The 56,456-nt window shown below is 68.8% G+C and carries 53 protein-coding genes (1 of these 53 running past the window's edge); 21 read left to right on the forward strand and 32 right to left on the reverse strand.

The annotated features are described in order from the left end of the window. Positions 1 to 188, forward strand: a 188-nt coding sequence (locus ACFSVL_RS22135; RefSeq protein ID WP_378307039.1) for a VOC family protein, incomplete at its 5' end; no start/stop codon positions are given. 166 nt (positions 189 to 354) lie between these two features. Beyond that, on the forward strand, positions 355 to 738 hold the full coding sequence (locus tag ACFSVL_RS22140) for a hypothetical protein (RefSeq protein ID WP_378307041.1): 384 nt from the start codon (positions 355 to 357) through the stop codon (positions 736 to 738). On the opposite strand, the gene ACFSVL_RS22145 is transcribed toward ACFSVL_RS22140, so the two are convergent. Genes ACFSVL_RS22145 through ACFSVL_RS22160 form a run of 4 tightly spaced genes read right to left on the reverse strand, consistent with a single transcriptional unit; the run spans position 704 to position 3,427 of the window. Next, entirely contained in the window at positions 704 to 1,159 is a 456-nt protein-coding gene (locus ACFSVL_RS22145; protein WP_378307043.1) for an NUDIX hydrolase, read from the reverse strand. The genes ACFSVL_RS22140 and ACFSVL_RS22145 overlap by 35 nt on opposite strands. Further along, positions 1,159 to 1,650 carry a nitroreductase family deazaflavin-dependent oxidoreductase gene (locus tag ACFSVL_RS22150; RefSeq protein ID WP_378307045.1) on the reverse strand — a complete coding sequence of 164 codons (492 nt, stop codon included), beginning with the start codon at positions 1,648 to 1,650 and terminating at the stop codon, positions 1,159 to 1,161. Before ACFSVL_RS22150 ends, ACFSVL_RS22145 begins: the two co-directional genes overlap by 1 nt. Further along, positions 1,647 to 2,846: an FAD-dependent monooxygenase gene (locus ACFSVL_RS22155; RefSeq protein WP_378307047.1), complete on the reverse strand. Its 1,200-nt coding sequence runs from the start codon at positions 2,844 to 2,846 to the stop codon at positions 1,647 to 1,649. The genes ACFSVL_RS22150 and ACFSVL_RS22155 overlap by 4 nt, the downstream gene beginning before the upstream one ends. After that, positions 2,843 to 3,427 carry a TetR/AcrR family transcriptional regulator gene (locus ACFSVL_RS22160; RefSeq protein WP_378307049.1) on the reverse strand — a complete coding sequence of 195 codons (585 nt, stop codon included), beginning with the start codon at positions 3,425 to 3,427 and terminating at the stop codon, positions 2,843 to 2,845. Before ACFSVL_RS22160 ends, ACFSVL_RS22155 begins: the two co-directional genes overlap by 4 nt. Before the next feature lie 218 nt (positions 3,428 to 3,645). Between ACFSVL_RS22160 and ACFSVL_RS22165 the strand changes: the two genes are divergently transcribed. Continuing rightward, complete coding sequence (locus ACFSVL_RS22165) at positions 3,646 to 5,106, forward strand: SulP family inorganic anion transporter (RefSeq protein WP_378307051.1); 1,461 nt, start codon at positions 3,646 to 3,648, stop codon at positions 5,104 to 5,106. On the opposite strand, the gene ACFSVL_RS22170 is transcribed toward ACFSVL_RS22165, so the two are convergent. Further along, a complete protein-coding gene (locus tag ACFSVL_RS22170; RefSeq protein ID WP_378307052.1) occupies positions 5,103 to 6,488 on the reverse strand; it encodes a cytochrome P450 in 1,386 nt (461 codons plus the stop codon). The two genes, ACFSVL_RS22165 and ACFSVL_RS22170, sit on opposite strands and share 4 nt — an antisense overlap. A gap of 78 nt (positions 6,489 to 6,566) precedes the next feature. On the opposite strand from ACFSVL_RS22170, the gene ACFSVL_RS22175 reads away from it, so the two are divergent. Further along, complete coding sequence (locus ACFSVL_RS22175; RefSeq protein ID WP_378307053.1) at positions 6,567 to 7,148, forward strand: TetR/AcrR family transcriptional regulator; 582 nt, start codon at positions 6,567 to 6,569, stop codon at positions 7,146 to 7,148. 412 nt (positions 7,149 to 7,560) lie between these two features. Here the strand turns inward: ACFSVL_RS22175 and ACFSVL_RS22180 are convergent, their stop codons facing one another. The 8 genes from ACFSVL_RS22180 to ACFSVL_RS22215 form a co-directional block, all read right to left on the reverse strand. Beyond that, positions 7,561 to 7,938 (reverse strand): Rieske (2Fe-2S) protein, encoded by a 378-nt coding sequence (locus ACFSVL_RS22180; RefSeq protein WP_378307054.1) that lies wholly within the window; start codon positions 7,936 to 7,938, stop codon positions 7,561 to 7,563. Next, a complete protein-coding gene (locus tag ACFSVL_RS22185; protein WP_378307056.1) occupies positions 7,935 to 8,219 on the reverse strand; it encodes a hypothetical protein in 285 nt (94 codons plus the stop codon). Before ACFSVL_RS22185 ends, ACFSVL_RS22180 begins: the two co-directional genes overlap by 4 nt. Next, complete coding sequence (locus tag ACFSVL_RS22190) at positions 8,219 to 9,484, reverse strand: amidohydrolase family protein (RefSeq protein ID WP_378307057.1); 1,266 nt, start codon at positions 9,482 to 9,484, stop codon at positions 8,219 to 8,221. The genes ACFSVL_RS22185 and ACFSVL_RS22190 overlap by 1 nt, the downstream gene beginning before the upstream one ends. Before the next feature lie 22 nt (positions 9,485 to 9,506). Beyond that, positions 9,507 to 10,667: an ABC transporter ATP-binding protein gene (locus tag ACFSVL_RS22195; RefSeq protein ID WP_378307059.1), complete on the reverse strand. Its 1,161-nt coding sequence runs from the start codon at positions 10,665 to 10,667 to the stop codon at positions 9,507 to 9,509. 39 nt (positions 10,668 to 10,706) lie between these two features. Continuing rightward, positions 10,707 to 11,822: an ABC transporter substrate-binding protein gene (locus tag ACFSVL_RS22200; RefSeq protein ID WP_378307061.1), complete on the reverse strand. Its 1,116-nt coding sequence runs from the start codon at positions 11,820 to 11,822 to the stop codon at positions 10,707 to 10,709. 16 nt (positions 11,823 to 11,838) lie between these two features. Continuing rightward, positions 11,839 to 13,599 (reverse strand): ABC transporter permease, encoded by a 1,761-nt coding sequence (locus ACFSVL_RS22205; RefSeq protein ID WP_378307063.1) that lies wholly within the window; start codon positions 13,597 to 13,599, stop codon positions 11,839 to 11,841. A gap of 160 nt (positions 13,600 to 13,759) precedes the next feature. Then, the gene (locus tag ACFSVL_RS22210) at positions 13,760 to 14,803 is read right to left on the reverse strand and encodes a pyridoxal phosphate-dependent aminotransferase (RefSeq protein WP_378307065.1); all 1,044 of its coding nucleotides are present in this window, start codon (positions 14,801 to 14,803) and stop codon (positions 13,760 to 13,762) included. A gap of 87 nt (positions 14,804 to 14,890) precedes the next feature. Then, positions 14,891 to 15,619 (reverse strand): FadR/GntR family transcriptional regulator, encoded by a 729-nt coding sequence (locus ACFSVL_RS22215; protein WP_378307067.1) that lies wholly within the window; start codon positions 15,617 to 15,619, stop codon positions 14,891 to 14,893. Positions 15,620 to 15,739: 120 nt separating this feature from the next. Here ACFSVL_RS22215 and ACFSVL_RS22220 point away from each other — a divergent pair, with 120 nt between their 5' ends. Beyond that, entirely contained in the window at positions 15,740 to 16,924 is a 1,185-nt protein-coding gene (locus ACFSVL_RS22220) for a M20 metallopeptidase family protein (protein WP_378307069.1), read from the forward strand. A 597-nt stretch (positions 16,925 to 17,521) separates the two neighbouring features. Here the strand turns inward: ACFSVL_RS22220 and ACFSVL_RS22225 are convergent. Further along, a complete protein-coding gene (locus ACFSVL_RS22225) occupies positions 17,522 to 19,132 on the reverse strand; it encodes a thiamine pyrophosphate-binding protein (RefSeq protein ID WP_378307071.1) in 1,611 nt (536 codons plus the stop codon). A 74-nt stretch (positions 19,133 to 19,206) separates the two neighbouring features. Between ACFSVL_RS22225 and ACFSVL_RS22230 the strand changes: the two genes are divergently transcribed. Both ACFSVL_RS22230 and ACFSVL_RS22235 read left to right on the forward strand, forming a co-directional pair. Continuing rightward, positions 19,207 to 20,358, forward strand: a complete 1,152-nt coding sequence (locus tag ACFSVL_RS22230) for a PucR family transcriptional regulator (RefSeq protein WP_378307073.1) — start codon at positions 19,207 to 19,209, stop codon at positions 20,356 to 20,358. Positions 20,359 to 20,413: 55 nt separating this feature from the next. Continuing rightward, positions 20,414 to 21,790, forward strand: coding sequence for an aldehyde dehydrogenase family protein (locus ACFSVL_RS22235; RefSeq protein ID WP_378307074.1), 1,377 nt, complete (start codon positions 20,414 to 20,416; stop codon positions 21,788 to 21,790). Between the two features lie 58 nt (positions 21,791 to 21,848). Here ACFSVL_RS22235 and ACFSVL_RS22240 read toward each other — a convergent pair whose 3' ends face one another. From ACFSVL_RS22240 to ACFSVL_RS22285, 10 genes are all read right to left on the reverse strand, one after another. Beyond that, the gene (locus ACFSVL_RS22240; RefSeq protein ID WP_378307076.1) at positions 21,849 to 23,471 is read right to left on the reverse strand and encodes an FAD-dependent oxidoreductase; all 1,623 of its coding nucleotides are present in this window, start codon (positions 23,469 to 23,471) and stop codon (positions 21,849 to 21,851) included. Then, positions 23,465 to 24,427: a flavin reductase gene (locus ACFSVL_RS22245; protein ID WP_378307078.1), complete on the reverse strand. Its 963-nt coding sequence runs from the start codon at positions 24,425 to 24,427 to the stop codon at positions 23,465 to 23,467. The genes ACFSVL_RS22240 and ACFSVL_RS22245 overlap by 7 nt, the downstream gene beginning before the upstream one ends. Before the next feature lie 5 nt (positions 24,428 to 24,432). Continuing rightward, on the reverse strand, positions 24,433 to 25,071 hold the full coding sequence (locus ACFSVL_RS22250; protein WP_378307080.1) for a 4-carboxy-4-hydroxy-2-oxoadipate aldolase/oxaloacetate decarboxylase: 639 nt from the start codon (positions 25,069 to 25,071) through the stop codon (positions 24,433 to 24,435). Further along, complete coding sequence (locus tag ACFSVL_RS22255) at positions 25,068 to 25,715, reverse strand: RraA family protein (RefSeq protein ID WP_378307082.1); 648 nt, start codon at positions 25,713 to 25,715, stop codon at positions 25,068 to 25,070. Before ACFSVL_RS22255 ends, ACFSVL_RS22250 begins: the two co-directional genes overlap by 4 nt. After that, entirely contained in the window at positions 25,715 to 26,383 is a 669-nt protein-coding gene (locus tag ACFSVL_RS22260; RefSeq protein ID WP_378307084.1) for an RraA family protein, read from the reverse strand. The genes ACFSVL_RS22255 and ACFSVL_RS22260 overlap by 1 nt, the downstream gene beginning before the upstream one ends. Before the next feature lie 2 nt (positions 26,384 to 26,385). Beyond that, positions 26,386 to 27,402, reverse strand: a complete 1,017-nt coding sequence (locus tag ACFSVL_RS22265) for a DODA-type extradiol aromatic ring-opening family dioxygenase (protein ID WP_378307085.1) — start codon at positions 27,400 to 27,402, stop codon at positions 26,386 to 26,388. 11 nt (positions 27,403 to 27,413) lie between these two features. Beyond that, a complete protein-coding gene (locus ACFSVL_RS22270) occupies positions 27,414 to 28,415 on the reverse strand; it encodes an amidohydrolase family protein (protein ID WP_378307087.1) in 1,002 nt (333 codons plus the stop codon). A gap of 26 nt (positions 28,416 to 28,441) precedes the next feature. Further along, positions 28,442 to 29,896 (reverse strand): 4-hydroxyphenylacetate 3-hydroxylase family protein, encoded by a 1,455-nt coding sequence (locus ACFSVL_RS22275; RefSeq protein ID WP_378307089.1) that lies wholly within the window; start codon positions 29,894 to 29,896, stop codon positions 28,442 to 28,444. 137 nt (positions 29,897 to 30,033) lie between these two features. After that, on the reverse strand, positions 30,034 to 31,482 hold the full coding sequence (locus ACFSVL_RS22280; RefSeq protein WP_378307091.1) for an aldehyde dehydrogenase family protein: 1,449 nt from the start codon (positions 31,480 to 31,482) through the stop codon (positions 30,034 to 30,036). A 124-nt stretch (positions 31,483 to 31,606) separates the two neighbouring features. Next, positions 31,607 to 33,220 carry a thiamine pyrophosphate-binding protein gene (locus ACFSVL_RS22285; protein WP_378307093.1) on the reverse strand — a complete coding sequence of 538 codons (1,614 nt, stop codon included), beginning with the start codon at positions 33,218 to 33,220 and terminating at the stop codon, positions 31,607 to 31,609. A 147-nt stretch (positions 33,221 to 33,367) separates the two neighbouring features. Here ACFSVL_RS22285 and ACFSVL_RS22290 point away from each other — a divergent pair, with 147 nt between their 5' ends. Both ACFSVL_RS22290 and ACFSVL_RS22295 read left to right on the forward strand, forming a co-directional pair. Next, complete coding sequence (locus tag ACFSVL_RS22290) at positions 33,368 to 34,267, forward strand: SAM-dependent methyltransferase (protein WP_378307095.1); 900 nt, start codon at positions 33,368 to 33,370, stop codon at positions 34,265 to 34,267. Between the two features lie 548 nt (positions 34,268 to 34,815). Further along, a complete protein-coding gene (locus tag ACFSVL_RS22295) occupies positions 34,816 to 36,507 on the forward strand; it encodes a bifunctional diguanylate cyclase/phosphodiesterase (protein WP_378307097.1) in 1,692 nt (563 codons plus the stop codon). Between the two features lie 166 nt (positions 36,508 to 36,673). On the opposite strand, the gene ACFSVL_RS22300 is transcribed toward ACFSVL_RS22295, so the two are convergent. Further along, complete coding sequence (locus tag ACFSVL_RS22300) at positions 36,674 to 37,075, reverse strand: VOC family protein (protein ID WP_378307099.1); 402 nt, start codon at positions 37,073 to 37,075, stop codon at positions 36,674 to 36,676. Between the two features lie 87 nt (positions 37,076 to 37,162). On the opposite strand from ACFSVL_RS22300, the gene ACFSVL_RS22305 reads away from it, so the two are divergent. After that, on the forward strand, positions 37,163 to 38,161 hold the full coding sequence (locus ACFSVL_RS22305) for a helix-turn-helix transcriptional regulator (protein ID WP_378307101.1): 999 nt from the start codon (positions 37,163 to 37,165) through the stop codon (positions 38,159 to 38,161). Here ACFSVL_RS22305 and ACFSVL_RS22310 read toward each other — a convergent pair. Further along, positions 38,104 to 38,523 (reverse strand): MarR family winged helix-turn-helix transcriptional regulator, encoded by a 420-nt coding sequence (locus ACFSVL_RS22310; protein WP_378307103.1) that lies wholly within the window; start codon positions 38,521 to 38,523, stop codon positions 38,104 to 38,106. The genes ACFSVL_RS22305 and ACFSVL_RS22310 overlap by 58 nt on opposite strands. Before the next feature lie 66 nt (positions 38,524 to 38,589). On the opposite strand from ACFSVL_RS22310, the gene ACFSVL_RS22315 reads away from it, so the two are divergent. From ACFSVL_RS22315 to ACFSVL_RS22325, 3 genes are all read left to right on the forward strand, one after another. Continuing rightward, on the forward strand, positions 38,590 to 39,351 hold the full coding sequence (locus tag ACFSVL_RS22315; protein ID WP_378307105.1) for an alpha/beta fold hydrolase: 762 nt from the start codon (positions 38,590 to 38,592) through the stop codon (positions 39,349 to 39,351). A gap of 39 nt (positions 39,352 to 39,390) precedes the next feature. Then, on the forward strand, positions 39,391 to 39,942 hold the full coding sequence (locus ACFSVL_RS22320) for a cysteine hydrolase family protein (RefSeq protein WP_378307107.1): 552 nt from the start codon (positions 39,391 to 39,393) through the stop codon (positions 39,940 to 39,942). A 124-nt stretch (positions 39,943 to 40,066) separates the two neighbouring features. Then, positions 40,067 to 40,912, forward strand: a complete 846-nt coding sequence (locus ACFSVL_RS22325) for an SAM-dependent methyltransferase (RefSeq protein WP_378307109.1) — start codon at positions 40,067 to 40,069, stop codon at positions 40,910 to 40,912. 55 nt (positions 40,913 to 40,967) lie between these two features. Here the strand turns inward: ACFSVL_RS22325 and ACFSVL_RS22330 are convergent, their stop codons facing one another. Next, positions 40,968 to 42,488 carry an MFS transporter gene (locus ACFSVL_RS22330; RefSeq protein WP_378307111.1) on the reverse strand — a complete coding sequence of 507 codons (1,521 nt, stop codon included), beginning with the start codon at positions 42,486 to 42,488 and terminating at the stop codon, positions 40,968 to 40,970. A 336-nt stretch (positions 42,489 to 42,824) separates the two neighbouring features. After that, positions 42,825 to 43,451 carry a TetR/AcrR family transcriptional regulator gene (locus ACFSVL_RS22335; RefSeq protein ID WP_378307113.1) on the reverse strand — a complete coding sequence of 209 codons (627 nt, stop codon included), beginning with the start codon at positions 43,449 to 43,451 and terminating at the stop codon, positions 42,825 to 42,827. 94 nt (positions 43,452 to 43,545) lie between these two features. Between ACFSVL_RS22335 and ACFSVL_RS22340 the strand changes: the two genes are divergently transcribed. The 7 genes from ACFSVL_RS22340 to ACFSVL_RS22370 all read left to right on the forward strand — a co-directional run bounded on the left by ACFSVL_RS22340 (position 43,546) and on the right by ACFSVL_RS22370 (position 50,150). Further along, positions 43,546 to 44,175 carry a DUF5701 family protein gene (locus ACFSVL_RS22340; RefSeq protein WP_378307115.1) on the forward strand — a complete coding sequence of 210 codons (630 nt, stop codon included), beginning with the start codon at positions 43,546 to 43,548 and terminating at the stop codon, positions 44,173 to 44,175. A 486-nt stretch (positions 44,176 to 44,661) separates the two neighbouring features. Further along, positions 44,662 to 45,270 carry a CatB-related O-acetyltransferase gene (locus tag ACFSVL_RS22345; protein ID WP_378307117.1) on the forward strand — a complete coding sequence of 203 codons (609 nt, stop codon included), beginning with the start codon at positions 44,662 to 44,664 and terminating at the stop codon, positions 45,268 to 45,270. 18 nt (positions 45,271 to 45,288) lie between these two features. Beyond that, positions 45,289 to 46,128, forward strand: coding sequence for a hypothetical protein (locus ACFSVL_RS22350; RefSeq protein ID WP_378307119.1), 840 nt, complete (start codon positions 45,289 to 45,291; stop codon positions 46,126 to 46,128). Positions 46,129 to 46,258: 130 nt separating this feature from the next. Then, the gene (locus tag ACFSVL_RS22355; protein WP_378307121.1) at positions 46,259 to 47,686 is read left to right on the forward strand and encodes a pyridoxal phosphate-dependent decarboxylase family protein; all 1,428 of its coding nucleotides are present in this window, start codon (positions 46,259 to 46,261) and stop codon (positions 47,684 to 47,686) included. A 44-nt stretch (positions 47,687 to 47,730) separates the two neighbouring features. Continuing rightward, a complete protein-coding gene (locus ACFSVL_RS22360) occupies positions 47,731 to 48,762 on the forward strand; it encodes a DNA polymerase III subunit beta family protein (RefSeq protein WP_378307123.1) in 1,032 nt (343 codons plus the stop codon). Then, positions 48,759 to 49,244: a hypothetical protein gene (locus ACFSVL_RS22365; protein WP_378307125.1), complete on the forward strand. Its 486-nt coding sequence runs from the start codon at positions 48,759 to 48,761 to the stop codon at positions 49,242 to 49,244. Before ACFSVL_RS22360 ends, ACFSVL_RS22365 begins: the two co-directional genes overlap by 4 nt. Next, a complete protein-coding gene (locus ACFSVL_RS22370; RefSeq protein ID WP_378307127.1) occupies positions 49,245 to 50,150 on the forward strand; it encodes a phosphotransferase in 906 nt (301 codons plus the stop codon). It begins immediately after the preceding gene. A gap of 53 nt (positions 50,151 to 50,203) precedes the next feature. Here the strand turns inward: ACFSVL_RS22370 and ACFSVL_RS22375 are convergent, their stop codons facing one another. The 3 genes from ACFSVL_RS22375 to ACFSVL_RS22385 are packed head-to-tail and all read right to left on the reverse strand — an operon-like array spanning position 50,204 to position 53,297. Then, the gene (locus tag ACFSVL_RS22375) at positions 50,204 to 51,313 is read right to left on the reverse strand and encodes a serine hydrolase domain-containing protein (RefSeq protein ID WP_378307129.1); all 1,110 of its coding nucleotides are present in this window, start codon (positions 51,311 to 51,313) and stop codon (positions 50,204 to 50,206) included. Positions 51,314 to 51,336: 23 nt separating this feature from the next. Beyond that, positions 51,337 to 52,446 (reverse strand): o-succinylbenzoate synthase, encoded by a 1,110-nt coding sequence (gene menC, locus ACFSVL_RS22380; protein WP_378307131.1) that lies wholly within the window; start codon positions 52,444 to 52,446, stop codon positions 51,337 to 51,339. Next, positions 52,443 to 53,297, reverse strand: a complete 855-nt coding sequence (locus ACFSVL_RS22385) for a hypothetical protein (RefSeq protein ID WP_378307133.1) — start codon at positions 53,295 to 53,297, stop codon at positions 52,443 to 52,445. Before ACFSVL_RS22385 ends, menC begins: the two co-directional genes overlap by 4 nt. A 92-nt stretch (positions 53,298 to 53,389) precedes the next feature. Between ACFSVL_RS22385 and ACFSVL_RS22390 the strand changes: the two genes are divergently transcribed. Then, positions 53,390 to 54,958 carry a PucR family transcriptional regulator gene (locus ACFSVL_RS22390; RefSeq protein WP_378307135.1) on the forward strand — a complete coding sequence of 523 codons (1,569 nt, stop codon included), beginning with the start codon at positions 53,390 to 53,392 and terminating at the stop codon, positions 54,956 to 54,958. A 48-nt stretch (positions 54,959 to 55,006) separates the two neighbouring features. Here the strand turns inward: ACFSVL_RS22390 and ACFSVL_RS22395 are convergent, their stop codons facing one another. Then, positions 55,007 to 56,456, reverse strand: partial view of an N-acyl-D-amino-acid deacylase family protein gene (locus ACFSVL_RS22395; protein ID WP_378307137.1) — the 3' portion only. The gene runs 119 nt beyond the window's last position; only the last 1,450 of its 1,569 coding nucleotides appear in the window; its start codon lies off the right edge, out of view — the gene reads right to left on this strand; it ends in the stop codon at positions 55,007 to 55,009.

Consider the following 56,456-nt stretch of genomic DNA (forward strand, 5'->3'; position numbering starts at 1 on the left):
TCCAGCACGCCGCCGGGCAGGTTCCGCCGGAGTGGCCGGACGGGGTGTCGCAGCAGCTGCACCTCGATCTGATCGCGGATGACCTCGCCGAAGCGGAGAAGCTGGCGGTGGAGGCGGGTGCGCGGCAGCTTTCCGGCCACGTTTACGCCAGCCCGGCCGGACACCCGTTCTGCCTCCGGCAGGCCTGAAACCTGTGTTTGATTCCGCCGACTTCGTCGTCGCGGCGGGATCGCCTTTGAGTCGGCGTGTGGAGGGGCGGTACGCCCGGCCCGGGGGCCGTTCGCACCGCCCCTCCACACGCCGACGCGATCCCGCGTTGTGGTCGCCGAAGAGGTGGCTGGGTTGAGGAACACCGTGGGCGATCGCGTGGGCTGGGTCGCCGAGCTGGCGCGAGTCAGCGGCAGCGCGGCGATCGGCCCGCGCGACACTCCGGCGGGCTGGCGCGAGGCGACCGCGCATCTGCCGGAGAACGGTTCGCCAGCCAGGTTCGAGCTGCCGGACCGGGCCGAGTTCCCGCACGGTCAGGTCCGCACCGCCGACTCCCTCGTCGCGACGCTCGGCACCAGGGCCGGGATGCTGGTGCTGCCAGAACTGGAGCGGGCGGCAGCGCTGGAGCGGATCCGGGCGTTCCTCGCGAGCCGGCCCGAAACGTCCGGCACGTTCACGTTGCCGATGGCGACCTGTGTGCTGCGCGCCAAGCGGGTCAGCGGCCGAACCGCTTCACATAGTCCTCGATGATCGGCCGCTCGGGGGCGATGATGTCGTCCGGGAGCTGGTCCAGTGCGAAGAACTCATAGCCGGAGATCTCCGTGCCGTCCATGGTGACGTCGGTGTTCTCCACGGTCGCGGTGAACGCGGCGGTGACGTTGTGGACCTCGTCGCCGTGCGGGTACCGGTAGAAGTACTCCGGTCCGGAGTAGACGCCGAGCAGTTCGAGATCGCGGACTGCCAGGCCGATTTCTTCCCGCACCTCGCGCCTGCCCGCGTCCTCGTAGGACTCGCCGGGGTCGAGGAAACCGCCGGGCAGGCCCCAGTCCTGGCTTTCGGTGCGGAAGATCAGCAGCAGCCTGCCGCGTTCGTCGGCGATCAGCACGGACGTGCCGGGCAGGATCAGCGGGCGGGTGCCGACGAGTTCGCGCAGTTCGGCGATGTAGTTCATCAGTCGCTTTCTTGGTCGGATTCGGTGGCGCCGCGAGGACGGAAGGCGACGATCGGCAGTTGCCGGACCATCCGGTGCCGGGCGGCGTCGGAGCCGTCGTAGCGCCAGCCCACCAGCTTGCTCAGCACGGGATGCAGGACGGGCCGCAGCAGCCGGTTTCGCCGTTCGTAGCCGGCGAGCGCGGCCGCGGCTTCGGATTCGCCGAGGATCCGGTGCGCGGGAACGAATTTCCGGCGGCCGATCGCGACCTCCGCCGCGGGGGCGGCCTGGATGTTGCGGTACCAGTCCGAGGACGGGCCCAGTCCGGCGATCGCCAGGACCTCGTCCGTTTCGGGGCGGAGGCCGATCACCTCCAGCACCGTCCGGTACCGCCGGCCGGACTTGCGGCCGAAGTGGGTCAGGCACAGGAAACGCTTGCCCAGCACCCAGCCGAGGTCGCGGTCGTACAGTTTCCCCGGTGCCTTGAAAAGCGTGCGCACGATCGGTTTCACGATCGGGCTCCTTCCCTTGCCGAATGGTGCAGGTTCGTGATGAGCGCGGTGGACTTCCCGGTCAAACTCCCAGCGACGAACCGGTCAATTCCCGGCAACCGGGCCAGTTTCAGCGCGAACCGGCGCAGGTGTCGCTGCGGCTTGCTGGCCGGGAGGAACCAGCGGGCGCCGTCGCGGGCCAACTGCTGTTTCTCGGCCGCGACCGGACGCCACAGCCGCTCGTAGGCCGCCAAGCCTTCGGGAATCGAGGCTGCCCGGCTGAGCTGATCGGCCAGCACGTATGCGCCCGCGATCCCGAGGGACGCACCCTGTCCGGCCAGCAGCGACACCGCATACGCCGCGTCTCCGACCAGCGTGACGCGCCCCTTGCTCCACCGGGGCAGTTCGATCTGGGCGACCTGGTCGTAGTAGATCTCCGCCGACGGCGGGCAGTGCTTGAGCGCTTCCGGGACCAGCCAGCCCAGCGAGCCGTAGGTGTCGAGCAGCGACGTCCGGAGGTCGTCGGGCAGCGTGGGATCGGGGGTGCGATGGACGGCGAAGGCGGCGACCGTTCCGGCGCGCAGACCGTAGAAACCCATCTGCCGCCCGACTGTGTCGGTGAGGCAGAACCGGCCATCAGCGACCGCATGGATCTCCGGTGCCTGGAACAGGAACGCGGCGGTGTGGAAGCCGAGGTAACGGAGGAACTGCGCCTCCTCGCCGAACACCAGCTGCCGCACTGTCGAATGGATTCCGTCAGCGCCCACGAGCAGGTCGGCTTCCACCGTTGAACCGTCGGAGAGCGTGACCGTGACCTGGTCGCCGTCCTCCTCGACTCCGGCCACCCCACTGCCGTACCGAAGCTCGACCGCCGCGGGCAGCGACTCGCGCAAAGCCCGTTCCAGGTCCGGCCGCAGGACGTTCAGCAACCGGCCGCCGACCGCGCGCGCGAACTGGGCGAACTGGATGTCGGCGCGGCGTTTCCCGTGCGGGTCGAGGAGGATCGCCTCGGAGATCGGGTAGGCCGCTTCCTCGATCGCGGGCAGCGCGCCCATCGCCTCGGCCGCGTCGTAGCCGGAACCGAAGAAGTCGATCATGTAGCCCTGCGGGCGCGGGCCGGGCGCGCGCTCCACGAGCGTCACCTCGTTGCCCAGCGCGGACAGCCGGTTCGCCGCGGCCAGCCCGGCGATCCCGGCGCCGCAGACCAGGATTCTCATCGCATTCCTCCTCCCTGAGGCCGGGTGACCAGCCCGCGCAGAACGGAGTTGACCGCCGCCGGGTCGCCGCCCGGAGCGAGGCCGCGGTGCAGCAGCAAGCCGTCGATGGTCGCGACCAGCACCTCCGTGGTCGCGTCCGGTTCGGGGACGCCGCGCTCGGCGAGCCAGCGGCTGACTTGGGCGCGAAATGCCAGAAGCAGTCCGCCGATCTGGTCCCGCAGCTCCTCGTCGCGCCGCGCGGCCAGATACGCCTCGACGAACAGCACGGACAACGGGTCCACCCCGGTGTACGGCTCGACCGAACCGAACAGCGCGGTCACCAGGTCAGCCGGGCTTTGCGTCTTGGCAAGCGCCGGTCCGACGCTTTCCAGCACCTCGCGCATCGCGTCCAGGACCGCCTCGCGCAGCAACGCCTGCAGGGACGGGAAGTGGTAGTGCACCACGCTCGGCGTCACGCCGGCCCGGTCCGCCAGCACCCGTGTGCTCACCGCCGCCCAGCCTCGTTCCGACACCAGCTCCGTCGCCGCTGTCAGCAACCGTTGCCGCACTTCACGGCCGCGTGCCGCCGCCGGAGAAGTCATCCCCGCTCCCTCCTGGTCAGTCGTACAGGGCGATCGCCCTGTACGACTGCCCTGATCGTAGCGCGGCCCCGGACACGGGGAAAGGCAGGTGATCCAAAACTCACCTGAAGGCGGGGAACGGCGGCGCGGCCCGATCCGTCCTCTACCGTCGGAATCGGCTCTTTCTGCCCGTCCCCGAAAACGACAGGTCATCCACTGTGCCCTCGCCACTGTCCACTGTGTCCATTCGACGGCCGGCGTGGCTGTCGCCCCGGGTCGCGCGCACCGAAATCCTCGGCGGGCTGGTGGTCGCGCTGGCGCTGATCCCGGAGGCGATCTCGTTCTCGGTGATCGCCGGCGTCGATCCGCGGGTGGGCCTGTGCGCGTCGTTCACCATGGCCGTGGTCATCGCGTTCGTCGGCGGCCGCCCGGCGATGATCTCCGCGGCGACCGGGGCGATCGCCCTGGTGGTCGCGCCGCTGGCGAGGGAGCACGGGTTCGGCTATCTCGTCGCGACGGTCGTGCTGGGCGGGCTGTTCCAGATCGTGCTGGGCTCGCTCGGGGTGGCGAGGCTGATGCGGTTCGTGCCGCGCAGCGTGATGGTCGGCTTCGTGAACGCGCTGGCGATCCTGATCTTCCTGGCGCAGGTGCCGGAGCTGATCGACGTGCCGTGGCCGGTGTACCCGCTGTTCGCCGGCGGCCTCGTGCTCATGGTGTTCTTCCCACGCCTCACCAAAGCCGTCCCCGCGCCGCTGGTGTCGATCGTGGTGCTCACCGCGTTGACGATCGCGGCCGGGATCGCCGTGCCGACCGTCGGCGACAAGGGTGCGCTGCCCTCAGCGCTGCCGGTGCCGGGGATCCCGGACGTGCCGTTCACCTTCGGCACGCTCGGCCTGATCGCGCCGTACGCGCTGGCGTTCGCCCTGGTCGGGCTGATGGAATCGCTGATGACCGCCAAACTGGTCGACGACATCACTGACACGCACTCGAACAAGACCCGGGAAGCGGTCGGGCAGGGCGTGGCCAACGTCGTGACCGGGGTTTTCGGCGGGATGGGCGGCTGCGCGATGATCGGCCAGACCATGATCAACGTGAAGGTCGCGGGCAGCCGGACCCGGCTGTCGACGTTCCTCGCCGGCGCGTTCCTGATGGTGCTGTGCCTGGTGTTCGGACCGGTCGTGTCGCGGATCCCGATGGCCGCACTGGTCGCGGTGATGGTGCTGGTCGCGTTCGGCACGTTCGACTGGCATTCGATCGCGCCCGCCACGCTGAAGCGGATGCCGGTCGGCGAGGTCGCCGTGATGGCGGTGACCGTCGGGATCGTGGTGGCGACCAGCAACCTCGCGATCGGCGTCGTGGTCGGCTCGATCACCGCGATGGTGATCTTCGCTCGCCGGGTCGCGCACCTGGTCGAGGTGACCGCGGTGCGCTCCCCGGCCAGTGTCCGGTACTCGGTGACGGGCGCGCTGTTCTTCGCGTCCAGCAACGATCTCGTCTATCAGTTCGACTACGCCGACGACCCGGACCGAGTGGTCATCGACCTTTCCGCCGCGCACATCTGGGACGTCTCGACGGTCGCCGCGCTTGACGCGATCACGACGAAGTACGAGGCACGCGGGAAGACCGTCGAGATCGTCGGACTGAACAAGCACAGCGCGACGATGCACGAACGGCTGTCCGGCGAACTGGCGGGCAGCTAGCTGGCCAGCACCGCCGCCCGCTCTCGGATCCGCGGCCGGACAGTGAACCCGCTCGGCTTCAGCGTCAACGACTCCACGATCTTCAACTCGTACGCCGGGTCCGCCTCGAAGTCGTAGCGCTGCAACATGATCCCCAACGCCAGCACCGCTTCGTGCAAGGCGAACTGCCGCCCGATGCACGCACGCTCCCCGGTACCGAACGGCTTGTACGCCTGTGCCGGCCGCTTCCGCACCGCCGCCGGCTCGAAACGGTCCGGGTCGAATTTCTCCGGATCCGGCCCCCACACCGTCGGGTCGCGGTGGAGCATCGGCAGCGGGACGATGATCGAATCGCCCTTGCGCATCGGGTATTTCCCGCCCAGCACCAGGTCTTCGCGCGCTTCCCGGGAGTAGCCGGGCGCAGTCGGCCACAACCGCATCGCCTCGTCGAGGACACGGCGGACGTACCGCAGCTTCGCCACGTCGCCGAAAGCCGGTTCGCGATCTCCCCAGACTGAGTCGACCTCGGCACGGGCCTTCGCCAGCAGCTCGGGATGACGCGTCAGGTAGTACAACGCGAACGACAGCGCACCGGACGTCGTCTCGTGCCCCGCGACAACGAACGTGATGGCCTGGTTGCGAATGTTCACCGGGTCAAGTCGCTCCCCCGTCGCCGGGTGCCCCTCGGTGAGCATCAGCCCCAGCAGATCCCGCGCTTCGCCGCCCTCCCGCCGACGGGTCTCGATGACCTCGTCGACCAGGTTCGTCATGGTCTCGATGTCAGCCTGGTTCTGCGCGCGCGACCCGGCCAGCGCGCGCCGCACGAACGGGAGCTTGACGTTGTCCAGCTGAGCGAACCGCAACGCCCGGATCATCGCCGTGACGAACGGATGCCGTTCAGCCCGCTCAAACGACCCGAACCGGTACCCGAACCCAGCGAGCCCGATCGTCTCCAGCGTCAACCGGGTCATGTCGGCGGCGACGTCGACCGGACCTTCCGCGCGGTCCCACGCCGCAGTCAGCTCGCCGGCAACCTCGAGCATCATCGAGTGGTAGCGGCGCATCGCCTCGGCGGAGAACGCGGGCTGCAGGATGTCGTGGGCCAGCCGCCAATTCGGCTCGCGCGTATGCGCGGTGAACAACCCGTCGCCGACGACCCCGCGCAACCGCTCGACGCCAAGTCCCACGTGCTTGCCGAACCTTGACTCGTCGTTCAGCTCGGTGACCAGGTCGATCCCGCTGGCGAACACGATCTCCAGACCGAAGAACTTGCGGGTGAAAATCGGCCCGAGCCCCGCCCCCGCGCGCATAGTGCTCTGCAGCGGCTCGCGCACGTTGGTCCCGAGCAGGTCCCCCAGCACCGGCAGCCGGCCAGGACGGTGCGGAATCGCAGTGGTGTCCACAGTTCGCTCCCTACTGAACCCACATCCAATAGGGTCACCATCCCCCGCTACTGAACCGGTGTCAAGTAAGCTGGGACGATGCGGACGCGCCTGAGCACCGAACAGCGGCGCGAACAGCTGCTGACCATCGGCGCCGGCCTGTTCGCGGGACGCCCCTACGACGAGGTGTGGATCGAGGAAGTCGCCGAGATCGCCGGCGTCTCGCGCGGCCTGCTGTACCACTACTTCCCCACGAAGAAGGACTTCTTCGCCGCGATCGTCCGCGTCCAGCGCGACCAGCTGCTGGCGATGAGCGAACCCGATCCCGCGCTGCCGGTGGCACAACAGCTGCGCGCCGGACTAGAGGTGTACCTGGAATTCGCCCGCACTCACCCCGACGGCTACCGCATCGTGCACCGGAGCGCAGGCGACGCGGACCGCGAAATCCGGGAAATCTGCGAGGCAGGCATGGCCGCGAACGCGGAGCGCATCCTGGCCGCCGTTAGCCTGCTGCGCCCGGTCACCGCCACCACCCGCCTGGCAGTGCGGGGATGGCTTTCGTTCGTGGCGACGCTGATCCTGGACTGGCTGGACGAGCCGAAGATCAGCACCGAGGAACTGCGGGACCTGTGCGCACGAACGCTTTTCGCCGCAGTCGAGGTCGACCCCACCGCTATCTGACCGCGCAGTGAGGGCCACCTTCACAGCCCCAGATTCCCTCAGGGTTCCCCTCACGACCCGCTGCCACCCCCCGACGGCTGCGAGGGGGCCCTTCACGGACCTGGATTCCCTCAAGGAGTCCTTCACGGACCTTGGCCCCCGCCGGATGCGCCCCAATGTGGCATTGGGTGCATCCCACGCAACCAACGCCACATTGGGTGCATCCGACGCACCCAATGCCACATTGGGGCGCTACTCCCCACTCCCAACCGCAGCCGATGCACCCAACCAGCGAGGCACCCAGCCCCACCCCCGCACCCCGATACGAAGCCTCCCTGCAGTTCGGGGGTGCTTGTCAAGGCATCTTTCCCGCCTTGACAAGCACCCCCGAACCGTCAGCACACTCAGGCTTCGGGGTGCCCCCACGCAACCCCTAAACCGACACAACCACAGACTCGCCATCAACCCGAACAGGAACAGCCCGCAACCCCACCCGCCCATCAGCCGGATGCCGCCCAGTCAATACATCGAACTCAAACCCATGCCAAGGACAAACAATATTCCGATCAGCCGGATGAAACGCGGGCCCCGCACTCTTCCGATCCTCCCGAACCGGCTGAACAGTCCGAGGCATCATCTTCCCCTGGCAAACCGGCCCCCCTTGATGCGGGCACACGTTATGCCAAGCCCGCACCTCCCCGGCATGAAAGTAAACCCCCACCTCCACCCCGTCCACCGAAACCACGACCCGCCCCCGAGCCTGGAGATCGGAAAGACGAGCCACCACAACATCCCGCAGCACGGCGCTCATTCCGCCCTCCGATACCAAATCGCCATATCAAAAAGATTCACATCCGCCGCATCCAGCAACGCCGTCACCAAGACCACCGTCTCAGTAGCGGTAAGCGCATCCTCCCGAACCGGCCAGGCAATCTTCCCCACCCGATCAGTCTTGGCCGAGAACAACCGGGCCGCCGCATACAACAACTCAGCGATCTCTTCATCGGCAACCGCAGCCGCCCCATCCTGAGCAGCGATCTCGGCAGTAACCTCACCCAACCGAGACACCAGCGAAGTCAATTCAGCAGTCATCACGACACCCCAGGCCGGTCACGAAGCACGCTCGACGCAGCAGGCTTCCGTCGATCAGTAGGCAGATTGAACACCCGAGCAGCATTAAGCCCCAGAATATTCCGCTTAGCCTGCTCAGAAAGAAACGGCAACCGGGTAATAGTGGACGGCGCGTCCCAATCCCAATGCGGCCAGTCCGACGAATACAGCAACTGCGTCTCCGCGTTGAACGACTTCATCCCGGCTTCCAGCAACTCCATGCTGGTCCGCTCCATCGGCTGACTGGTGTACCACATGTCCTTCATGTACTCACTGGGCAACCGAGTCAGCCCAGGAGCCTCACTGGGCCGCATCAACACCTCATGGTCAAGCCGCTGCATCAGGAACGGAATCCAAGCCAGCCCGCTCTCCACCCAGACCATCTTCAACCGGGGAAACCGCTCCGGCATCGCGTTGATGATCCAGTTAGTCACATGAATCTGGTTGTAATGCGTGAACGACAACGCATGCATCGAAAGAAACCGGTTCAACTGAGCGAACGACGGATCGCCCCAGTGATACCCGGAGTGGAAGGCCAACGGCTTCCCGCTGTCCTCGATCAGCTTGTACAGCCGGGTATAGACATCCGAGTGCACTGGATTGTTCCGGGTAGAACACACCGTGTACCCGATGATCCCGGCATTGTCGGCATACTTCTCGACCAGCTCCTCGCACACCTCCGGAGTGTTGTACGGCAGGTACAACATCCCCTTGAGCCGGTCGTCCTGCGGCAGCACCACCTCGGTCAGCCACCGGTTGAACGCCCGCCCGAGCACCACCTCGATCTCGTCCTGCGGATGCATGCCCAGCAGCAGCATCGCGCTCGGGAACACGACCTGGTAGTCCAGCCCCATCGCGTCCATCCCGCGCCGGGCGGCCGCGACGAACGGATGCCCGGACACCCCGTCCAGCGGTTCCTTCCGCCCCTGGTGCCCGATCCGCCCGCCGACGCTCTGATGCGACATCCCGGGCTGGATGTTCAGCAGCGCGTTGTTGCCGGCGAACTTCCCGAACTGGTCCATCCCGATCTGCCGCCACACATCGTTGTCGATGAGTTCCAGCACCTCGCCCCAGAAATGGTCCTCCGAGACGTGCGCGTCGATGTCGACGATGAAGTAGTCGTCGTACTCCCGCTCGGCCTGTTTGGTGGCGTGGGCGAGGACGTCGCGGGTGTCGGTGCGCCCGCCGATTTCGGCGAGTTCCCGGATCCGCGGCCCCTCGGACCGGGGGATGGCTGGGTCGGGCACGGATTCTTCCCTTCGTCCGGCGTCAGCGGGGCGCGACGGCGGCATCGGTCATCGTGGTCAGGTAGTCGTCGTCGGCCGGGGCCGCGTTCTCGTGCGGGATGACGACGGCGCGGTCCGGGCGCACCGCGAAGGTGTGTTCTTCGCCCGCGGTCGGGACGGCTTCGGCGGACAGTTCGGCCGTTTCGGTACGCACGCGCATCGGGAGGCCGTCCGCACGCACGAGGAGGTTGACCGCGCTGCCGAGATACGTGGTGCGCTCGACAGTGCCGCGGAACGTCCCGACGCCAGAGCCGTCCGGGCACAGCCGGGCATGCGCCGCACGGAACGCGATGTCGGCCCGATCCCCGACCGAAACGTCGCCGGTCGTGATTCCGGAGAACACCAGCGAAGTCTCATCGACCCGCACCTCGGCAGTTTTGCCGTGCACGCCGGTGACCGTGCCCGGCAGGATGTTCTGAAAGCCCATGAAGTCCGCGACATACGCCGAATTCGGGCGGTCGTACAGGTCGCTCGGCGTACCGGACTGGACGATGACGCCCTCGCTCATCACGATGATCCGGTCGGACAGCGTGATCGCTTCGTCCTGGTCGTGCGTCACGTAGACCGACGTCGTCTCGAACCGGTTGTGCAGCGACCGCACCTGCTGGCCCATCTGGTACCGCAGTTTGCTGTCCAAATTGGACAGCGGCTCGTCGTAGAAGATGATCCCCGGCCGGGCGGCCAGCGCGCGGGCCAAGGCCACGCGCTGCTGCTGGCCGCCCGACAGGGCGGTGACCGGGCGCTTCCCGAGGTCGGCGAGACCGACCGCGTCGAGCATTTCCTGCACCCGCTGCGCACGGTCCCGGCCGGGCATCCGGGCGACCTTCAGCGGGTACGCGACGTTGTCCGTGACGTTCAGGTGCGGCCATAGCGCGTAGCTCTGGAACACCATGCCGACCCGGCGTTTGTCGGCGGGCACGAACGTGCGCCGCGCGGTGTCGACCACGACCCGGTCGCCCATGACGATCCGGCCCGAGGTCGGCCGCTCCAGCCCGGCCAGGCAGCGCAAGGTGGTCGTCTTGCCGCAGCCCGAGGGCCCGAGCAGCGTCACGAACTGCCCGGACTCGATCGTGAGGTCCAGTTCGTGCAGCGCCGCCTTCGCGCCGTACTTCTTGGTGAGTCCGGATACCTGGACTTCGGTCATGGTGACCTGCGCTTTCTCTCCGGCCGGGGACGGGCGGCGTTACTTCTTGAAGGCCTGGGTGATGAAGTCGAAGTAGGGCTTGTTGAACGCGGGGTCCGGGTTCGAGAACGGCAGCCGCGGCAGCTTGTCCAGCGACGGCAGTCCGGGCGGGCCGGGCGCGGCCGGGGTGCGGCCGTAGGAGTTGTCCTTCTCCGCCAGCGCTTTCTGGCCCTCCGGCGAGTACAGCCAGTTGACGTACAGCTGCGCGGCCTCGGCGTGCGGCGCGTCCTTGATCAGGCACAGCGCCGACCGCGCCATGTAGTTACCGCCGTCGCTGAGCGGGAACACCATGTCGATCGGCGCGCCCTTCTGCTTCTGCGCCTCGTAGTAGCCCTGGTAGACGGCGATGCCGACCGGGAACCGGCCGCTCGCGACGTCGGTGGGCACCATCGGCTCGGACTGCGAGATCTGCAGCTCCTGCGCGGCCAGCTTCTCCAGGTAGGAGCGGCCCCACTTCTTCTCGTTCTCGGGCAGCATCAGCGATTCGAGGATGTAGCGGATGCCGCCGGGGACGGTCATGTCGCCGACCGCGATCTTGCCCTTCCACTTCGGGTCGAGCAGGTCGTGCCAGTTCTTCGGCGCGTCCTGCTTCTGCACCTGGTCGGTGTTGTAGACGAAACCGAAGTAGCGCAGGGCGAAGTAGGTGAGCCTGCCGTCGTTGTCGGTCGGCACCTTGAACCCGGGGTCAGCGGTGCGCACGTCCGCGGGCGCGCAGATGTTCGGCTTCGCGGCGGCCTGGGGCGATTCGCCGCCGACGTAGACGTCCGCGATCCGGTTCCCGCTCTGCGCCTCGGTGTCGAGCTTGGTGAGGATCTGGGCGTCGGCCTGGTCCTGCGGCAGCAGCCGGATCCCGGGGAAACGCTTGGCGAACACGTCGTTCAGCTTCTGGTTCGCGGTCACCCCCGGCCCGTACAGCACGAGCTGGGTGTGGTTGGCCGCGAACGCCTTGTCGTACAGCTCGTTCATGTACTTGTTGGCCGCGGCGGACGCGCCGGGGACCTCGATCGGCGTGCTCGATTTGGCCGCGCCCGCCGACGCACAGGCGGTGAGCGCGGCGAGCAGGCCGGCGGTGAGCGCCAGCGCGGGCGCGCGCAGTTTCGTGCGGGAGAACTTCATTGTTCTTCCTCTCTGGTCAGGGGGTGAGGCGGGAGAGCGGACCTGCGGAACGGTCGCGGCCGAGGATCCGGCCGCCGAGCTTGACGGACACCGCGGCGAGCGCCAGCACGACGAACGCGGCGAGCAGGATGATCATGAACAGCGCCGCGCCCCGGGACATCTCGCCGGTGAGGAACTGCTGGAAGGCGGTCAGCGAAACCGGTTCCAGCCCGGGCGGGGCGAGCAGCATCGGCACCGCGAGGTTGCCCGAGATGAACAGCGCGGAGAGGAACCAGCCGGCCAGGAAACTCGGGATGACCAGGCGCAGCACGATGGTCACCAGCACCCGGCCCGCGCTCGCGCCGGACATCCGGCCCGCCTCCTCCAGCTCCGGCGACAGCTGGGCCAGCGCGCCCTCGGCGATCCGGCTGGACACCGGGATCGTGGCGACGACGAGCACGAGCGTCATCAGGAACGCCGAGCCGTACAGCCCGCGGAAGGCGGGCAGGTACAACACCGCGAACATGTAGGCGAGACCGAGCACGACGCCGGGCAGCGCCCACGGAATCCAGACGGCGAACGAGGTGTAGCTCCGGAGGAATCCCCTGCGCCGCGCGGTGACGTAGGTGGTGAGCAGCGCGATCGCGATCGAACCGAAGCCGCCGATGACCGCGAGCCATGCGGTGAGCGCCAGGCTCGCGCTGAACTGCGGGTCGGTGAGCATCGTGACGTAGTTGTCCAGGGTCAGCCCGGTGCTCATCACCCCGAAGATCGGCTGGAGGCTGCCGAGCACCATCGCGAACAGCGGCAGCAGGAAGTTCAGCAGCACCACCACGACGATCAGCGCGGACAGCACCCAGCGGACCGGGCCCAGCTCCTGCGGATCGCGCCGCGACGTCTTCCCGGTGAGCGTGGTGAAGCTGCGGCCGCGCAGCATCCAGCGCTGAGCGAGGAAAAGCAGCAGCACCAGCAGGATCAGCACGAGCGACAGCGCGAACGCCTTGGTGTACTCGGCGGGCGCCTCGTCCCGGACGTAGTGGTAGATCTGCGTGGAGAAGACGTAGATGCCCGCCTGCCGCCCGATCAGCTGCGGTCCGTCGAACGACTGGAACACCAGCACCGCGATCAGCAGGGCCGCGCCGGTGATCGCCGGGCCGACCGAGGGGATGGTGATGGTGAAGAACGTCCGCACGGTGCCCGCGCCGCTGATCGCGGCGGCCTCGTCGAGCGACTGGTCGCGGTTCTTGAACGCGCCGAGCAGCAGCAGGTACGCGAACGGCATGTAGCCGAGCGAGGTCAGCAGGATCAGCCCGCCCCAGCCCTGGATGTTGATCAGCGGGCCGGACGTGCCGAGCTCGCGGCCGAGCTGGTTGAGCAGGCCGTTCTGGGCGTTGCCGAGCATGATCCAGCCGAGGGTGTGAAACAGCGGCGGGACGAAGAGGTTGATCACCATGATCGGCGTGAGCAGCTTGCGGCCGGGGACGTTCGTGTTGGCCGCGATCCAGGCGAACAGCCCGCCGCCCGCCACCGAGATCGTGCCGCACACGAGGACCAGCACGATCGAGTTCCACAGCGTGTGCCAGGTTTCCGCGGACTCGAACGCCGCGAGCAGGCCGCTCATCGTGAACGGCATGTTGTCCGAGGGCAGCCCGTCGCGGAAGGCGCCGAGCACGATCATCGCGACCGGATAGACGAAAATCAGGGTGAGCCCGGCGAGCAGGGTCGCTTTGAGCACCCCGCCGGTCACCGAGCGGCGCATCGATGCCCGCCGGTCGTGCTCGAATAGGCGCTCGGTCACTGCACCGTTCCTTCCTGCGAGCGATCGGTTACCCGCCTCGCGGACGAACCGCTCCGTCCGTCCTGCCGGCTAGCGTAAGAACTCGGGTGCGGCGGCTCATCGAGCGGCTCTCCGAAGTCCTTCCGGTTTCCTCCGACACGGTGTCGGAGGAAACCGCTGATCAGATAAGGGCGGCGAGGACGGCGTCGTTTTCCTCGGGCAGCCCGATCGTCACCCGCGCCCCGCCGGCCTTCGGGAACGGCCGGGCGAGCACGCCGCGAGCCTCCAAACGGGACAGCAGGTCCGCCGCGTCTCCCGGCAGGAAAAGGAAATTCGCCTGGCTCGGGATAAACGCGACGTTCGCCGCGGTCAACGCGGCCTCGACGCGGGCGCGCTCCGAGACGATGACAGCGGTTCTTTCCTTCGCCACAGCCAATCCTTCGGCTCCCAGCGCCGCGATGACCGCTGCTTCGGCCACGCTGTTGAGCGCGAACCCGACGGAGGTGCGCCGCAGCGCCTCGGCGATCCGCGGTGCGGCGGCGGCATATCCGACGCGGATTCCCGCCAAACCGTGCGCTTTGGACAGTGTCCGCAGCAGCACAAGATTTTCGAACTCGTCGAGCAAGCCGACAGTCGCGTCCACCGGTTCAGCGGACACGAACTCGCGGTATGCCTCGTCGACAACAACCAGCACGCTCGGCGGGACGCTTTTCAGGAAGTCCCGGATATCCTCGAGCCCGCGCATCCCGCCGGTCGGGTTGTTGGGATTGCAGAGGTAGACAATGCGGGTTTCCGGGCCGACCGCGGCGAGCATCGCGTCGAGATCCATCGCGCCGTTCGCGTCGAGACCGACCTCTGTGGACTCCGCTCCGGCCAGCGAAAGCGCGGCCGCGTACGCCTCGAAGGACGGTGCTGGGCGCACGCCGTGCACGCCGGGTTCGCAGACCAGCCGGGCGAGCGCGTGCAGCAGAGTGCCGGAACCGTTGTCGATCGCGATCCGCCCCGCGTCCAGACCCATCGCTTCGGCGACGGCGGCACGCGCCGCGGACCGGTGGTAATCGGGGTAGCGGTGGGCATTCCGGGCCGCTTCGGTCATCGCGGAGACGATGACGTCGGCGGGCGCCCACGGCATTTCGTTCTGTGACAAGCGGATCGGCGGCTGCGCACCGCGGGACGAGCGATCGGGAGCGGCGAGCACGCGGTCGACCACACTGCGGAGCAGCATGCATCCTCCTCAAGCCGGATGATTAACTGTAATGAATATACATAATTCTGAGCGCGTGTACATCCATCAGTTCTCCGGCTTGAGATTTCAGGAAGGCCGGGCCGCCACCGAGGGACGGCGGTGCCGCGCGATCGCCGACTCCGCCAGCTTGTGATCGCGCTGGACGACCGCCTCGGCGAAGTCGAGATGCGTCCGCAGCCGCTCCTGCGTGGTCGGCGCGGTGACGCCTTCGAGCCGCGCGGCGATGATGTAGTCGACGAGATTCGTGTACAGGCTGCGCAAAAGCTCGTTCGGCGACACCTGGGCGATCCGCGCGTGCAGCGCCCAGATCGCCGTGGGCGCCTCAGCGGAATCCCAAGCCGCCTTCAAGGTCTCGGCGCACGCTGCGATGTCGGCGATGTCCTCGTCGCTCGCGTTCTCGACCGCGTCGTGCAGCACCGAACCGTCGAGCGAGTCCAGGACGCGCAGGCAGTTCTCCACCGTCGCTTTTCCTTCGCGCAGCTGGAGGAGCTGGTCGCTCAGGTGCGTGAACGGCGAGCGCGTCGCGACGAAGATCCCGCCGCCCGGCCCCGGCTTCGCGTCGACGATGCCGCGGGCGCGCAACAGCTGGATCGCCTCGCTGAGCGTGGCCGGCGCGACCCCGAAGCGCGCCATCAACTCCTGACGGCGCCCGACGAAGTGCCCGGCGCTCCAGCCCTCCGAGACGATCTCGTCCTCGAGCGCGCGAGCGACCTGGACGGCGGCGGCGGTGTTCGTGATCTGCGGCAAGGAGTCCTCCGAAGTACTCGGTCCGGTGACGTCGCCGACGCGGGTCACGCGTAGTGACAGATTAGAGGCGCACCGGAACCCCGAACACCCGGCATCGTCTATATTGATTGTAGACATTAGACGCCTGCGTCACCAGCGCGGCACGCACCGTGCCCAAGGAGCCCTCCGATGCCGGTTACCGCCAGAATTCTCGCCGACTCCGCCACCCTCCAGCCCGATCTGGCCGCCCTCCGCCGAACCCTGCACGCCCAGCCGGAAGCCGGATTCGCCCTCCCCCAAACCCAGCGGGCCGTGCTCGCGGCGATGGCCGACCTCGACCTGGAAGTCACCCCCGGCCCGCACGATTTCACGTCCATCGTCGCAGTACTGCGCGGCACGCGGCCCGGACCGTCGGTCTTGCTGCGCGCGGACATGGACGCCCTGCGCGTGACGGAAGAGACCGGCCTGCCGTTCGCATCCCAAACCCCCGGCCTGATGCACGCCTGCGGACACGACCTGCACACCGCCGCACTAGTCGGCGCGGCCAAACTCCTCAGCGCCCGCCGCGACGAGATCGCCGGCTCCGTGGTGTTCATGTTCGAACCAGGCGAAGAAGCAGGCGGCGGCGCACAACGGCTGATCGAGGAGGGAGTGCTGACGGACGTCGAGGCGGCATACGGCATTCACGTCCTGCCCGGCCCGGCTGGCGTATTCACGACTCGCCCCGGTTCGGTTATGGCCGGGGCCAGCAGCCTGACCGTGCGCGTGCTCGGCCGGAGCGGACACGGTTCGCGGCCGCATCAGGCGGTGGACCCGGTTCCCGCTGCGGCGCAGATCATTTCGGCCCTGCACACGTATGTCACCCGGCGGTTCCCGGTGTTCGATCCGGTGGTGCTGTCGGTGACCAAGATGCAGGCGAGCGAGATCATCAACGCCATCCCCGACGAGGCGACGCTCGCTGCGACGATTCGCGCGCTGTCGGCGGAGAGCGTGGAGATCCTGGCCCGCGAACTGCCCTCGCTGGCGGAGGGGATCGCGTCGGCATTCGGCTGCCGGGCTGAAGCGGAATTCCGGACGGTCTACCCGGTGACTGCGAACGACCCGAAGGCTGCGGCGCATGCGTTGAACGTTCTGGGGGATCTGTTCGGTACGGAACGGGCAGTGCCGCTGGAGCATCCGGTGATGGCTTCGGAGAGCTTTTCCGCGGTATTGAACGAAGTTCCCGGTGCTTTTATCTTTCTGGGCACCACGCCGGAGGGAGTCGACCCGGACACGGCGGAGATGAACCACTCTCCGCGCGCAGTCTTCGACGACCGCGTCCTCAGCGACCAGGCCGCAGCTCTAGCCGCCCTCGCTTTGAGCCACGTCGGCTGACCGTGAGGGGAACCCTCACAGCCCCAGATTCCCATGCCAGGGGCTTAAGGCGGCGTTGTGGGTGCAGCTGAGGCGTGTCCGCCCAGGCCGAAGCGGCTGGCGGACCGAACTGGCTCGCGTCGGGGCCGTTGCAGGCAGCGGACGCTGGGCGTGTCGTCCGTGAGGGGAACCCTGAGGGAATCAGATTCCCCCAGGGTTCCCCTCACGGACTTGAAGAAACGGGCACACCGGCGTCAATCGGGCATCTCGCTGAAGCGGGTGTCCTTTATGGATGGTCAGCAGGCTGAGGCCACCCGGCTTAAGTCGCTGGCATTGACCCCAGATTCCCTCAAGGAGTCCTCCACGGACCTCCACCGCCACCCGGAACGCACCCAATGTGGCGTTGGTTGCGTCCCACGCACCCAATGCCACATTGGGGCGCAAGCCCCCACCCCAACCGCAGCCGATGCACCCACCCAGCGAGGCACCCAGCCCCACCCCCGCACCCCGATACGAAGCCTCCCTGCGCTCGGCGGGTGCTTGTCAAGGCATCTTTCCCGCCTTGACAAGCACCCGCCGAGCGTCAGCACAATCAACCTTCGGGGTGCCCCACGCAACTCAATGCTTCTCGTGAATCAACGGCCAAGGCGACGGAAAAACATCCACCGGCACCTTAACAATCGCCGGACGCCGAGCAGCGATCGCCGCAGACACATGCTTCTCCACCGCAGCAGCATCCTCAGCAAGCGCGAAGTCCACCCCAAACGCCTGCGCAAGCAGCCCGAAATCAGGATTGGTCAGATCAGACCCGATGAACCGCCCACCATAAGTATCCCGCTGAATCCGCCAAACATTCCCAAACCGAGAATCCTCAAACAACACCGTCACCAACGGAATCCCGTACTTCTTAGCCGTAGCGAACTCCTGCAGCGACCACCCAATCCCCCCATCTCCAGTCACCGCGACAACCGGACGCCCGCCCGACCCCACGGCAGCACCGAGCGCGGTAGGCATCGCATAACCAAGCGTCCCCTGATACCCAGGCCACACATACGACCGCGGCGCCTGCACCGGAAACCCATACGTCGACACATACCCAATCTGCGTCAACTCATTGACATAGACCCCATCCTCAGGCAACGCCGCACGGATCGCATCGACAAACTCCATCTGCGGCCCAGCCTGCTTCCGAATCCGAGCCTCGCACTCCTCCCGAAGCCGGACCAGCTCCGAACCCCACCCAGCACGCGGCGACAACCGCTCGACCAACGCGGTCAACACAGCCACCGCATCGGCATTGACCGCCAGATCCGGCCGCCGAGGCTCCCGAAGGTCAGCCGCGTCCACATTCACCAACGCCAGCCGAGCATCCCCGACATTCAGCTGCTGCCCAAACGGCGTCAAGAACCGGCTGCCGAACGAAACCACCAGATCCGCCGAAGCACGCAACTCCCACAACGCGAACGCAGGCAGCGCATGCGGATCCCGGGCATCGATCGCCCCGCGACCGTTCTCGCTCATCACCACCGGCGCGTCCAGCAGCTCAGCCAGCCGAGCCAGCAGCTTGAACGCGCGCGGATCCCGCATCCCGCCGCCAACGTGGATCACCGGCCGCGCACTCGCCGACAGCAACCGCGCAAGCTCGGCGACATCCCGCTCCGGCGCTTCCGGCTCCCGCACCCCGAACGGCTCCCCCGGCTTCAGATCCGCGACCGCGTGCAGCAGATCCGGCCCCAGCTCAAGCGCGACCGGACGAGGCCGTCCAGTCCGCATCTGCCGGAAGCCCTCGTGAACGAGATCCGGAATCTCCTCGACCCGCTTGGGCCGCGCGGACCACTTCGTCAGGCCCTGGACGGTGTCCGTCTGCCGCGGAATCTCGTGCAGCGCACCGAGCCCGCCGCCGACCAGCGGCGACGGAATGGTCCCGGCCAGCAGCATCACCTGCGAGGAGCACGCGTACGCCGTCGCCATCCCCGCGCCGGCGTTCAGCACGCCCGGCCCGGGAACGACCATCGCCACCCCCGGACGGCCGGACGACCGGTAGTAGCCGTCCGCCATGTAGCTGGTCGCCTGCTCGTGCCGGGGGACGACCAGATCGAGCTTGTCCCGCTCGCGGTACATGCCGTCGGTGAGCCCGTCCAGCTGGACCCCGGGAATGCCGAAGACCGTGTCGACGCCCTCGCTGATGAGCGCCCTGGCGAGCGCGTCACCGCCTGTCATCTGTGCCATGCGGATCCCTCTCGTCAAATGTCTATAATGAATATAGATCAAATCTCCGGCGGCTGGCAACGGAAGAGGCGACCATGACTCTCGAAGGACAGGTGCAGGCCTACGCGGACCGGCTCGGGCGGCCGGTCATCGTGTTCGACGTCGACTTCACGGTGATCGCGTTCAGCGTGCACGACCAGGACGTCGACCATGCCCGGCTGGCGATCATCCTGTCCCACAAAGGATCTTCGCGCGCCCGGGAGTCCATCCGGGACTATCGGGTCGGCCAGGCGCGCGAGCCGGTCCGGATTCCGCCGCTCGACGGCGGGCAGTCCCGGCTCGTCGCGCCGGTCCGGCACGAGGGACGGCTCGTCGGTTACCTGTCGTCGACGATCCCGGAGGACGACGAGTCGGCCTACGAGGACGACGACGAGCTGCGCGACCGCCGGGCGCAGATCGGGTTGCTGCTGGCCGCCATGGCGCTCGGCAACCGGGAGGACGAAGACCGCGCGCGACGTCTGCTCGACGCGCTCCTCGAAGGCAACGACGACCAGCGCGTCCGTGCCGCCGACGAACTGCTGGCGAGCGGCCTGCTCTCCCCCGTCCCGCACTACACGGTGATTTCGATCGCGACCCCACCGCGGGCCGAACCCAGTTCCGCAACGCTGCGGCTCGTGCTGGACCGGGCGTTGTCGACCATCCCGGTCTTTCCCACCTTGAAAGCGGCCGGCGCGGTGCTCGGCAGCGAAGCTGTTCTGCTGGTGCCGTACGAGATCGACACCGAGCGACTGTCGGCCCTCCTTGCGCAGCCAGCCTTTTCCGGGCTGCACGCCGGCGTCGGCGGAGCGCATGCACCGCTGTCCGGCGTGCACCGGTCGCTGCGGGAAGCTCGGATCGCCTTGCGCGGCAGCGATAGCGGCCGCGTGGTCCACTGGTCCGAGCTGGGTTTGGACCGGCTGCTGCTGCAGCTCCCGATAGACGACCTTGACGTCGCCGATCTCCCCGACGCCGTCCGACGACTGCTCGACGCGCAATCCGGGCCAGACCTCGCGCAGACCCTGGAGACCTACCTCGACTGCGGCTGCGACGCGCAACGCACCGCGCTGGCCCTGCACGTCCACCGCAGCACCCTCTACTACCGGCTGGATCGCGTGCGTGCGGTCGCCGACGTCGATCTCACCGACGGGAAGGTGCGCCGCGAACTCCACACCGGCCTGCGGATCGCGACGCTCGCCGGTCTCCGCTAGCCCCAGCACCTCCAATTGACTATATTCAATGTAAACTTTTACGGAAGGGTCCCGCATGAACGCACTGCTGACCACCGTCTCGGTCGCCGACGACCGCGGCCGGCCGATCCAGGACGCCGCGACCCGGGAGGTCGTCGGACACGCCCCGGTGCACACGGTCGACGACCTGAACGCCGCAATCGCCGCTGCCGCCACAGCACAACCCGCGTGGGCCGCGCTGGGACACGCCGAGCGTTCACGGCTTCTGCGCGTCATCGCGGACGACATCGACGCGCAGGCCGAAGAACTCGGGGAAATCATCACCGCCGAGCAAGGCAAGGCCGGCGGCGCCGGTGAAGCGCACGGCGCCGCGCACTGGCTCCGGGCCGCGGCGGACACCGTGCTGGAACCGCAGCCACTCCCGGACGGGGCCGAGCAGCACTACGTCCCGCTCGGCGTGGTCGCGTCGATCGGTCCATGGAATTTCCCGGTGATGATCGCCGTGTGGCACGTCGCGCCGGCGCTGCGGATGGGAAACACCGTGGTGCTCAAGCCTTCCGAGAACACGCCGTTGAGCGTGCTCGCCCTCGTGGAGATCTTCCGCCGGCACCTCCCCGCGGACGTGCTGACCGCGATCTCCGGCGATCGCGAGGTCGGCGCCGCGCTGGCCGCGCATCCGCGGATCGCCAAGATCGTGTTCACCGGCTCGACCGCGACCGGCCGCCGGATCGTCGAAAGCTCGGCGGGCAACCTTGCCCGGCTCACCCTCGAACTGGGCGGGAACGACGCCGCGATTGTGTTGCCCGGAACCGACGTGGACGCGGTCGCGGACAAGCTGTTCTGGGCGGCGTTCATGAACACCGGCCAGGTGTGCGCCGCGCTCAAACGGCTTTACGTGCACGAGTCGATTTACGCCGACGTCGTCTCGGCATTGGCCGAACGCGCCGAGAAAGCGCCGATGGGACCGGGACAGGACAAGGCGAACCGGCTCGGGCCGGTGCAGAATCCCGCGCAGTTCGAGATTGTCTCGCGGCTGGTCGAGGACGCTCGTGCGCGCGGCGCCCGCATCGTCACCGGCGGCGTGCCAGCGACGGAACTGGGGCCGTTGTTCTACCGGCCGACCATCGTCGCAGACGTCGAGGACGGTGCCGCAGTCGTCGACGAGGAGCAGTTCGGGCCGGTACTGCCGGTGATCCGATACTCCGAAGTGGACGATGCCGTGCGCCGGGCCAACGGCACAGACCAAGGTTTGGGCGCTTCGGTGTGGGGTGCCGACGCCGACGAGACCGACGCGGTGGCGCAGCGACTGGAGGCGGGCACCGTGTGGATCAACCAGCACGGCGGCGTCGATCCGGCGATTCCCTTTGGCGGGACGAAGTCGTCGGGATACGGGCTGGAGTTCGGGGTCGAAGGGTTGAAAGCCATGGCGGCCAGCAAAATCATCCGCCGCTGAAAGCCGTGAAGGCCTCCTTGAGGGATTTCCTCAAGGAGGCCTTCACAGTGGCCGGGGGTCAAGCGCCGCGAAGCTTTTCCCACAACTTGGCCGCGGCCGCCCGGTCGGGCGGGGCACCTCGCCAGACCACTGTCTGGTCCTGCCGCACCAGCGTGATCGGGCACAGATATTCGTCCGGCAGCGCCGCCGCTTCGACGACCGCGAACGGGATTTCCCGGCTTGCCGCCTCCGCCGCCAGCACCGAGACATCAACGCTGGTGATCGCGGTGTAGCCAGGCGAGAAATGGTCGTACAGCGAAGATCCGTCCACCATCCGGAAGTGCGGGGCACGGCAACCGGGCACAGTGGACGGTGTGTAAGTGCCCATCGTATAGCCGGGCGCTTCTTCACCGTCGTACGCGATGATCGGCGAACCGTGATACGCGTAGCCGTAATTCAACCCAGCGGCGGCGAATTGCGGCTCGTTCAGCTCACGCACCGCGGTACCGAAGGATTCGCGAGCGGCCTCACCCGCCGGAGTGTCGTCTTCGAGGGCGGCGGGCAGGCCGGGCCGCGCGAGTTTCCGTTGGTGGTTCATCGCGAACTGCGACACCTGCTCGGTGATCGGCCGCCGTTCGGCTTCGTAGGCGTCCAGGATCCCTTCCTCCGCCCAGCCGCCGAGATGCGCGCCGAGCAGCCAGGTCAGGTTGAGCACGTCCGCGATGCCCGCGTTCATCCCGAATCCCGCGAACGGCACCCACAGATGGGAGGCGTCCCCGGCGAGGAACACCCGCCGGTCGCGGAACCGGTCGGCGAGCAGACGGCGCGCGGTCCAGTCCTCTTTGGACACAACGTCGTACTCAAAGGACTCATCCACGCCGAGGATGGCCCGGATCGCCGCGTCCCGGTCGACGGATTCTTCCTCCGAGGCAAGATAGGTGTGCACGAGGAAGGTTTCGCTGCCGTCGATCGCGTACACGTGGCCGACGCGGCGGGCGTTGAACGTGTAGTAACCCCAGGCTCGCGGTTCGTCGGCCGACATCAGCGAGTACAGCTTCGGCGCGCGAATGCAGGTAGACTGCACGTGCTGAAGCACCGGATCGCCGCTGAGCTTCGCGCCGATCTGCTTGCGCACTGCCGAACGGCCGCCGTCCGCGCCGATGAAGTACCGGGCGCGCAAGGTACGTTCGCCCGATTCATCAGACACGATCGCCGAGACAGATGACTCGTCCTGGCGCACCGAGTGGAACCGGGTGCGGTTGAGGAGAGTCACGCCGGGCGCGGCGGCAGCGTTGCGAGCGAGGATCGGTTCCAGGAACGTCTGGTTGATCCGGTGCGGCGGCTCCGGCGTCGCCCAGCTCGTGTCGGGACCGACGCGGGAGGTGTACCGCTCGCCGCTCGCCGGGATCGGGATGCGCGACAGTTCCCGTCCGGTCAGCGAGGTCCGGAACGCGACGTCCTGCGGGTAATCGCTGGGCAGCCCGGCCGCGCGTACCTCGGCGGCGATCCCCAGCCGGCGGAAGCTTTCCATGGTGCGCGAAGCGACGTGATTGCATTTGACGTTCGGCGGTTCGAGAAATTCCCGTTCCTCGACGACAATCACCGACACGCCGCGGCTGCTCAGGTCGAGCGCGGCGACGAGGCCGACCGGGCCCGCGCCGATGATGAGGACGTCCGCGTCCATGGTCTCTCCGTTCAGCACGGCATTCCTTGCGCCACCACGCCAAGGTGCTCAGTCATCAACCGGCGGGCGGCGTCCTCGTCACGGTCCTCAATGGCCTGAAGAATCCGCCGGTGCGCGTCGACCGCACGAGTCGCTCGCTCGGTGTTCGTGTGCACGGCATACACGCTTTCCCTCGGCCGGTTGAGCGCGCCGACCGACGCGGCGATCGCCGGGTTTCCGCTGAGCAAACCGAGGCGGGCGTGGAATTCCAGCGACAGTGGGTTGTACCGGCTGGCGTCGTGGACGTGTTTCTCCGATTCCTCGACCAGCGCGCGCAATTGCGCCACTTGCTCGTCGGCGGCCGCGCGGGCGGCGAGCGCGGCCGCCGCGGGTTCGACCGCGTGCTGCGCTTCCAGCAGCTGTTCGGTCCGCATGCCGTGCAAATGCAGCTGGATGGAAAGCGAATCGGCGATCCGGCCGATGTCCGCCTCGGCTTCTTCCGCCGTATTGAGTTCGCGGTATTCGCCGGACCAGTACAGCAACGGCTGCCCGGTTCCGCCACCCGCCGAAACGACCTCGCCGACGAGGATGATGTGGTCCCCGCCGCCCAGCATCGTGTGCACGGTGCAGTCGAACCAGCTCAGCGCGCCGGTGACGACCGGGGCTCCGGTGGCCTCGGTATGTGTCTCGACCTCGTCGAACCGTTCCTTGCTCCGGCCGCGTCCTCGGCGGGCGAAGCAGGCGGAAACCTCCTGCTGGTGGCGGCCGAGCACGTTGATCGCGAAGACCCCGCTTTCGCGGATCTCGTCGAGAATCGGGCTGTGCGAATTGATCGACACCGTCACCAGGAGCGGGTTCAGCGAAAGAGACACGAACGAAGTCGCGGTGATGCCGTAAAGGTGCCCGTCGAGCGCGGTGGTCACCACCGTGACGCCGGAAGCGAATCGTCCGGCGGCTTGGCGGAAACTGTCGATCCGTTGCTGGTCGGAGGTCATGACGTTCACCTCGCTTCGTCCGGTACGCCTAGCTGGCGGAAGTCGTAGATGTCCAAAGTGGTCTCGCCGGACCGGAGCCGGTCCATAAAGGATTCTTCCTTCTCCGCACGGGCACGAGACGCGGCCAGGATCCGGTCGTACTCGTCCGCCGGGAACACGACGACCCCGTCCCGGTCGGCCACGACGATGTCGCCACGGTGAACCACCCTGCCGCGCAAGGTGATCGGGCGGCCGGCAGTGCCTGGCCAGTGCTTGACCGTGCCGCGGATCGAGATCGACGTGCTGAACGCCGGGAAGCCCAGCGACGCGAGCTGCTGCGTGTCGCGAACGCCACCATCGATGACGAGGCCGTGAATACCGCGCGCCTGTGCCGCGACGGCCATTACCTCGCCCCAGTACCCAAACGGCGCGCCACCGGCGTCGACCACGAGCACATCGCCAACGCCAGCGGCCTCGATCCCGTGGTGCAAAGCCAGATTGTCGCCGATCTGCGCCGACACCGGCACCGCGCGGCCGACGATCTGCGCACCGTCCCAGGCGGGCCGGAACGCGGCGTCCAGGAAGCAGTCGAGGCCGGAAGCCTCGTACAGCGTGGCCGTGCCGAGCGTCAGGAGTTCCTTGGCGTCTTCGTCCAAAGTGGTCATGCTTCCGCCCGCTGCAGATCGTGATAGCCGTACTTCGCCCGGGCTTCGGCGATCGTCGCGCCGCCGAGCGCGGCGGCAAGAATCGCTTCTTCGCGCGCCTGGATCATTTCGGCGACCTCCAGCACGTCGTCTTCGCAGTCGGCGGGAATCGCGACGACACCATCCGAGTCGCCGAGCAGAATGTCGCCGTGGCGGACCGTCACCCCGCCGATGGTCACCGGTCCGCGCTCCTCGGCCACCTCGACCCGGTCCTTGCCGGTACGCATGAAGCGGCCGCGGCTGTAGATCGGGTAGCCGATGGACAAAGCGCGGTGCGTGTCGCGGCAAACCCCTTCGATGACCGTGCCGGAGATGCCGCGCTGGTGCGCCACCGCGGTCAGGATGTCGCCCCAGACCGTGCAGTCGACGCGGCCGTCGTTGTCGAGCACGATCACCTGGCCCGGTTCGACCTGGTCGATGAAGTCGCCGACCGTGCCCGCCGGGACCTGCGCGCTGACATAGCGCACGGTGAACGCGCGGCCGATCATGCGTTGCCCGTCCGCCAGCGGGGCGAGGCCGAGCAGGCTGCCCGGGCGCTTGAGCTTGTCGAGGGCATCGGAAACTGTCGCGGTGCCGAGCACGGCGAACCTGTCCAAAAGAGACATCAGCGCTGCTCCGCGGTGACTGTGGGGAATTGGGAATCGTGCATGACTTCTTGCACGTCACGGCCTGCGCGAACGGCCTCCGCCATCCGGGCCTCCCGCTCGGCGATCCGCTGCGCGAGGCCGATGACGCGTTCGGCGTCTCCAGCGGCGACGAAGACGACCCCGTTGACGTCCGCGAGCACGAAGTCCTGGGACGCCACTGAGATCCCAGCGACCTGGATGCGTTCGTCCATCGCGGCCTGCACGATGCGGCCCCGCGCGCTTACCGGAACGGCGGTGCGCGCGAAGACGGGGAGCTTCAGGGCTTCGCTCTCCTGGACGTCGCGGCAGGCACCGTCCACGATCACGCCAGCCACGCCGCGCAGGGTCGCGGCTTCGGCGAGCAGGCCGCCCCAGCACGAGACGTCCGTACGGCCGTGATTGTCGATCACCACGACGTCGTCCGGTTCGGTGATCGCGACCAGCGGCGTGGCGATGTGCGTCGCCGGTCCGGCGGACGCTTTGGGCGCGGCCGTGACTGTGCGGACCCGGCCAGCCACGACGGTACCCACGGGCCACATCGGCTTCAGCGCGGTGACCGCGCCGGGCAGGCCGAGGGTGTCCAGCGCGTCGGAGACCGCGCAGCTGTCGAGTCCGCGCAGCGCGGTGATGATCTCTTCGGGAGACATGGTCACTTCCGTTCCCAGGTGAGGAAGCCCATCGCGTTGCCGGTGCCGGCTTCTGTGCGGTAGCAAGGCTCGTAGTCGACACTTGTCACGGTGAGACCGGCTTCGTCGGCGATCCCAGCGACCGCGATCCAGTTGCGCAGCTCCGAGGCACCGGACTGCATTTCGGCAGCCGGGACGGTCGAGAGGTAGTCGGCGTCGTGGTCTCGCAGTGCCTGAAGGAACTCCTGATCAAGTTTTTCATCGATCACGAAGTGGCTGAGCCCGCCCGACGCGACGACGCCGACGCGCAGGTCGCCGGGGAACGACTGGATCGCCCGAGCGACCGCGCGGCCGAAGTCGTAGCAGCGCTTGGCTCCCGGCGGATTGGGCTCCCAGAAGGTATTGATGAAGACCGGCACCATCGGCAGCGTCGAGTCCTGCCCGAGAAACCGCTGGTAGATGAACCCGAAGCCGTGCGGGATGGTGTGGTTCTCGTATCTCCCAGCCGGGATCACCTCGGTGGCGCCGGTGTCGAAGTCCTCGGCCTGGGTGGACTGAATGAGGTGCTTGCCGAGCGCGCGGTGGGTGGGCCGCATGACCGTGCGGTCCGGGACGTCGCCGGCCGCGGCCTCGGCCAGGCCGGGGGCCATCGCGTCGAGCTGCGCCTGGGTGAACGGCACGTGCGCGACCTCGTCGCCCCAGAACACCGAGAACGGGGCCAGCCACTCGTCGCCGTAGGTTTCCTTGTGATCACTGGACACGATCACGAGGACATCGGCGTCCTGGCTGTGAATGAATCTCGCGAGCCGGTCCATCGACCGCTGGCAGCGTTCCCAGCGACGCGCCATCACCTCGGGGGCGATCTCGGCGGAGAAATCTTCGCGCAGCTCGCGCAGTTCCTCGTAGCGGTACGTCTCGCCGCGGAACTTCAGGCCCTTGCTGGCGCGGTCGGCCTTGCCCCGGGTGTCCCAGGCGTCCGGCGGCGGGGCTTTGAGCTGTGGTCCGTGCGAGGTGCCGAATCCGGCGACGATCTCCGTCATGGTCCTCCCCCTCAGAGCTGGAAGAGCGCGCGGGCGTTGTTTTCGAGGACGTCCGCGCGCTCCTTTTCGCCGAGCCAGGCGATGTCGTCGATGAGCAGGTGGATGTCGTCGAACCAGCGGCCGGTCTCCGGGTCGATCTGCGAGCCGGTGCCCGGTTTCTCCGAGCCGAACAGCACCCGGTCCGTCCCGACGACCTTCATCAGCAGCTCAAGGCTGTCCTGGGTGTAGAGACAGGAGTCGAAGTGCAGCCGGCGCAGTTTGTCCAGATAGGACACTCCGGTGCGCACCACCGACGGCAAGAACCGGCCCACCTGGTACGGAATAGCGCCGCCGCCGTGGGACACGATCACCTTGAGGTCCGGAAAGTCCTTCAGCACGGTGGAGTTCACGAGGCTCCACACCGCGACGGTTTCCTCCTGGATGAAGTGCAGGCTGTAGGGCTCCCGCGCGGGCGGCTTGCACCCGGCCGCGTGCAGCAGCACCGGCACGTCGAGTTCGCACAGCGCCTCGTACACCGGGTACCAGTACCGGTCGCCGAGCGCGAGCGGGGTTTCGGTGCCCTCGTGCGGATCGGTGTTGAGCATCGCGCCGACGAAGCCCAGTTCGGTGACCGTGCGGCGCAGTTCGGCGGTCCAGTCGCGCGGCGTCAGGTCCGGGCTCTGCGGGAGCCCGGCGACGCCCTTGAATCGGCCGGGGAACAGTTCGGTCGCGCGGTGGATGAGGTTGTTCGTCTCCTCGGTGAACCACTGCACGAGCTTGGCCGGCCGTTCGCTGTGCATCATCTGGAACGGACGGGGCGAGATCATCTGCACGTCGATCCCGGCGCCGTCGATATGCGCGAGGTGTGAAATGTTCCCAAAGCTCGGGTGCGGGTGATGATAAGCGGCAACAAGCGCGTCGTCGCTGATGGCCGGGGGCTTGCCGCCGTGCGCGCCGCGGTGCGACAGCAGCGAGGCTTTCCAGGCGTAGTACGCGTCCGGCGCGGACATGTGGCCGTGGACGTCGATGATCACGGCGGGCTCCTTCGCGTTGAAATTTCTCAGACGAGCGGCTTGCTGATGAGTTCGTCGACGCGCGCGTCCGTCGCCGACGTGTCGTAGAAGCGCAGCAGCCGGGTGCGGCCCGCGCCGGGGTCGCCGCGGTGCAGGTACTCGTACAGTTCCTGGCGCATCCCGAAACTCGAGCCGGCGAGTTCCCAGCCGAGCCGGAACAACCGCGCCTTCTCCGCCGCGCCGATGTCGTGGCCGCGCATGTAGCGGTCGAGGAACGGGCGCAGTTCCGGGCTCGCGAGGTCGGCCTCGGTCGGCTGCATGATGAGGCCGGACGCGGCGACCTGGCGCAGGATCTGCACCATCCGCGCCGAAATGTCGGCCGACCAGAAGCCGACGCCGTTGGTGTTGTTCGGGGCGAGGTGTCCGCCCGGCGTCAAGACCGCGTCGGCCTCGGCGCCCTTGATCGCCAGTTCGAGCGTCTGGACGTAGGACAGGAGTTCGCCGAGCTGTTCCTGGATGCCGCGGAAGGTGTCCACGCCGATGGAATGCGCGAGCTTCTTCGCGACCGAGGCGAAGAACTTCATCCGGGCGAGGAAGCGGATATGCGTGCTCTGCAGGCTCCAGACGTTGATCCGGCCGAGGCCCTTGAGCGCGCGCAGCGAGTCGCCGAGCAGGAAGATGCGTTCTCGCGGAAGGAAAACGTCGTCGAAGAACAGCATCGCGTCCTGCTCGTCGTACCGGTTGCCGAGCGCGTGCGAATGGCCGCTCTCCGGCGCGCCGAGCGGTTCGCGCAGCAGGATCTTCAGTCCCGGGGCGTTCATCGGCAGCGCGAACCAGATGACGAAGTCCTCCGCGCCGCGCGCGGCGGTGACGCCGTTGAGGTACACCAGCACCTCGTGGGAGAACGGCGCGAGCGTGGCGAGTTGCTTGGCCCCGCGCAAAATCACGCCGTCCTCGCGCTCCTCGACCACGCGCAGGGCGAGGTCCGGGTCGTCGAGCGGGCTGGCGCTGCGGTCGATCTGCGGGTCGCCGAGCGCGTGCGTCAGGACGAGGTCGTGCTCCATCGCGAACCGGCGGTAATTCCGGGCGTTCTCGCCGAAGCCTTCGCGGTTCTGCTCGAGTTCGTCCGCGTAATCGGCGAGACCGGCCGCCACATTGGACATGAAGTCGGGCGAACGGCCGAGCTGTCCGAGGCTTTCCCGCATCCACCATTCCGACGCGGCGAATTTGGCGCGCAATTCCTCCGGGGTTTTCGGCAGCGAAAACGCGTAGCTGACCTCGTTGCCGGTCTCCGCGGACTTGAACAGCGTCGCCGCCCGCCCCTCGGGGGTGGCGAACCGCAGGTCGAGCAGGCGGGCGAACTCGTCGACGGTCGGCTTCAGCGCCGGGTGTTCCGCGACGTTCTCGATCCGCTTGCCGTCCAGCCAGACCTCGCGGCCGTCGTCGAGGCTCTTTTTGTACTGCTCGCCGGTCAGCGCCCCGGTGGCACCGGAAATGTCCATGTACTCCGACTCCTTTGTCTTCGCGACCCGATGTGAAACTACGGAAACCGCGCCGCCGCGGAATCGGTCCGGTGCGGGAATCTCCGCCGAGCGAGTCCGACACGGTGTAGGAAGGTCCGACGCGGTGTCGGAAACGCTCAAGGCTGGATCGTCGGAACCGTCACCCATTGCCAGTAGGTGAACTCGTCCAGATTCCAGTGCCCGCCGTGCCGTCCGCCGTTGCCGGACGCGCCGAGGCCGCCCATCGGGATGTGCGCGGCGTCGTAGATGGTCTGGCCGTTGAGCGCGACCATCCCGGCGCGCAGCCGAGATGCGAAACCGAGTGCTCGCGCGACATCTCGGCTGTGAATCGCCGCGGACAGGCCGTATTCGGTCGCGTTGGCAAGTTCGAGCGCTTCCTCTTCGGTCGAGAAGCGCGTGACCGGCGCGACTGGGCCGAAGATCTCGCTCCGGAACGCCGCGTTGTCCGCAGTGACGCCGTCCAGCACGGTCGGCTGATAGAACGCGCCGTCGTGGGTGGCCCCGTGCACGACCCGTGCGCCGTCGGCGACAGCCGCCTCGACGATGCCGTGCACCCGCTCGGCCTGCGCGGTCGTGATCAGCGGACCGAGCGTCGTCCCGGGGGCTTTCGGATCGCCGAGCCGCAGTTTCCCGGCGGCCGCTTTGAGCCGTTCGACGTATTCGTCGGCAATGCTTTCGTGCACCAGATGCCGCCCGGTGGCCATGCAGATCTGGCCTTGGTGCCGGAAAGTCCCGCCGACGCCGCCAGCTGCCGCGCGGTCGAGATCGGCGTCCGCGAGCACGATGAACGCGTTGTTCCCGCCGAGTTCGAGCACCACCCGCTTGAGCAGGCCGCCCGCGATCTCACCGACCCGGCGACCGGCCGCGGACGACCCAGTGAACGAGATCGCGTTGGTGTGCGGCGAACGCACCACCGCCTCGCCGGTCGCGGCACCGCCAGGCAACACGTGCAGCACGCCATCGGGCAGACCGGCCTGCTCGAAGATCTGCGCAATGACCGCACCGCCGGAGAACGCAGTCTTCACGTCCGGCTTCACCAGCACCGCGTTGCCGAGCGCGAGCGCCGGCGCGACCGAACGCATGGCGAGCATCAGCGGCGCGTTCCACGGCGCGATCACTCCCACGACGCCGACCGGGATCCGCCGGGCCAGCCCCAGCGTCGCCGGGTCTTCCACCGGAAGGAGATCGCCCTGCGACTGCGTGACCAGCCCGGACGCCGCGATCAGCTCGTCGATCGCTTTGTCGACTTCGTGTTTCGCCTTCGCGGGCAGCGAGCCGCTTTCGCGCACGAGCACGTCCTCGACGTCGGCGCGGATGTCGCGCAACGCGTCCGCGGCGCGGGTGAGCACGTCCGCCCGGGTGCGATACGACGTTCGGCTCCACCCGGCCTGTGCCTGCGCGGCGCGTGTTCCGGCCCGCTCGACGTCGTGCTGGTCGGCGATGCCGGCCAGGCCGACTTTCCCGCCGTCGCCCGGCGAAACCACCGGCTGCGTACCTCCCCCGCCGGCCCGCCAGCCACCGGAGTAGATCCGCCCGTCCGCCTCGTTCAGGTCCCACCGGGCCATCGTCGTCGCCTGCCAATCCTGGTGCGGGGTGCGGAGGTCGCCGCGATGCTAGGTCGGGACGAGCCCGCGCTTCATCGCCTCAGCGACGCAAATCCCGCACGGGCGACTGGACACCGTGTCGGAATCACTGCCACAGCCGATCGGTCACGCGGACCTCGATCAGCCGGGGCCCGTCGTCCGGTTCCTCGGCAAGAGCAGCCCGCAGCCCGGCGGCATCGTCGACCGTCGTCGCCTTGATGCCGAACGACATCGCCAGCGCGGAGATCTCGACGCCGCTGATGTCGGTGAGCGGATACTCCCCGCGCTCAGCCGCCGCGCCGCCGCTTTTCGCGAGACCGGCGATGACGGCCTGGTATTTCCCGTTGTTCACCACGAGATAGGTCACCGGCAGGCGGTAGCGCGCCGCCGTCCAGAACGCCGGCACGCCGAACTGGACCACCCCGTCGCCGACCACCGCGAGCACCCGCTCCCGCCGGGCCATCGCGACGCCCGCCGCGGCGCCCATTCCCCAGCCGAGCGAGCCGCTCGCGGTGGCGAACAGCGAATCCGCCCGCGTGCGCCGCAGAAACCGCAGCAACGGCAGCGTCGAGGTGACCGCGTCGAGGACCAGCAGGCGTTCCCCGCCGATCACGTCGGCGACGGTCCGCATCGCCAGCGCGGCACTGAATTCGCCGTCCCACGGAACCTCGGCTTCCCAGCGGGCGCGGCGATCCTCGCTGTCCTTACGCACCTTGCCCAGCCAGTCGCTCCGAGCGGGCGCACGGACCCCTTCCGCCAATCCTCGCAACACAGCTGCGGTATCGCCGACGACCGCCCCGGCCGGCACATACCGGCGGCCCGGCTCGGCAACGTCCTCGGAGAGATGCAGGATCGGGACGCCGGACGGCAGCGCCGCGACTTCGGACGAGAACTCCAGTGGCGTCGGCATGCCCGCCAGCACCAGCAGGTCGGACTCCGCCAGCAGCGGCGCACGGGGCTCGAACAATCCGGCGTAGTGCGGATGATCCGTGCGAAACGACCACCGTTCGAGATCGCGCCGGGACTCCACGAACACCGGCGCGCCGAGCCGCTCGGCCAACCGCGCCAAGTCCGCTTCGGCCCTGCGCCGGGCGACATCGGATCCGGCGACCACCACCGGCCGCCGCGCCGCATCGAGCAACGCGCTCGCGTGCCGCACCGCCTCCGTGGCCGGACCCTGCCGCGCACCCCAGCGGACCGGAGGCGCAACACCGGGTTCAGCGGCCAGATGGTCTTGCGGGATGGTGAGAATCGCCGGTTGCTCCGGAACCACCGTGGTCCGCCACAGGGTCCGGGCGACGTCGTCCAGCAGGTCCTCAGCGCGGAGGTTCTGCCAGGCATGACCCACATATGGCGCGGCGGTTTCGAGCAGACGCGGCGAAGTCGTCAACGCTCGGTGCGGAAGGGTCGCCGTCCCCTTCACTCCAGCGAGAATCGCGACGCTGCTTCGCGCGACCTGTGCCGCGTACAGATGCGCCAAGCCATTCGCGACGCCTACGTTCGTGTGCAGGTACGCCACGCCGATCCGGCCGGAGGCGCGTGCGTAGCCGTCGGCCATCGACACCGAGATCGCCTCGTGCGTGGTCAGCACGAACTCGGGCCCGCCTCGCCTGGCGGCAAGAGCGTCGAGCACCGGGGTCTCACTGGTGCCGGGACAGCAGAAAACGCGCTCGACTCCCCACTGCGCCAAGGTTTCCAGCAGTCGTGCGGCAGCCGTCATCTCGCCTCCTCAGCGCCGCACGTTACGCAGCGCGCCGAGCCGGGCGCTCCGACGCGGTGCCGGAAGAAACTTGGCGGACCGTGCGACACGGTGTCGGGATTCGGAGTAGCTTGCGATCTTGCCCCCAACGAAAGGCAAGGCAGCTCAATGACTTCTGCCCGGCACGACGGAGACACCTGGGACCTGGCGTCCAGCGTCGGCGCGACCGCCACGATGGCCGCGGCGGCCCGGGCGATCGCGACCCGCGAGGACAGTTCGCTGTTCTCCGACCGCTTCGCCGAACCACTCGTCCAGGCGGTCGGCGTCGACCTCCTCGCCAAACTCGCGACCGGCGAGACCGCCTCGGGCGCGCTGGTCGGGCAGATCTGGATCGACGCGGCCAAGATCCGCGGCAAGTTCTACGACGAGTTCTTCCTCAGTGCGGGCCTCCCGCAGGCGGTGATCCTGGCGTCCGGACTGGACTCCCGCGCCTACCGGCTGCCCTGGCCCGCCGGGACCGTGGTGTACGAGGTGGACCAGCCGCCGGTGGTCGAGTTCAAAGCCGCCACCCTGGCCGAACTGGGCGCGGAACCCACCGCCGACCGGCGAGCGGTGGCGATCGACCTCCGCGACGACTGGCCCGCCGCCCTGCGCGCCGCCGGCTTCGACCCGGCGCGGCCGACCGCGTGGAGCGCCGAAGGCCTGCTGGGCTATCTGCCGCCGGAAGCGCAGGACCGGCTGCTGGACACCATCACCGAACTCAGCGCGCCGGGCAGCCGGGTCGCCACCGAAAACCGGCCCAACCCGCGCCCCGGCGACGAGGACAAGACGAAGGAACGCCTCGACCGTATCTCCGAACAGTGGCGCGGCGAGGGTTTCGACACCGACATGACGCGGTTGCGCTACTTCGGCGAGCGCAACGAGGCGGAGCCGTATCTGGCTGGGCTCGGCTGGGCGATGGAGGGGACCACGGTCCGGGACCTGTTCGCGGCCAACGGGCTGCCGCCGCTGCAGGACGACGATCTGCGGATGGGCGATCTTCGGTACATCAGCGGCGTTCTGGGCTAACGCGCGGGCGCATCCGCGAGGGCCGGTCGCAGGTCCGTGAAGGACTCCTTGAGGGAATCTGATTCCCTCAAGGAGTCCTTCACGGACCTTGATTCCCATGCCAGGGACTTAAGGCGGCACCGCGTCGGCTGGTGGCGGCCGGCGGCGGCTGGGTCGTCCGTGAGGGGAACCCTCACGGACTCTGATTCCCTCAGGGTTCCCTTCACGGACCTTCAGATACGGTCATACGGGCATCAATAGGGCGATCCGACGGGTTTGACGTCCTTTGTGGATGGTCCAGCAGGCGTGCGGCCACGCGGCTTGGGACCCCTCACGGACCGCTGTTAGCGCATCCCGCGTGGTCAAGCCGTCACGCCTGGTCACGCCCGCTTCGTAGCCGAATTGTGATGGTGGTCACCGGCCATACCGCGGGTATGCGCCGCGCCCCCGAGAATCCCGAGCACAGCACTCGATCCCGAAGACTTTTCCGGTTCGGCAAGGCTGCACCGCAGGTCAACGGAAGATAACGGTTTCATCGAGATCCGTACCTTCCGGGCGAGGATCTGCGTGTGCTCGCCCCAGCCGACCAGGTCCGCTTCGCCTTCGAGCCGCTGTACAGCCTCTACAGCGGCTCGGCCGTCGCAGTCGAGGCGGTCGCGCACCCCGGGGGCGGCTGGGTCCAGGACCTCCTCGACGCGGCGGGCGACCAGGCCCAGCTGATCGACACCGACCTCGACCTCGCGGCCCGCGCGGCCGCCGCAGTACCGCAGACCTCGGCCGGGGTTTCGCTGCACCTCAACCTGAGCGCCAGCACCGCGGGCGCGCCCGCCGAGCGGTTCATCCCGCTGCTCCAGACCCTCGAACGCACCGGACGCCGTCCCGCCGACGTCGTGCTGGAGGTCACCGCGCCGCTCGCCGTCCCGAATCCCGGGTCGCTGGTCCAGGGCCTGCACCGGCTGCGCGACCTCGGCTTCCGGCTGGCCTTCGACCGGCTCGGCGCGGCGGGCCTGCCGATGAACCTCCTCGCCGACGCTCCGGTCGAGATGATCAAGCTGGACCGCGCGACGCTGCGCCGGCTCCCGGCGAACGCGGCGACCGTCGCGCTGGTCGAGGCGCTGGTGCAGTTCGCCGCGCAAACCGACCTGCGGCTGGTCGCGACGGGGATCGAGAACGACGCGGAACTCGACGTCGCGAGCCGCGCCGGAATCCGCCTCGTGCAAGGGAATCTGTTCGCCACCGCCGCGCCCGAGCGCGTGCTGCCGACCGCCGAGCGCGGCGACCAGCCGGGCACCATGGTGGTCTCGCCCGCCGCCGGCCTGCGGATCCCCGAATTCCTCCGCCAGGCCAAAACCCTGCCGGACGACGCGACGTGCGACGACGTCCACGCGATCCTGTCCGCCGAGCACGCGCCGAAGGCGATCGTCGGGCTCGATCCGCAGGCGCGTCCACAGTGGACGATCGACCGGATGCGCTTCCTGCTGGCGGTGACCGGCCGGTACGGGCACGCGCTCTACTCGGGCAAACCCGCCGCGAAACTGGCCGGCCCGCCGCGGCTGGTCCCCATCGACACCGGCACCCGCGAACTGCTGGAGATCATCGCCGACGGCGGGGCCGAGCACAGCGGAGACGACCTCGTCGTGACCGACGCGTCCGGCCGCTACCAGGGCGTGGTGCGGCCGAACGAGGTGATGCGCCGGATGGCCGCGGTGAAGGTCGAGGCCGCCGTCGCGCTCAACCCGCTCACCCGGCTGCCCGGCAGCGACGCGATCGCCCAGGACGTCGAACGCCGCGCGACCGCCGGACGGCCGTTCGTCGTGGCCTGGCTGGACATCGACCAGTTCAAGCACCTCAACGACACCGCCGGGTTCGCCGCGGGCGACGACCTCATCCGCGCCATCGGCCGGGCACTGACCGACCACGCCCGGCGGCTCGGCGACGTCACCGTCGGCCACGTCGGCGGCGACGATTTCCTGGTCGTCTGCGGCATCGAGGACATCACGTCCCTCGCCGACGCCGTCCTCGGCCACACCTGGTCCGCCGACGGCGTGCCGGTCACGCTCTCCCTCGCGAGCCTCGTCCAAACCGGCGCTTCCACCGGCTCGTACCGCGAAAGCGCCCGGCTGCTGGCGCCGCTGAAGAAGCAGGCCAAGGGAATCCGGGGATCGAGCTGGGTCAACAGCTGGCCGGGCGCCGGACGGGCGCAGATTCTCCGTGGTGGCAAGGAGACCAGCAACGGGTCGCGGCAACTGGCCCGCCGGTAATCACTCCTCCAGCAGTTCCCACCTACTTGCGCTCACCGAGAAATCGCCCCGGTTTCTGGACTGAGCGATCCGATCGGCCCCCGGGCCGATCGGATCGGGAGGGAAGAAACCGGATGAAGGCGATTTCTCCGCCGCGACGAAGTCGCGGCCATCAACACAGCGGCAATCAAACACCGGCCAGCCGGGCGCGCGCCTCCTCAGTCTGCGGCGCGAACAGGTTCACCAGGTTGCCATCGGGATCGCGGAACAGCAGCGAACGGTTGCCCCACGGCATCGTCGTCGGCTCCTGCACCACCTCCGCCAGCAGCGGCCGGAGCCGCGCGTACTCCTGGTCCACGTCCTCGACCCGGAACTCCAGGATCACGGTCCGGTTCTCCCCTGGCACCGCCGCACCCGCGCTGAACAGCGCCATCGTCTCCGCGCTGCCGATCGCCAAGGTCGCCGTCTCGCCGACGAACTCGGCGAACTGCCTCGCGGGCCGGCTCGCCACGAGGCCGGTCACCTGCTCGTAGAAGGACGTCAGACGGTCGATGTCGCCGGTGATGATCCGGACGGAAGTCAACTGCACGGCCAAATTCCTCTCTCTGGGTTGTCTAGTGGCCACGCTAGAAGCAATAGTGGACAGGATCCGCCCGGTATTGCGAGAATTCCCGGCATGACCCGGCCGATCGCCCGAGTGCTGGCGCTGCTGGAGATCCTCCAGGGCGGCGGCACCCGGACCGTCGCCGAACTCGCCGGGCGTCTCGACGTGGACGAACGCACCGTCCGCCGCTACGTCGAGCACCTGCTCGACCTGGACATCCCGGTCCGCTCGGTGCGCGGCCGCTACGGCGGGTACCGGCTCGCCCCCGGCTACCGGATGCCGCCGCTGATGCTCACCGACGAGGAGGCGCTGGCGGTCCTGCTCGGCCTGGTCGCGGGACGGCGCGCGGGGCTGGTCACCACGTCGGTCGCGGCCGCGGAAAGTGCTGTCGCGAAGGTCCGGCGGGTGCTGCCCGAGGCGCTCGGCCGCAGGCTCGACGCGTTGCTGGAGGTCGCCGACTTCACCGCGCCCGCCCGTACATCGCTCACCGCGGAAGCCGAGGTCCTGCTCGCGGTCGCGGAGGCGGCGCGCGATCAGCGGCCGGTCAAACTCGCCTACACCGCCGCACACGGACGGAGCAGCGAACGTGTCGTCGAGCCGTACGGGGTCGTGGCGCATTCCGGCCGCTGGTACCTGACCGGCTTCGACTCCAGCGCCGGACAGGTGCGCACGTTCCGCGTCGACCGGATCGCCCGCGCCGAGCCGCAGGACGGAACCTTCCGCGCACCAACGGATTTCGACCCCACGCAACAGGTCCTCACCGGCATTGCCGAAACACCGCACCGGCACGAGGTGTCCGTGCGGATCGACGCGACGGCCGAGGAAATCCGGGCAGTGTTCCCGCCGTCCATCGCCATCCTGGAGGCGGACGGCACATGGACACGGGCGCGGATCCGGGCCGAACGGCTCGACTGGATCCCGCCGCGGCTCGCCGCACTCGACCGGCCGTTCGTCATCGAGCGGCCGGACGCGCTCCGCGACCAGATGCGCGCGCTGGCCGACCGGCTCGCCGGTTACGCCGGATCAGCCTCCAGCGCCACGTCCAGCAGCGCCCCCAGCTCGTCGAGCTGAGCAGCCGACAACCGGCTGAACGACGACTTCACCACCACGTCGGCGAGTTCCTGCCCCGCCGCCCGCAGCTCCGCGCCCTTCTCGGTCAGCCGATGCTGCACCGCGCGCCCCGGACCCGGCACCCGCTCGATCAGGCCGCGATCCACCATCCGGCCGGCCAGCGTGCCGAAGGACTGGTCGGTCTGAAAGGTCAGCACGGCCAGGTCGTGCAGCGACGCTTCGGGGTGATTCGCCAAGTGCCGCAAGGTGTCCCACTGCACCAGCGACAGTCCCAGCGGCTGCAGCGCCTGGCTCAGCGCGCGGTGATGGCGGTGCTGCAGGCGTTTGACGGCCAGTGCGACGTCGGCGTGGCGGTACCTCATGGTCCGGCAGCCTACCCGCCGCAAGACAGGTTGCTTATCTCAACTTCCTTATATAAGGTTCCTGACATGACTTCCTCCTCGCTCCTCCAGTTCGAGTCCGCCGGCCCGGTCGAGGTCGCCGTCCAAGACCGGGACCGCACCCGGACGTTCCTGCTGCTGCACGGCGGAGGCGGCGTCGCGACGATGACCGCGTTCGCCGATCTGCTCGCCGAACGCACCCGCTCGCGGGTCCTGCTGCCCACCCACCCCGGCTTCAACGGCACGCCGAAAGCCGCCGGGCTCACCGACGTCCCCGCGCTGGCCAAGGCGTACGTCGCGATGCTCGACCACCTCGACGCGTCAGAGGTGACCGTCGCCGGCAACTCCTTCGGCGGCTGGCTGGCCGCGGAAATCGCCCTGCTGCACAGCCCGCGGGTCAGCCGCGCGGTGCTGATCGACAGCATCGGCATCGAGGTCGAGGGACATCCGCTGGCCGACGTCCGCGGCAAAACCGCCGCCGAAATCCAGCAGTTCTCGTTCCACGACCCGGCGAAAGCACCGGTCCCGCCGTCCGGCGGCACCGGCCCGAGCCCGGACGTGCTGGCTCTGATCGGCTACACCGGCCCAGCGATGACCGACCCGACCCTGGCCGAGCGATTGGGCAAAGCAGACATTCCCGTCCACGTCCTGTGGGGCGAAAGCGACCGCATCGCCGACCCGGAGTACGGCAAGGCCTACGCCGCCGCGATCCCCGGCGCGACATTCACCGTGCTGCCGCGAACCGGGCACCTGCCGCAGGTCGAAACCCCGGAGGAAGTGCTCGGCGCGCTGCTCGCTTTCGACGCCTGACCACGCGTTAAATGGCAGCAACTGCGCAGAGGGGGATTCATGACCACCGCACTGATCGTCGGCGACGTCCAGCGGGGCATCACCGACGGCTATCCGTTCGCCCGCCAGGTCGTGCCGCCGCTCACCGAACTGCTGCCGCGAGCGCGCGAAACCGGCGCACTCGTCGTATTCGTCCGATTTGCCATGCGGGACAACGGAACCGACCTTCCCGACGGCGCGCTGTACCGCTCGTTCTTCGACGCCGGAGACGCGTTCCACGAGGGTTCGCCAGGCACTGAGCTGACGCTGCCGGCCGAGAAAGAGGACGTCGTCGTCCTGAAACGCCGGGCCAGCGCGTTCGCCGGAACGGATCTCGACCTCGTGCTCCGCGCCCGGGGCATCCGCCATGTCGCGATCGCCGGGGTCGCGACGAGCGCGATGGTCACCGCGACCTGCTACGACGCGGCGGACCGCGGCTACGAAGTGACCGTGCTGCGCGACGGATGCGCCGACGGCGACCAGACGGTCCACGACTTCCTGCTGGACAAGATCTTCCCCAGCCGCGGCTTCGAGGTCGTCTCCTGCGCCGAATGGACCACGGCGAACGGCTGAAGCACGGCAGCCGCTGGTCAGCGCGGTGAAACACGGATGGCGGCACCGGTTTCACCGAGTCCCCGAAGTCCGCTACTCTCAGTACGGCAACTATCACCGTGGCAGCACGCGGGAGGTACGCGTCGTGGCCGACGCAGTCAGCGCACCGCCGGGGGTCAACCAGAACCAGTCGAGCGCCGCGCGCGTTTACGACTACCTCCTTGGCGGCAAGGACAATTACGAGATCGACCGGCAGGTCGCCAGGGAAATCGCCCGGGTGATGCCGGACGTCGAAGAGACCGCGCGGGTGAACCGGCATCTGCTGACCCGGATCTGCCGGTTCCTCGCCTACCACGCGGGCATCCGGCAGTACATCGACTGCGGTTCCGGCATGCCGACCTCGGAAAACGTGCACCAGATCGTGCAGCGCGGCGACCCGACGGCGAAGGTCGTCTACGTCGACTACGACCCGGTGGTGGCCAGCCACGGACGGGCCCTGCTCGACGAGAACGAGTTCACCGAGTACATCCAGGCCGATTTCTTCGACCCGCCGAGCATCCTCGATCACCCGACGGTGCAACGGCACCTCGACTGGGACGAGCCGATCGCGGTGCTGTTCCTGCTGGCCCTGCACCACCAGACGGGCGACCGCGAGGTGCCGGCGAAGGTGACGAAGGAATTCATCGACCGGCTTCCCTCCGGTTCGTACGTGGCGATCTCGCATCTGCTCGACCCGCACGACGGTTCCGAGGACGACGAAACGGTGCAGGGCATCATCGATTCGATCCACAACGGCTCAATGAAGGACGTCTCGTCCCGCTCCCGCGCCGAGATCAAGGAACTGTTCCACGACCTGGAGCTGATCCCGAGCGGGCCGAACAAGCCGGCGGAGATCGTGCCGGTGGTCGAATGGTGGCCGGACGGCCCGCTGCTGGGCGAACCCACTGTCGCGCAACGGATCGTGGCGATCGGCGTGGCCAAGAAACCCTGATCTTTCCCGCACAAAGGGCCGGTGCGTCCGCGTGGCGGAAGCACCGGCCCTTTTGTCATGCCGCGACCGGCACCGGTTCCTCGGCGGGAGCCGGGGACCGCCGCAGCGCGACCATCCCGACCACCGCGAACACCACCACGATCGCCGCCCCGATCCCGGCGACCGTGTGCAGCCCGGAAGCGAACGCGTCGCGGGCGGTGGCCAGCAGCTGTTCCCCCGTCGCGCCGGGCAGCGTCGCCGACGCTCCCAGCGCACCGGCCATGCTGTCGGTCGCCTGGGCCGCCGTCGCGGCGGGCACGTGAGCCGGGACCGCAATCTGGCCGCGATACACCGCCGTCCCGATGCTGCCGAACACCGCGATCCCCATGGCGAGCCCGAATTCCGCGCTGGTTTCCGACATCGCCGAAGCCGCGCCCGCCCGCTGCGGCGGCACCGAGCCGACGACCATTTCGGTGCACAGCACGCCTTGCGGTCCCATCCCGAAGCTGCCGATCGACATGCCCAGCACCACGAACACCACCCCGCCGGACCCGCTGGCGAGGGTGAACAACAGGATTCCGCCCGCCGCCACCAGCATGCCGAAGCCCAGCACGAATTCCGGCCGGAACCGGCGCGCCAGCCGGGGCGCGATCATCGACCCGGCGACCACCGCGAGCGCCTGCGGAACCAGCAGCAGCCCCGCGTCGACGGTGCTCAGCCCGGCGACCATCTGCAGATATTGGCTCACCAGCAGGAAAACCCCGCCCATGGTGACCGCGCCGACCAGCATGATCGCCACCGCCGCACTGAACGCGCGCACCCGGAACAGCTGAAGGTCCAGCAGCGGGTGCTCGAGCCGCCGCTGCCGCCGGACGAACACCGCGCCGACCGCGAGCCCCGCGGCCAGCAGGACGATTTCGGTCAGGGACAAGCCGTTCTTGGCGATTTCCTTGAGCGCGTAGGTGACCGGCAGGATCGCGGCGAGCGACAGTCCGACGCTGACGAAGTCGAGCCGTCCGGCGGCGGTGTCGCGGTATTCCGGCAGCAGCTTCGGCGCGGTCGCGAGCAGCAGGACCATCACCGGCACGCCCATCAGGAACACCGAACCCCAGCGGAAATGCTCCAGCAGGAAGCCGCCGGCGACCGGGCCGACCACCATGCCGCCCATGAAGCAGCTCATCCACACCGCGATCGCCGTGCCGCGCTGCTTGGCGTCGGGGAACATGTTGCTGATCAACGCGAGCGTGGACGGCATGAGCGTCGCCCCGGCGATCCCGAGCACCGCCCGCGCGGCGATCAGCATCTCCGGACTGGTCGAAAACGCCGCCGCGACCGACGCGAGCCCGAACGCGCCGCCGCCGATCATCAGCAGCTTCCGCCTGCCGATCCGGTCGCCGAGGGTGCCCATGGTGACCAGGAACCCGGCAATCATGAAGCCGTAGATGTCGATGATCCACAGCAGTTGCGTGCTGGAAGGCCGCAGGTCCGCGGCGAGGTGCGGAACCGCGAGGTGCAGCACGCTCATGTCCAGCGACAACAGCACGGTCGGCAGGGCAAGCACCGCCAGGCCCAGCCACTCGCGTCGTCCGGCACTCATTTCGTCTCTCCCCTGTCGATCGGTCGTCTCACTGAAGCGACGATCGGGGTGCGGGCGGATCGACATCCCGGGGAGAAGTTTTTCGGGCGGCTTGGCGAGCTGCGCAATCTGCTCGTCCGTGAGGGGCTCCTTCACGGACGGCGACTCCAAGGCCAGGGACCTGAGCCGGGCCCACGGGTTCGGCCGAGCCCCGTCCGCCCCGGGCCGAAAGGGCCGGCGCGGCTCTCGCCAGGCCAGCGCGGGCGGCGGGGCTTGTCGTCCGTGAAGGACTCCTTGAGGGACTCAGATTCCCTCAAGGAGTCCTTCACGGACCGCTGTTCCGCGGGGGGCGGCGGATCAGGCCACCGCGTAGTTCCCGAGCGAAGGTTCCAGCAGGTCAAACGCCCGCGCCGCCTCCGCCGCGACCGTCTCCGCGACCTCGTCGACGGGCCGTCCGGCCAGCGTCAGCTCCTCGATCCGCTGGAACAGGCTGTGGTGCACCGCCCCCAGCACCGCGGCCGCCGTCCGGACGGTGATGTCCGTCCGGGGGCTGCCCACCGCGTCCGCCAGCGCCTGCGCCAAGGCTCGTTCCCGCTGTTCGTGCAGGCCGCGCAGGCAGGCGGACAGCGTCGGGCTCTCCGCGATCATCCGGCTGAACTCCAGGCCCGCGAACCCGATCACCGGATCCTTCGCGGCGACCGCGGCCTCGAACACGCGCCGCAGTGCCGCGAGCGCGGACTCCCCCGGCTCCCGGGACCGCACCGCGTCCGCCAGCGTGGCGGCGAACTCGTCCTGGCGGTCCAGGACCAGGTCTTCCTTGCGGGCGAAGTAGTTGGTCACCGTCTTCTTAGCGACCCGCGCGGCCGCCGCGACCTGGGCGATCGTCGTCTCCTCGAAGCCCTGCTCCAGGAACAGCCGCGTCGCGTGGTCGGAGATCAGCTGGCGGGTCTCCTGTTTCTTGGCTTCCCGCAGGCCCAGTTCCATCGAAACTTACCTCCGACGTAAATTTACCTTGACACCCCTTCGGCGTCCCGGCATACTTTTACTACCGACGTAAGATAACCAGAAGGAGAACCACTTGTCGATTACCGCCCTCCCCTCGCTCGCCGCCCAGGCGGAGCACCTGATCACGCTGGGAGTGCCCGAGATCGCGCAGCTTTCCGCTGACGACCTGCGTTCCTTCGCCGCTGGCCACGGCGACGCGGACGGGGCACTGCTGGCGGTCCACCCAGACCGGGCACCCGCGTCGGCGCTGTCGCCGCTGATCAGCCGGGAAGGGAAGACCGGGTTCGTCGTCACCGACATGTCCGACGTCGACCAGTTCGCGCCGCAGGGCATCGACCTGCCCGACGCGCCGCTGTACCTGGTCACCGGGCTCGACCGGGGCGACGAGATGGGGAACTGGACCCCGGAGGAGGCACTGCCCGCGATCGCGAAGGCCGGACGGAGCCCGCTGCTGCTCACCGAGGGAATTCACTGGGTGCTGCAGCAGCCGTCGGTCCTCGAGCGCAATCATTGCTTCATGACCATCGGCTCCCGGCTACGGAAGGAGAACGGCAAGTTCGACGCACGCACCCCCGCACTGTGGATCAGCAACGGCACCGGCCGGGACGGCAGCGAACGCCGCAACGCCCCGAAGGTCGGCTGGTGCTGGTGGGGCAACCGGCACACCTGGCTGGGTTTCGGGTCCGCCGCCGCCCGCCGGTGAGACCTCCGAGCCCAGGTTGGGGGTCCGCCGCCCGCTCGCCCGCCGGTGAACCTTCCGAGCCGGGTTCGGGCCGGCCGCCGCCCGCCGGTGAACCCTCCGAGCCCAGGTTGGAGTCCACCGCTCACCGGTGAAACCTCCCAGCCAGGTTTGGGGTCCACCGCCGCCCGCCAGGGAAACCTCCAAGCCAGGGTTCAGGTCTGCCGCCGCTCACCGGTGATACCGCCGAGCCCAGGTTGGGGTCCGCCACCCGCCGACGAGACCTCCGAGCCAGGGTTCGGGTCCACCGCCGCCCCGTCAGGCGGTGGAACCTCCCAAGCCAGGCTTCGGGTCCGCCGCCCCGCCCGGCGGTGAAACCTCCCAACCCCAGGTGCGGGTCCGCCGCCGCCCGCCCGGTGAGCCCGCCCAAGCCCACGTCCGAAGCACCCGAAGCGCCCGAAGCACACTGAGGAGAAGCCCATTTTCCCTGATCCGAACGTCCTGCACCCGATGCCCGAACAGCCGCGCGTGGTGCTGCTCAAGCCGCTCGTCACCTCGCCGCTGATCGACGTCGGCGAGTTCTCCTACTACGACGACCCGGACGATCCGACCGCCTTCGAGACCCGCAACGTGCTGTACCACTACGGGCCGGAGAAGCTCGTGATCGGCAAGTACTGCGCGCTCGGCGAGGGCGTGCGGTTCATCATGAACGGCGCGAACCACCGGATGGACGGGCCGTCGACGTTCCCGTTCCCGATCATGGGCGGCGACTGGGCGGACCACTTCGACGTCATCACCGGCCTGCCCGGCCGCGGCGACACGGTGCTGGGCAACGACGTCTGGCTCGGCTACCGGGCGATGGTCATGCCGGGGGTGCGGATCGGGCACGGCGCGGTCGTCGCGTCCGGCGCGGTGGTGGTGGACGACGTGCCGGACTACGGGATCGTCGGAGGAAATCCGGCCAAGCTGATCCGGCGGCGGTACCCCGACGAGGACGTCGACCGGCTGCTGGCGATCGCGTGGTGGGACTGGCCGCTGGAGCACCTCACCAAGCATGTCCGCACGGTCATGTCCGGCAGCGTCGACGACCTGGCCGAGGCCGCCGCCGAACTCGCGTGAGTCGGTACCGTGGCTGGCGTGTCCCGTGAGATACCGGAGGAAGTCCGCCGAAGCACCGCGCTGTTCCTGTCCACGGTGGACCGCGCCGCGCCCGGGCTGGTGACCGGCTTTTACCTGGTCGGCTCGGTCTGCTTCGGCGACTTCCACGCGCACGGCCCCGGACGCGGACGGCTGGGCACGGCCAGCGACATCGATTTCGTCGCGGTCACCGATCGGCGCGCCGGGCCCGGCGAGGTCTCCGCGTTGGCGCGGGCGCACGCCGCCACGATCGCCCGGTTCCCGCGGCCGCATTTCGACGGAGCCGTGCTCACCTGGGCGGACCTCGCCGCCGGGCCGGACGGGTGCCCGGATGTTCCGTGCGCGCAGGAGAACCGGTTCAGCGAGGCGGGCCGGTACGGGATCAACCCGGTCCTGTTCTGCGAGCTGGCCAGCCGGGGGATCGCGCTGCGCGGGCCCGAACCGTCCGATGTGGACATCTGGGCGGACCGGGACGCGTTGCGCGCGTTCACTGTCGACAACCTGAGCCGTTACTGGCGGCCGTGGTGGGAGAAGAACCGGAAGACCAGCGCGCTGTCGCTCGCGATCGGGGCGAGCCCGTGGTTCCCGGTGTGGGCGGTGCTCGGGGTGAGCCGGCTGCACCACCTGCTGGCCACCGGCGAGATGACGTCCAAATGCGGCGCGGGCCGTTATGCGGCAAGGGAATTCGACCCGCGCTGGCAGCGGATCGTCGCCGAAAGCTTGAGCCTGCGCACCGAAGGCGCGGAAGGCCGGCGCGGCTACCGGAACCCGCTGGCTCGGCGTCGCGACACCCTCGCCTTCCTCGACGCCACGATCGACGACGCGCTCGCACTGGCCTAGGCGGAAATCGCTGGGATTGAGCCAAAACTGGCCGGAAATCGGGTCTTGTGGCCGGGTTCGCCCGCGCTTAGCCTCGAAGACACGCTGGCACAACGGGGTTATGCGCTAGCACGAACTGGGGAGCACGAGGTTGGCGAACGAGGATCGGGCCGGGGTCGCGACGGACGCGGAGTCGGCGGCGAAGCTGCTGCACGGCGTGGTGGATCAGCTGGTCGAGGGGTGGCGCACGCGTCCGGAACACCCGGCGAGTCCGGTGACCGCGGACGCGGCGGAAATCCGCGCCTGGCTGGGGAAGTATCCGCTGGAGCAGCCGGAAAACCTCGAACAGGCCGTCCCGGACGTGCTCGCCGCGCTCGACCGATGGACTGTGCACACCGATCATCCGGGATACTTCGGGCTGTTCAATCCGTCCGCCACCTGGGCTGGTGTGGCAGGCGACCTCATCACCGCGGCGGTCAACCCGCAGCTCGCCGCGTGGAGCCACGCGCCCTTCGCGGTCGAGGCGGAGCAGCGCTGCATCGACCTGTTCGCCGGGCGGCTCGGGCTGCCGGACACCGCGGGCGGCCATTTCACCAGCGGCGGCGCGGAGGCCAACGCGACCGCCGTGCTGACCGCGCTCACCCACGCGTTCCCCGGATACAGCACCGGCGGTCTGCGGTCCCTCGACGCCGCACCGGTGTTCTACGCGGGCGCGGATTCCCATCTGGCCTGGCTGAAGATCGCCCACGCGGCCGGGCTCGGCCGGGACGCGTGCCGGCTGGTGCCGTCCGACGTGAGCGGCCGCCTGGACGTCGCCGTGCTGGAAACGATGCTCGCGGCGGACCGGCGGGACGGCAAAGCCCCGTTCCTCGTCGTGGCCACGGCCGGGACCACCGGCGCCGGAATGATCGACCCGTTGCCGCGCATCGCCGATCTCGCCCGCGATGCCGGGCTGCGGTTCCATGTGGACGCCGCGTGGGGCGGCGCGGCGTGCCTGTCCGACCGGCTGCGCGGGGCCCTGACCGGGATCGAACGCGCGGACACGATCACGGTGGACGCGCACAAATGGCTGTCCGTGCCGATGGGCGCGGGAATGTTCTTCACCCGCGACCGGGCCGAGCTGAGTTCGTCGTTCACCGTGTCGACCTCGTACATGCCGGGCCAGGTGGAAGACACCGCCGATCCGTACACGACCAGCGCTCAGTGGTCGCGCCGGTTCATCGGGCTCAAGCTGTGGCTGAGCCTGCTCGCGTACGGGGTTTCCGGATACCGCGACCAGATCGAGCACGACGCGGCCCTCGGACAGGAACTGCGAGACCAGCTCAGCGACGCGGGCTGGCTCGCCATCAACGACACGCCGCTGCCGATCGTGTGCGCGACCCGCGCCGACGCGCCGGCCGATCCGGAGGAATCCTGGCGGTGGCACAGCGCTCTCGCGGATCGGGTCAACGCCACCGGCTCCGCGTGGGTGAGCCCAGTGCGTGTCGCGGGACGGCCGGCGCTGCGGGTGTGCGTGATCAGCTGGCGCACGCGGACCGAGGACATCGTGCGGCTGCGGGAGATTCTTGGCCACGGATGAGAGCTGGTTGACCTTCAAGCTGCTTGAACCCTGATGATGAACAGGTGCCCACCGACCTCCTGACCATCGGCGCCTTCGCCCGCCGCAGCGGCCTGACGGCCAGTGCGCTGCGCTTTTACGCGGATTCCGGCCTCGTCCGGCCGATCCGCGTCGACGAGGAGTCCGGCTACCGCTACTACTCCCCCGGCCAGGTCGCGGACGCGCTGCTCATCCGGCGGTTGCGGGAGATCGGCCTGCCGCTGGAGCGGGTCAGCGCGGTCCTCGCCGCCGAGCCCGGTGAAGCGGCGCGGATCGTCGACGAGCACGTCGCCGGTCTGGCCGCGCAGGCGCAGCAGGCGCGCGAAACCGCCGCGACGGTGAAGGCCGCGCTGGGTTCGATGGTGCCGTCGCCGTCGGTGCTGGTCACCGGGCCGGTGTTCACCGCCGCCGTCGAGCAGGTGCTGACCGCGACGACGCAGGAGCTGCCGGTGCTCAACGGCGTGCACCTCGAGGTCTCCGGCGAGGCGATCGTGCTCACCGCCACCGACCGGTACCGGCTGGCGACCCGCACGCTGGTCCCGGCCGAGCCAAACACGGCAAGCTGGACGGCGACCGTCGACGCCGACGACCTGCGGCTCGCCATGCCGTGGACGCGCCGTCAGCACGAACTGCGGCTGAGCGTCGGCACCGACGGCGTCTCCTTCCAGGGCGACACGACGCGAACCTGCCGCACGCTTGCCGACGAGTTCCCCGACTACCGGCTGATGCTGGCTTCGCTGCCAGAAGTCGTTACCCGGGCGGTGCTCTCGCGCAACGCGCTTGTCGCCGCCCTCGAACAGCACTACTCCCCGCACATCCGGCTGGACCTCTCCGAAGAGGCGGTCACCGTGGGCACCGAACAGGTCCCCGCAGTCGTCACGGGACCGCCAATCTCGCTCTCCTTCGCCGTGAGCACGTTGCACCCGGCGATCAGCACCGCCGTCGGCCCGGACGTGATGCTGGACGTCGCGGCCCCTCACCTGCCGGTCGTCGTGCGTTCCGCCGACAACGGCGACCTGACCACCCTCGCCATGCCAGTGAAAGGAACAGCCGAATGACCGACACGATGGCCGAGATCACCGCCGCAGTGACACAAGGCCGCGCTGGCGCACAAGACGCCGCGCGGACGCGTCTGCAGGAGCTGTGGGACGAGATCGGACCGGGCGGTGACCCGTTCTACCGCTGCGTTCTCGCGCACTACCAGGCCGACCTGTTCGCCGATCCGGCCGAGGCGCTGGTGTGGGATGTCCGAGCCCTGGACGCCGCGGCGACCGTAACCGACGAACAGGTCCAGGCGCACGACGCCGGGCTTCGGATCGCAGGCTTCTATCCGTCGCTGCACCTCAACCTGGCCGACAACTTCCGCCGCCTCGGGTCGTTCTCCGCCGCGACGGAGCAGCTCGCCGCCGCGCGCAAACGACAGGACGCGCTCGCCGATGACGAGTACGGTGCGATGATCCGGCGGGCGATCGACGGGGTCGCGGAAGCCATCGAACGCCGGTCCACCGAACGACGCACGACGGCACCGGGAGTCGAATAGTTGGCGCAATGGCTGTCTGATTGGTGTTTCGCACACCTGGGTTCCGTCCCGGCGGATGTGCTGTTCGAGGTCCAGCAGGTCTCGACGGTGCACGGGCTCCGGCTGGAGGACGGACGGGAGGTCGTGGTCAAGGCCCGCCCTGAAGACGGCCGCGCGGAGGCATGTGTCACCGCGCAAACCCAGCTGGCGGAGCGGGGTTTTCCGTGTGCCCGGCCGCTGACGCCGGTGGTCGCGGTGGGCTCGCTGGCCGTACACGCCGAGGAGTACCGGCCCGGCGGCGACGTGGTTCCCGGGAACACTCCGGCGATCGCCACGCGCTATGCCGAGGTGTTTGCCCGCTTGATGGCCGCCCTCGCCGGGATCTCCGTCAAACCGCCGTTGCCGAACCCGCGCTGGCTGCGATGGGATCACGCGGACTCTCCTTTGTGGCCAGCGATCGATTTCCTGGACGAGCGGGACCAGCGCCTCGTCCCGGAGCACGTCGCCAAAACCGCCGACCAGGCCCGCCGCCGGTTGCTCGCGGCCAAGCTGCCGAACGTCCTCGGGCACGGGGATTTCGAAGCGCAGAATCTCCGGTGGAAGGCCGCTGGCGGCTGGACGGTGCACGACTGGGACAGCCTGGCCTGGCAACCGGAAGCAGCGCTGGCGGGAGCGGCGAGCGGAATGTTCCCGAGCACGATCCCGCCGACACTGGCGCCAATCGAGAGTTCCGCAGCGTTTCTGGAGTCCTATCAGGACTTCCGCGGCCGCCGATTCAGCCTGGCCGAACAGGAAGTCGCGTGGGCGGCCAGCTTGTGGCCCGCCGCGCATAACGCTCGATGGGAAGCGCTGCACGGAGATCCGCCGATCTGCGGTGACGCGCTTCGCGAGCAGGCGGCGGAACGCCTTCGCCGCGCGAACGCCTAAACCACGGGACCGGGCGGCTGCAGCGCTGGGGACACCGCAACCGCCCGGAGTACTCACCGGAGATCGCGGATCAGCGCGCCCACGATCGCATCCATCCGGTCCGACTGAGCCTTCGAATAGTCCGCCGTGTCAATGAAAACCGTCACCGAGCGCTTCCCATCCTCGGTCACCGCGTTGCGGAAGTCGTGGCCGCTGGCCATGCCGCCGCTGTGGCCCCAGGTCGGGAAGTTCGGCGTCAGCTCATACCGTTGCAGGCCCAAACCGTATCCCTCGCCGCCGTCGTCAAGGACGGTCTTTTTCATTTCCGTCAGCTGCGCGGGCGGCAGGAGTTTCCCGCCCAGCAACGAGGTCCAGAATTTCGTCGTGTCCGCGCCGGTGGAGATCAGCGCCCCGGACGCGTCGGCTTCGGAGACATTCCATTCCGTGGTGTCAACGCCGTCCGTGTAGGACCGCAGGTCTGGTTCGTCGATCGTGGTTTCGTCGCCGGGCCAGTACGTTTCGTGCAGGCCGAGCGGTTTGATGATCCGTTCGGTCAGTTCGGTGCCGATACTGCGGCCGGTCACCTTCGTGACCACCATCCCGGCCAGGTTGTAATTCGTGTTGGAGTAGGCGAAACCGGACGGGGCGCGGTCCGGCGGGTCCAGTTCGAGGGCCTGTTCGACGGTCTCGATCGGGTCGAAATGCTGCCAGCGGTGCGCCTGGTCGTCGTCCCAGAACGGCGAGTCCAGGTAATCCGGCAGGCCGCTCGTCTGCTGCAGCAACTGCCGGATGGTGATCTTCCGGCCGTCGTAACGGGCATTGCGGATCAGGCCAGGCAGATAGTGGTCGACAGTTTCGTCCAGGCTGATCTTGCCCTCGGCGACCAATTGCAGCACGACCACGGCGGTCCAGGTTTTGGTGTCGCTGCCGATCCGGGAATGTTCGTCGCCGGTGATCGCGCGACCGGTCTCGACGTCGGCCTTTCCGACGCCGCCCTTCCACAGGCCGCAATCCGGGCTTTGCGCGGTCAGGACGATTCCAGGGAGACCGACCTTTTTCAGCCCGTCGAGCGCGGTTTGGAGGGGTTTCGCGGAACACGCGGCCGCGGAAGCCGTGGCCGTGGGCACGACGGTCAACGCCGCGGTCAACGCCGCCGCCGCACAAACGCTGGTCCAAGCTCGCATGTCGTCTCCTTCTGCCGGAATTTTCAGACTGCGAAGAGGGTTTGCGAAGCGACGGTGTGCTGCCGCAGCGCGGCCGGGTCGACCGCGACGCCGCTGCCCGGTCCGTCCGGAATGGACAGACAACCGTCTTCGAGCACGAAGGGTTCGGTGAGATCCGTGGCGTAATACCGGTTCGACGCCGAAATGTCGTTGGGCAGCACGAAGCCGGGCAGCGCGGCGAGGGCGAGATTCTGCGCCCGGCCGATGCCGGTTTCGAGCATTCCCCCGCACCACACCGGGATTCCGTGCGCGGCGCACACGTCGTGGATCCGCCTCGCTTCGAGATAGCCGCCGACGCGACTGGGTTTGACGTTGACGATCCGGCAAGCGCCGAGCCGGATCGCGAACGCGGCGTCGCGCGCGGAGCAGATCGATTCGTCCAGGCAGATCGGTGTACGCAGGAGTTTCGCGAGTTCGGCGTGCCCGCCGAGGTCGTCCGCGGCCAGCGGCTGTTCGAGCTGGACCAGGCCGAAGTCGTCCAGCCGGCGCAGATGCTCGGCGTCGGCAAGCGAGTAGGCAGTGTTCGCGTCGGCCTGCAAGACCAGGTCGGGGCCGAATTCGGCACGGACCGCGCGCACGGGTTCGAGGTCCCAGCCGGGCTCGATCTTCAGCTTGATCCGCACGTATCCGTCGGCCAGATACCCGGCGACGGTGTCGATCAATTCCGGGATGGTGTCCGTGATGCCGACGGACACTCCGGCCGGGATGCGATCGCGCACGCCGCCGAGATAAGTCGACAACGGCATCGCGTACGCGCGGCATTCGGCGTCGAGAATCGCGGTCTCCAGCAGGGCTTTCGCCAGCGGATTGCCCTTGACCGGGGCCAGCGCGCCGGCGACCCGGGCGGCCGTCGGCCGGGGCAAGGCGGTGACGCGCGGGACGAGATGGTCGCGCAGGATCCGTTCGGCCCCGGCGGCGAATTCCGGGCTGTACACCGGTTCCGGGTCGCCGCCGAACTCCGCCCAGCCCTCGCTGACGTCGGTCACCACGTGCAGCACCATGGTGTTCCGTTCGGTGTCCACCGAGCACGAAGTCCGGAATGGACGGACGAGCGGGAGGCTGACCTCGATCAGGTCGATCCGTTCGATCTTCACGCCCGCTCCCCCTCGGTCAAGTGGTACCACCCGGACCGGCTGAATCCGGTTGCGGTGAATCCTTCGGCGAACAGCGGGACCAGCGCGTCCCGGATCGCGTAGCGCCACGCCGCGCCCAGCCGCGCGTCCAGGCGGCGGAGGCCCACGACGTCGGCAGGCACCCGGCACCAGTGGCCGGAAGCGTCGCGGGCCAGGAACGGTTCGCCGTCGGGGCCGGGTCGCGGGTCGACGTCCGCGGTCGCTAGGTCCGGGCCGGCAAGCTGGGCGGGACGGGGTTCGAGCAGCGGCCACATGGCGGTGAACCGGTCGGTTTCGTCCGCTCCGTTGACGCCGTCCTCGATCTGGCCGTAGAAGTCCACTGTGTACTCGGTGCCGTACGCGCCGAGCTTCGCCAGGTTGAAGTGCGCGTTGCGGCTCACCAGCGGGTCGAAAGTCCAGATCATCGTCTCCGCGCCCTGGTCGAGCGCCCACACCCGCTGCGCTTGCTTCAGCGCGAAGCCCACGCCGCGGTCGCTCGCGCGCGCGGCGGCGATCAGCGAGTACACCGCGCGGGTCACCGGCGGGCAGAAGATCAGTGCCGACGCGGCGAGGATGCCGTCGTCATCGGCGGTGTAGTGCACCGCGCCGCCCGCGTGGACCACCGCGCGCAACGCGTCGGCGCCGAACGGGGCCTGGGTTTCCGGCGTCTGCCAGACCCGGGCGAGGAACCGCGACACCGCTTCGAGCGTCCGGATGTCTTCGGCCAGCCGGATCCGGATACCTGCCCGGTTCGCGGCGTGCAGGGCGGTCGAGACCGCCGCGTCCGGGGCCGAGGGGAGTACGGTCGCGGGTACGCCTGGTGGAACGTGCATGCTGACAGCCTCGCGGCCGGACCGGCCGGGTGCGTGCAGTGCCCGTCCAGAGATTCCGCGGATGTTTTGTGCGTCTGGCTAAAGAGGTGAAGATGCTCGATCCGGAGGCGCCCGCGCTCGGGCAGGTCCTCGACGCGCTCGGTGCTTCGCTGCTGCGGCCGGTCACCCCGCTGCCGGAGCGGCCGGTGCCGGTGTCCGGCGTGCTCATCCACGAGCGGCGCACCGCGGCTCCGCTGGGAAAGGACACGATCCTGCTCGCGGTCGGCGCCGATCCGGGCGAGGCGAAGGATCTCGTCAACTCGGCCGCGGGATATGCCGCGCTGGTGGTGAAAAGCTTCGGCGAACCCCTCACCGAGCTGGCCGGCGCCGCGCAGAGCGCCGGTGTGGTGCTGCTCGCCGCCGACGAGGCCGTGCCGTGGCACCACCTCGAAGCGATGATCTCCTCGGCGCTCGCCCCCGCCGTGCGCACCCCCGGCACGCCGGCCGCGGGCGATCTGTTCGCGCTGGCCAACGCCATCGCCGGGATGGTCGGCGGCGCGACCACCATCGAGGACCCGCACCGGCGGATCCTGGCGTACTCGACCCTGCCCGGCCAGCCCATCGACGACGGCCGCCGCCAGGGCATCCTCGGCCTGCAGGTGCCGGAGGTGCCGGTGTTCTACGACGACCAGTACCGCGAACTCGCGCGCGTGCGGCGGACCTGCCGGTTCCCCTCGCTGCCCGACGGGCTCCCCCGGCTCGGCGTCGCGGTGCGGGCGGGCAACGAGATGCTCGGGTCGATCTGGGTGGTCGACGCCGAGGACAGCCTCGACGAGGCAGCCGAGCAAGCGCTGTTCAACGCCGCCGAGATCGCCGCACTGCACCTGCTGGCCGCGCGCACGGCGGTCGACGTGGTCCGTCGCCGGCGCGCTGACCTGCTGCAACGCCTCCTGGCCGACCCGAGCAGCGTCACCGCGGTCGCCCCGCAGCTCGGCTTGGACCCGGACGCGCCGGTGGCCGTGGCCGCGTTCACCGTCGCCGATCCGGAAGACGCGCTGGCCGCCCACGCGGCGACCCGGCTGGCCGACCTGGTGAGCCTGCACTGCGAGGCGCACTACGGCAAGCACGGCTGTGCGCTGATCGACGGGACGGTCTACGCGCTGCTCCCGAACGCGCATCGGGACCTGGTCGCCGACATCGCCCGACGAGCCCACGGCGCGCTACGGATGCCGGTGCAGGCGGGGCTCGGGTCGACGGTTCCGGGGCTCCGGTCGATCGCGTCCTCGCGTGCCGATGCGGACCTCGTTTTGCGGACGCTGGCGGAACGGCGTACCGCGCCGGAACCGTGTCAGGTGGCGGCGATCGAGGAGGTCTGGGCTGGGGCGACGTTGTCGGTGCTGGCGCAGTTGCTGGCCGGGGACGCCGCGTTGCCGCGGCGGTTAGGGCCGGCGGTGCGGGCGCATGATGGTGCGCACGGGACGACTTATGCGCCGACGATTCTGGCTTACCTTGACACCAACGGGGATATCGCGGCTGCGTCGGCTCGGTTGTCGGTGCATCCGAACACTATTCGGTACCGGTTGGCGCGGGCGGAGGAGATTTTCGGGTTCGATCTGGGCGAGCCGGATGAGCGGCTGGTGTTGTGGCTGCGGTTGCGGTTGGGGGATCAGCTGGGGTGGTAGTCGTGAGTGGCAATCCCGGTTCTAACCGTGATTGCCACTCACGACCGCTTACGCCCCGCGCCGCACCGCTCGCCCGGCCAGCACCCCGGTCGGCTTTCCGTCCTGCAGCGCGGCCTGGCCGTTCACCAGCACGTGCCGCATTCCGTCGGCGTAGCGGTGCGGGTCCAGGTAGGTCGCGTTGTCCTGCACGGCCGCCGGGTCGAACACCGTGACGTCCGCGAACGCTCCTGGCCGCAGTACGCCCCGGTCGGTCAGGCGCAGGTTTGCGGCGGGCAGGCTCGTCATCCGCCGCACCGCTTCCTCCAGCGGCAGCACGCCGTCCCGCACCCACGGGCCCAGCACTCGCGCAAAAGCGCCGTACGTCCGGGGATGGGTGGACGTATCCGTGAACGGCGCCTCCGCCGGAATCGCCTCGGAGTCCGTGCACACCGAAACCCACGGCTGTTTCAGCGCGCGCTGCAGGTCCGCCTCTGAGGCGGTGAACTCGGCGACCATCAGGTTCGGTTCCGCCTCGACGAGGTCCAGCAAGGTGTCGAGCGGGTCGCCGCCACGGCTTGCCTCGGCGAGGGTTTGGCCGGGCACCGAGATGCTGGAGCCACCGAGTAGCAGGATTCCTTCCGCGCCGCCGGATCCGAGGTAAAGGTTCTCCCAGTCCTGCCGTGGCGCAAGAATGGCGGCTTTCACTTCCGCGCGGATCGACGGGTCAGCCAGCCGCGCGGCCAGCTTGCCGCCTTCGTGGAAACGCGGCGGGATAAACGCCGACAGGAAAGTGGAACCGGCGTCGTACGGGTAGATGTCCGCGGTGATGCCGAGCCCGTCCGCGCGGGCCTGCTGCACCCGATCGAGCACAGTGGACATCAGCGGCCAGTTCTCTCGGCCGGAAGCCTTGAGGTGATAGATCTCCGCCCGCGCCGAAGACTCCCGGGCGATCCGGATCAGCTCGTCGACCGAATCCACCAGCCGGTCCGACTCGCCGCGGATGTGCGAGATGTACAGCGCGTCGTGCTTGGCCAGGACTCGGGCGTACGCGATCAGTTCCACAGTGGACGCATAACTGCCCGGCGCGTAGATCAACGCCGAACCCACGCCTAGTGCGCCAGCCGCCAATTCCTCGTCGAGCAGGGTGCATGCGGCGGTCAGCTCGTCGTCGGTGAGCGAGCGATCGTCGTTGCCCGCGAACGGCATTCGCAGGTTCTCCGCGCCGACGAAGCTGCCGATGTTGAGTCCGGCGCCATTTAAATCAGCCAGGAAATCGCCGAGCCTCGGCCAGCTGGTCCGCATGCCGAACAGCGGCTTCTCGGCGGCGACGAGGTCGGTCATCCGGCCGGTGACCGGGCCCATCGAGCGGCCCTCGCCGAAGATCTCGGTGGTGATGCCCTGGTACAGGTCGGACAGTCCGCGCGGGTCCAGCTGAAGGGTTTCGTAGGCGTGGCTCAGCACGTTGATGAATCCCGGAGCCACGACGCAGCCCTCGGCGTCCAGGACCGGGGCGTCGGCG

Origin of the sequence: Amycolatopsis silviterrae, from assembly GCF_042684085.1 — a bacterium.
GTDB classification, from domain to species: Bacteria; Actinomycetota; Actinomycetes; order Mycobacteriales; family Pseudonocardiaceae; genus Amycolatopsis; species Amycolatopsis silviterrae.

Excerpts from the sequence above, each read along its gene's own strand:
- ACFSVL_RS22145 (WP_378307043.1), bottom strand. The coding sequence starts at position 1,159 with ATGAACTACATCGCCGAACTGCGCGAACTCGTCGGCACCCGCCCGCTG.
- ACFSVL_RS22155 (WP_378307047.1), bottom strand. The coding sequence starts at position 2,846 with ATGAGAATCCTGGTCTGCGGCGCCGGGATCGCCGGGCTGGCCGCGGCG.
- ACFSVL_RS22160 (WP_378307049.1), bottom strand. The coding sequence starts at position 3,427 with ATGACTTCTCCGGCGGCGGCACGCGGCCGTGAAGTGCGGCAACGGTTG.
- ACFSVL_RS22175 (WP_378307053.1), top strand. The coding sequence starts at position 6,567 with ATGCGGACGCGCCTGAGCACCGAACAGCGGCGCGAACAGCTGCTGACC.
- ACFSVL_RS22180 (WP_378307054.1), bottom strand. The coding sequence starts at position 7,938 with ATGAGCGCCGTGCTGCGGGATGTTGTGGTGGCTCGTCTTTCCGATCTC.
- ACFSVL_RS22185 (WP_378307056.1), bottom strand. The coding sequence starts at position 8,219 with ATGACTGCTGAATTGACTTCGCTGGTGTCTCGGTTGGGTGAGGTTACT.
- ACFSVL_RS22195 (WP_378307059.1), bottom strand. The coding sequence starts at position 10,667 with ATGACCGAAGTCCAGGTATCCGGACTCACCAAGAAGTACGGCGCGAAG.
- ACFSVL_RS22200 (WP_378307061.1), bottom strand. The coding sequence starts at position 11,822 with ATGAAGTTCTCCCGCACGAAACTGCGCGCGCCCGCGCTGGCGCTCACC.
- ACFSVL_RS22210 (WP_378307065.1), bottom strand. The coding sequence starts at position 14,803 with ATGCTGCTCCGCAGTGTGGTCGACCGCGTGCTCGCCGCTCCCGATCGC.
- ACFSVL_RS22220 (WP_378307069.1), top strand. The coding sequence starts at position 15,740 with ATGCCGGTTACCGCCAGAATTCTCGCCGACTCCGCCACCCTCCAGCCC.
- ACFSVL_RS22225 (WP_378307071.1), bottom strand. The coding sequence starts at position 19,132 with ATGGCACAGATGACAGGCGGTGACGCGCTCGCCAGGGCGCTCATCAGC.
- ACFSVL_RS22230 (WP_378307073.1), top strand. The coding sequence starts at position 19,207 with ATGACTCTCGAAGGACAGGTGCAGGCCTACGCGGACCGGCTCGGGCGG.
- ACFSVL_RS22235 (WP_378307074.1), top strand. The coding sequence starts at position 20,414 with ATGAACGCACTGCTGACCACCGTCTCGGTCGCCGACGACCGCGGCCGG.
- ACFSVL_RS22245 (WP_378307078.1), bottom strand. The coding sequence starts at position 24,427 with ATGACCTCCGACCAGCAACGGATCGACAGTTTCCGCCAAGCCGCCGGA.
- ACFSVL_RS22250 (WP_378307080.1), bottom strand. The coding sequence starts at position 25,071 with ATGACCACTTTGGACGAAGACGCCAAGGAACTCCTGACGCTCGGCACG.
- ACFSVL_RS22255 (WP_378307082.1), bottom strand. The coding sequence starts at position 25,715 with ATGTCTCTTTTGGACAGGTTCGCCGTGCTCGGCACCGCGACAGTTTCC.
- ACFSVL_RS22260 (WP_378307084.1), bottom strand. The coding sequence starts at position 26,383 with ATGTCTCCCGAAGAGATCATCACCGCGCTGCGCGGACTCGACAGCTGC.
- ACFSVL_RS22265 (WP_378307085.1), bottom strand. The coding sequence starts at position 27,402 with ATGACGGAGATCGTCGCCGGATTCGGCACCTCGCACGGACCACAGCTC.
- ACFSVL_RS22275 (WP_378307089.1), bottom strand. The coding sequence starts at position 29,896 with ATGGACATTTCCGGTGCCACCGGGGCGCTGACCGGCGAGCAGTACAAA.
- ACFSVL_RS22280 (WP_378307091.1), bottom strand. The coding sequence starts at position 31,482 with ATGGCCCGGTGGGACCTGAACGAGGCGGACGGGCGGATCTACTCCGGT.
- ACFSVL_RS22285 (WP_378307093.1), bottom strand. The coding sequence starts at position 33,220 with ATGACGGCTGCCGCACGACTGCTGGAAACCTTGGCGCAGTGGGGAGTC.
- ACFSVL_RS22290 (WP_378307095.1), top strand. The coding sequence starts at position 33,368 with ATGACTTCTGCCCGGCACGACGGAGACACCTGGGACCTGGCGTCCAGC.
- ACFSVL_RS22305 (WP_378307101.1), top strand. The coding sequence starts at position 37,163 with ATGACCCGGCCGATCGCCCGAGTGCTGGCGCTGCTGGAGATCCTCCAG.
- ACFSVL_RS22310 (WP_378307103.1), bottom strand. The coding sequence starts at position 38,523 with ATGAGGTACCGCCACGCCGACGTCGCACTGGCCGTCAAACGCCTGCAG.
- ACFSVL_RS22315 (WP_378307105.1), top strand. The coding sequence starts at position 38,590 with ATGACTTCCTCCTCGCTCCTCCAGTTCGAGTCCGCCGGCCCGGTCGAG.
- ACFSVL_RS22320 (WP_378307107.1), top strand. The coding sequence starts at position 39,391 with ATGACCACCGCACTGATCGTCGGCGACGTCCAGCGGGGCATCACCGAC.
- ACFSVL_RS22330 (WP_378307111.1), bottom strand. The coding sequence starts at position 42,488 with ATGAGTGCCGGACGACGCGAGTGGCTGGGCCTGGCGGTGCTTGCCCTG.
- ACFSVL_RS22335 (WP_378307113.1), bottom strand. The coding sequence starts at position 43,451 with ATGGAACTGGGCCTGCGGGAAGCCAAGAAACAGGAGACCCGCCAGCTG.
- ACFSVL_RS22345 (WP_378307117.1), top strand. The coding sequence starts at position 44,662 with ATGCCCGAACAGCCGCGCGTGGTGCTGCTCAAGCCGCTCGTCACCTCG.
- ACFSVL_RS22365 (WP_378307125.1), top strand. The coding sequence starts at position 48,759 with ATGACCGACACGATGGCCGAGATCACCGCCGCAGTGACACAAGGCCGC.
- ACFSVL_RS22375 (WP_378307129.1), bottom strand. The coding sequence starts at position 51,313 with ATGCGAGCTTGGACCAGCGTTTGTGCGGCGGCGGCGTTGACCGCGGCG.
- ACFSVL_RS22385 (WP_378307133.1), bottom strand. The coding sequence starts at position 53,297 with ATGCACGTTCCACCAGGCGTACCCGCGACCGTACTCCCCTCGGCCCCG.
- ACFSVL_RS22390 (WP_378307135.1), top strand. The coding sequence starts at position 53,390 with ATGCTCGATCCGGAGGCGCCCGCGCTCGGGCAGGTCCTCGACGCGCTC.